The sequence below is a fragment of the Dactylosporangium sp. NPDC005572 genome (assembly GCF_040605515.1).
Taxonomy (GTDB): Bacteria; Actinomycetota; Actinomycetes; order Mycobacteriales; family Micromonosporaceae; genus Dactylosporangium.
The window spans coordinates 91,029-147,892 of sequence record NZ_JBEXCY010000003.1 but is presented as its reverse complement, the minus strand read 5'-3'; the positions used below and the strand labels follow the sequence as shown (position 1 = coordinate 147,892).

Annotated in this window: 52 protein-coding genes and 4 tRNA genes (1 of these 56 only partly in view); 24 read left to right on the top strand and 32 right to left on the bottom strand. The window is 72.8% G+C overall.

The window, feature by feature from the left end; genetic code table 11:
* A protein-coding gene (locus ABZS66_RS02940) for an arabinofuranosidase catalytic domain-containing protein (protein ID WP_354754531.1) crosses the window boundary here: on the bottom strand, positions 1-1,248 show its 5' portion. The gene continues 243 nt to the left of window position 1, outside the view; 1,248 of the gene's 1,491 nt are visible here — the first part of the coding sequence; its start codon is at positions 1,246-1,248; its stop codon lies beyond the left edge, outside the window.
* Positions 1,249-1,415: 167 nt separating this feature from the next.
* On the opposite strand from ABZS66_RS02940, the gene ABZS66_RS02935 reads away from it, so the two are divergent.
* The gene (locus ABZS66_RS02935; RefSeq protein WP_354754530.1) at positions 1,416-1,826 is read left to right on the top strand and encodes a hypothetical protein; all 411 of its coding nucleotides are present in this window, start codon (positions 1,416-1,418) and stop codon (positions 1,824-1,826) included.
* Between the two features lie 14 nt (positions 1,827-1,840).
* Positions 1,841-2,269 carry a GNAT family N-acetyltransferase gene (locus ABZS66_RS02930; protein ID WP_354754528.1) on the top strand — a complete coding sequence of 143 codons (429 nt, stop codon included), beginning with the start codon at positions 1,841-1,843 and terminating at the stop codon, positions 2,267-2,269.
* A 29-nt stretch (positions 2,270-2,298) separates the two neighbouring features.
* Here the strand turns inward: ABZS66_RS02930 and ABZS66_RS02925 are convergent.
* The 5 genes from ABZS66_RS02925 to ABZS66_RS02905 all read right to left on the bottom strand — a co-directional run bounded on the left by ABZS66_RS02925 (position 2,299) and on the right by ABZS66_RS02905 (position 4,818).
* A tRNA-Ala gene (locus tag ABZS66_RS02925) sits at positions 2,299-2,371 on the bottom strand.
* A gap of 13 nt (positions 2,372-2,384) precedes the next feature.
* Entirely contained in the window at positions 2,385-3,860 is a 1,476-nt protein-coding gene (locus tag ABZS66_RS02920) for an ankyrin repeat domain-containing protein (RefSeq protein WP_354754527.1), read from the bottom strand.
* 18 nt (positions 3,861-3,878) lie between these two features.
* Positions 3,879-3,951: transfer RNA gene (locus tag ABZS66_RS02915), tRNA-Gly, on the bottom strand.
* A gap of 22 nt (positions 3,952-3,973) precedes the next feature.
* Positions 3,974-4,048, bottom strand: a tRNA-Met gene (locus ABZS66_RS02910).
* A complete protein-coding gene (locus tag ABZS66_RS02905; RefSeq protein WP_354754525.1) occupies positions 4,039-4,818 on the bottom strand; it encodes an alpha/beta hydrolase in 780 nt (259 codons plus the stop codon). The genes ABZS66_RS02910 and ABZS66_RS02905 overlap by 10 nt, the downstream gene beginning before the upstream one ends.
* 48 nt (positions 4,819-4,866) lie before the next feature.
* On the opposite strand from ABZS66_RS02905, the gene ABZS66_RS02900 reads away from it, so the two are divergent.
* Positions 4,867-7,809, top strand: a complete 2,943-nt coding sequence (locus ABZS66_RS02900; protein ID WP_354754523.1) for a BTAD domain-containing putative transcriptional regulator — start codon at positions 4,867-4,869, stop codon at positions 7,807-7,809.
* Here the strand turns inward: ABZS66_RS02900 and ABZS66_RS02895 are convergent.
* On the bottom strand, positions 7,806-8,357 hold the full coding sequence (locus ABZS66_RS02895) for a dihydrofolate reductase family protein (RefSeq protein WP_354754522.1): 552 nt from the start codon (positions 8,355-8,357) through the stop codon (positions 7,806-7,808). The two genes, ABZS66_RS02900 and ABZS66_RS02895, sit on opposite strands and share 4 nt — an antisense overlap.
* Positions 8,358-8,471: 114 nt before the next feature.
* Positions 8,472-9,281, bottom strand: a complete 810-nt coding sequence (locus ABZS66_RS02890) for an SAM-dependent methyltransferase (RefSeq protein ID WP_354754520.1) — start codon at positions 9,279-9,281, stop codon at positions 8,472-8,474.
* Positions 9,282-9,437: 156 nt separating this feature from the next.
* On the opposite strand from ABZS66_RS02890, the gene ABZS66_RS02885 reads away from it, so the two are divergent.
* Both ABZS66_RS02885 and ABZS66_RS02880 read left to right on the top strand, forming a co-directional pair.
* Entirely contained in the window at positions 9,438-11,294 is a 1,857-nt protein-coding gene (locus tag ABZS66_RS02885; protein WP_354754518.1) for a M48 family metallopeptidase, read from the top strand.
* Between the two features lie 107 nt (positions 11,295-11,401).
* Positions 11,402-11,737: a cyclic-phosphate processing receiver domain-containing protein gene (locus ABZS66_RS02880; protein WP_354754517.1), complete on the top strand. Its 336-nt coding sequence runs from the start codon at positions 11,402-11,404 to the stop codon at positions 11,735-11,737.
* 119 nt (positions 11,738-11,856) lie between these two features.
* On the opposite strand, the gene ABZS66_RS02875 is transcribed toward ABZS66_RS02880, so the two are convergent.
* The 4 genes from ABZS66_RS02875 to ABZS66_RS02860 all read right to left on the bottom strand — a co-directional run bounded on the left by ABZS66_RS02875 (position 11,857) and on the right by ABZS66_RS02860 (position 14,587).
* Positions 11,857-13,608, bottom strand: a complete 1,752-nt coding sequence (locus tag ABZS66_RS02875) for an ankyrin repeat domain-containing protein (RefSeq protein ID WP_354754516.1) — start codon at positions 13,606-13,608, stop codon at positions 11,857-11,859.
* 28 nt (positions 13,609-13,636) lie between these two features.
* A tRNA-Arg gene (locus ABZS66_RS02870) sits at positions 13,637-13,709 on the bottom strand.
* Positions 13,710-13,763: 54 nt separating this feature from the next.
* Positions 13,764-14,252, bottom strand: coding sequence for an SRPBCC family protein (locus ABZS66_RS02865; protein WP_354754514.1), 489 nt, complete (start codon positions 14,250-14,252; stop codon positions 13,764-13,766).
* Positions 14,249-14,587 (bottom strand): metalloregulator ArsR/SmtB family transcription factor, encoded by a 339-nt coding sequence (locus tag ABZS66_RS02860; protein WP_354754512.1) that lies wholly within the window; start codon positions 14,585-14,587, stop codon positions 14,249-14,251. Before ABZS66_RS02860 ends, ABZS66_RS02865 begins: the two co-directional genes overlap by 4 nt.
* A 50-nt stretch (positions 14,588-14,637) precedes the next feature.
* Here ABZS66_RS02860 and ABZS66_RS02855 point away from each other — a divergent pair, with 50 nt between their 5' ends.
* Entirely contained in the window at positions 14,638-15,141 is a 504-nt protein-coding gene (locus ABZS66_RS02855) for a GNAT family N-acetyltransferase (RefSeq protein ID WP_354754510.1), read from the top strand.
* Here ABZS66_RS02855 and ABZS66_RS02850 read toward each other — a convergent pair.
* Both ABZS66_RS02850 and ABZS66_RS02845 read right to left on the bottom strand, forming a co-directional pair.
* The gene (locus tag ABZS66_RS02850; protein ID WP_354754509.1) at positions 15,122-16,270 is read right to left on the bottom strand and encodes an aromatic ring-hydroxylating dioxygenase subunit alpha; all 1,149 of its coding nucleotides are present in this window, start codon (positions 16,268-16,270) and stop codon (positions 15,122-15,124) included. The genes ABZS66_RS02855 and ABZS66_RS02850 overlap by 20 nt on opposite strands.
* 53 nt (positions 16,271-16,323) lie before the next feature.
* On the bottom strand, positions 16,324-18,840 hold the full coding sequence (locus ABZS66_RS02845; protein WP_354754507.1) for a LamG-like jellyroll fold domain-containing protein: 2,517 nt from the start codon (positions 18,838-18,840) through the stop codon (positions 16,324-16,326).
* Here ABZS66_RS02845 and ABZS66_RS02840 point away from each other — a divergent pair.
* The 7 genes from ABZS66_RS02840 to rnhA all read left to right on the top strand — a co-directional run bounded on the left by ABZS66_RS02840 (position 18,724) and on the right by rnhA (position 28,875).
* Complete coding sequence (locus ABZS66_RS02840) at positions 18,724-21,369, top strand: DUF4407 domain-containing protein (RefSeq protein WP_354754506.1); 2,646 nt, start codon at positions 18,724-18,726, stop codon at positions 21,367-21,369. The genes ABZS66_RS02845 and ABZS66_RS02840 overlap by 117 nt on opposite strands.
* A gap of 17 nt (positions 21,370-21,386) precedes the next feature.
* A complete protein-coding gene (locus tag ABZS66_RS02835) occupies positions 21,387-22,520 on the top strand; it encodes a protein phosphatase 2C domain-containing protein (protein ID WP_354754504.1) in 1,134 nt (377 codons plus the stop codon).
* A gap of 66 nt (positions 22,521-22,586) precedes the next feature.
* Positions 22,587-23,372 (top strand): FhaA domain-containing protein, encoded by a 786-nt coding sequence (locus tag ABZS66_RS02830; protein ID WP_354754502.1) that lies wholly within the window; start codon positions 22,587-22,589, stop codon positions 23,370-23,372.
* Positions 23,369-25,936 (top strand): FtsW/RodA/SpoVE family cell cycle protein, encoded by a 2,568-nt coding sequence (locus ABZS66_RS02825; protein ID WP_354754500.1) that lies wholly within the window; start codon positions 23,369-23,371, stop codon positions 25,934-25,936. The genes ABZS66_RS02830 and ABZS66_RS02825 overlap by 4 nt, the downstream gene beginning before the upstream one ends.
* A 16-nt stretch (positions 25,937-25,952) precedes the next feature.
* On the top strand, positions 25,953-26,684 hold the full coding sequence (locus ABZS66_RS02820) for an FHA domain-containing protein (RefSeq protein ID WP_354754498.1): 732 nt from the start codon (positions 25,953-25,955) through the stop codon (positions 26,682-26,684).
* 128 nt (positions 26,685-26,812) lie between these two features.
* Positions 26,813-28,405, top strand: coding sequence for a beta-1,3-glucanase family protein (locus ABZS66_RS02815; protein ID WP_354754586.1), 1,593 nt, complete (start codon positions 26,813-26,815; stop codon positions 28,403-28,405).
* Positions 28,402-28,875 (top strand): ribonuclease HI, encoded by a 474-nt coding sequence (gene rnhA / locus ABZS66_RS02810; protein WP_354754497.1) that lies wholly within the window; start codon positions 28,402-28,404, stop codon positions 28,873-28,875. The genes ABZS66_RS02815 and rnhA overlap by 4 nt, the downstream gene beginning before the upstream one ends.
* Here the strand turns inward: rnhA and ABZS66_RS02805 are convergent.
* The 10 genes from ABZS66_RS02805 to ABZS66_RS02760 form a co-directional block, all read right to left on the bottom strand.
* Positions 28,856-30,361, bottom strand: a complete 1,506-nt coding sequence (locus ABZS66_RS02805; protein ID WP_354754495.1) for a BTAD domain-containing putative transcriptional regulator — start codon at positions 30,359-30,361, stop codon at positions 28,856-28,858. The genes rnhA and ABZS66_RS02805 overlap by 20 nt on opposite strands.
* Before the next feature lie 11 nt (positions 30,362-30,372).
* On the bottom strand, positions 30,373-30,615 hold the full coding sequence (locus ABZS66_RS02800; protein WP_354754493.1) for a hypothetical protein: 243 nt from the start codon (positions 30,613-30,615) through the stop codon (positions 30,373-30,375).
* 46 nt (positions 30,616-30,661) lie between these two features.
* Positions 30,662-31,507 (bottom strand): CBM35 domain-containing protein, encoded by an 846-nt coding sequence (locus ABZS66_RS02795; RefSeq protein ID WP_354754491.1) that lies wholly within the window; start codon positions 31,505-31,507, stop codon positions 30,662-30,664.
* A gap of 73 nt (positions 31,508-31,580) precedes the next feature.
* On the bottom strand, positions 31,581-32,780 hold the full coding sequence (locus tag ABZS66_RS02790) for an MFS transporter (RefSeq protein WP_354754489.1): 1,200 nt from the start codon (positions 32,778-32,780) through the stop codon (positions 31,581-31,583).
* The gene (locus tag ABZS66_RS02785) at positions 32,777-33,328 is read right to left on the bottom strand and encodes a TetR family transcriptional regulator (protein ID WP_354754487.1); all 552 of its coding nucleotides are present in this window, start codon (positions 33,326-33,328) and stop codon (positions 32,777-32,779) included. Before ABZS66_RS02785 ends, ABZS66_RS02790 begins: the two co-directional genes overlap by 4 nt.
* Complete coding sequence (locus ABZS66_RS02780) at positions 33,328-33,888, bottom strand: sugar O-acetyltransferase (RefSeq protein WP_354754486.1); 561 nt, start codon at positions 33,886-33,888, stop codon at positions 33,328-33,330. Before ABZS66_RS02780 ends, ABZS66_RS02785 begins: the two co-directional genes overlap by 1 nt.
* A 55-nt stretch (positions 33,889-33,943) precedes the next feature.
* Entirely contained in the window at positions 33,944-34,576 is a 633-nt protein-coding gene (locus ABZS66_RS02775) for a hypothetical protein (RefSeq protein WP_354754485.1), read from the bottom strand.
* Between the two features lies 1 nt (position 34,577).
* Positions 34,578-35,189 (bottom strand): sigma-70 family RNA polymerase sigma factor, encoded by a 612-nt coding sequence (locus ABZS66_RS02770; protein WP_354754483.1) that lies wholly within the window; start codon positions 35,187-35,189, stop codon positions 34,578-34,580.
* Entirely contained in the window at positions 35,186-37,231 is a 2,046-nt protein-coding gene (locus tag ABZS66_RS02765) for a bifunctional polysaccharide deacetylase/glycosyltransferase family 2 protein (RefSeq protein WP_354754481.1), read from the bottom strand. Before ABZS66_RS02765 ends, ABZS66_RS02770 begins: the two co-directional genes overlap by 4 nt.
* The gene (locus ABZS66_RS02760) at positions 37,228-37,566 is read right to left on the bottom strand and encodes a hypothetical protein (RefSeq protein WP_354754480.1); all 339 of its coding nucleotides are present in this window, start codon (positions 37,564-37,566) and stop codon (positions 37,228-37,230) included. Before ABZS66_RS02760 ends, ABZS66_RS02765 begins: the two co-directional genes overlap by 4 nt.
* Before the next feature lie 81 nt (positions 37,567-37,647).
* On the opposite strand from ABZS66_RS02760, the gene ABZS66_RS02755 reads away from it, so the two are divergent.
* Positions 37,648-38,658, top strand: coding sequence for a M36 family metallopeptidase (locus ABZS66_RS02755; protein WP_354754478.1), 1,011 nt, complete (start codon positions 37,648-37,650; stop codon positions 38,656-38,658).
* 55 nt (positions 38,659-38,713) lie between these two features.
* On the opposite strand, the gene ABZS66_RS02750 is transcribed toward ABZS66_RS02755, so the two are convergent.
* On the bottom strand, positions 38,714-39,142 hold the full coding sequence (locus ABZS66_RS02750; RefSeq protein WP_354754477.1) for a MarR family transcriptional regulator: 429 nt from the start codon (positions 39,140-39,142) through the stop codon (positions 38,714-38,716).
* A gap of 48 nt (positions 39,143-39,190) precedes the next feature.
* On the opposite strand from ABZS66_RS02750, the gene ABZS66_RS02745 reads away from it, so the two are divergent.
* From ABZS66_RS02745 to ABZS66_RS02710, 8 genes are all read left to right on the top strand, one after another.
* On the top strand, positions 39,191-40,297 hold the full coding sequence (locus tag ABZS66_RS02745; RefSeq protein WP_354754475.1) for a substrate-binding domain-containing protein: 1,107 nt from the start codon (positions 39,191-39,193) through the stop codon (positions 40,295-40,297).
* A 449-nt stretch (positions 40,298-40,746) separates the two neighbouring features.
* Positions 40,747-41,844 (top strand): MFS transporter, encoded by a 1,098-nt coding sequence (locus ABZS66_RS02740; protein WP_354754473.1) that lies wholly within the window; start codon positions 40,747-40,749, stop codon positions 41,842-41,844.
* Positions 41,845-41,885: 41 nt separating this feature from the next.
* Positions 41,886-43,265, top strand: coding sequence for an APC family permease (locus ABZS66_RS02735; RefSeq protein ID WP_354754471.1), 1,380 nt, complete (start codon positions 41,886-41,888; stop codon positions 43,263-43,265).
* The gene (locus tag ABZS66_RS02730) at positions 43,258-44,259 is read left to right on the top strand and encodes an acetamidase/formamidase family protein (protein WP_354754469.1); all 1,002 of its coding nucleotides are present in this window, start codon (positions 43,258-43,260) and stop codon (positions 44,257-44,259) included. The genes ABZS66_RS02735 and ABZS66_RS02730 overlap by 8 nt, the downstream gene beginning before the upstream one ends.
* Before the next feature lie 22 nt (positions 44,260-44,281).
* Positions 44,282-45,151 carry an LLM class F420-dependent oxidoreductase gene (locus ABZS66_RS02725; RefSeq protein WP_354754468.1) on the top strand — a complete coding sequence of 290 codons (870 nt, stop codon included), beginning with the start codon at positions 44,282-44,284 and terminating at the stop codon, positions 45,149-45,151.
* Entirely contained in the window at positions 45,135-45,623 is a 489-nt protein-coding gene (locus ABZS66_RS02720) for a hypothetical protein (RefSeq protein ID WP_354754466.1), read from the top strand. Before ABZS66_RS02725 ends, ABZS66_RS02720 begins: the two co-directional genes overlap by 17 nt.
* Before the next feature lie 38 nt (positions 45,624-45,661).
* The gene (locus tag ABZS66_RS02715; protein ID WP_354754464.1) at positions 45,662-46,057 is read left to right on the top strand and encodes a hypothetical protein; all 396 of its coding nucleotides are present in this window, start codon (positions 45,662-45,664) and stop codon (positions 46,055-46,057) included.
* Complete coding sequence (locus ABZS66_RS02710; protein WP_354754462.1) at positions 46,054-47,850, top strand: hypothetical protein; 1,797 nt, start codon at positions 46,054-46,056, stop codon at positions 47,848-47,850. Before ABZS66_RS02715 ends, ABZS66_RS02710 begins: the two co-directional genes overlap by 4 nt.
* Here the strand turns inward: ABZS66_RS02710 and ABZS66_RS02705 are convergent, their stop codons facing one another.
* The 3 genes from ABZS66_RS02705 to ABZS66_RS02695 all read right to left on the bottom strand — a co-directional run bounded on the left by ABZS66_RS02705 (position 47,851) and on the right by ABZS66_RS02695 (position 52,386).
* Positions 47,851-49,308, bottom strand: coding sequence for an O-antigen ligase family protein (locus ABZS66_RS02705; protein ID WP_354754460.1), 1,458 nt, complete (start codon positions 49,306-49,308; stop codon positions 47,851-47,853). It abuts the gene before it with no gap.
* Positions 49,305-50,258: a glycosyltransferase family 2 protein gene (locus tag ABZS66_RS02700; protein ID WP_354754459.1), complete on the bottom strand. Its 954-nt coding sequence runs from the start codon at positions 50,256-50,258 to the stop codon at positions 49,305-49,307. Before ABZS66_RS02700 ends, ABZS66_RS02705 begins: the two co-directional genes overlap by 4 nt.
* A gap of 142 nt (positions 50,259-50,400) precedes the next feature.
* Complete coding sequence (locus tag ABZS66_RS02695) at positions 50,401-52,386, bottom strand: hypothetical protein (protein ID WP_354754457.1); 1,986 nt, start codon at positions 52,384-52,386, stop codon at positions 50,401-50,403.
* 114 nt (positions 52,387-52,500) lie between these two features.
* On the opposite strand from ABZS66_RS02695, the gene ABZS66_RS02690 reads away from it, so the two are divergent.
* Complete coding sequence (locus ABZS66_RS02690) at positions 52,501-53,691, top strand: LCP family protein (protein ID WP_354754455.1); 1,191 nt, start codon at positions 52,501-52,503, stop codon at positions 53,689-53,691.
* 174 nt (positions 53,692-53,865) lie between these two features.
* On the opposite strand, the gene ABZS66_RS02685 is transcribed toward ABZS66_RS02690, so the two are convergent.
* On the bottom strand, positions 53,866-54,714 hold the full coding sequence (locus tag ABZS66_RS02685) for an RNA polymerase sigma factor SigF (protein ID WP_354754453.1): 849 nt from the start codon (positions 54,712-54,714) through the stop codon (positions 53,866-53,868).
* Between the two features lie 544 nt (positions 54,715-55,258).
* Here ABZS66_RS02685 and ABZS66_RS02680 point away from each other — a divergent pair.
* Entirely contained in the window at positions 55,259-55,462 is a 204-nt protein-coding gene (locus ABZS66_RS02680) for a cold-shock protein (protein WP_190251213.1), read from the top strand.
* Positions 55,463-55,600: 138 nt separating this feature from the next.
* Here the strand turns inward: ABZS66_RS02680 and ABZS66_RS02675 are convergent, their stop codons facing one another.
* From ABZS66_RS02675 to ABZS66_RS02665, 3 genes are all read right to left on the bottom strand, one after another.
* Positions 55,601-55,879 (bottom strand): hypothetical protein, encoded by a 279-nt coding sequence (locus tag ABZS66_RS02675; protein ID WP_354754451.1) that lies wholly within the window; start codon positions 55,877-55,879, stop codon positions 55,601-55,603.
* A 64-nt stretch (positions 55,880-55,943) separates the two neighbouring features.
* Positions 55,944-56,276: an STAS domain-containing protein gene (locus ABZS66_RS02670; RefSeq protein ID WP_354754449.1), complete on the bottom strand. Its 333-nt coding sequence runs from the start codon at positions 56,274-56,276 to the stop codon at positions 55,944-55,946.
* Positions 56,273-56,641 (bottom strand): ATP-binding protein, encoded by a 369-nt coding sequence (locus ABZS66_RS02665; protein ID WP_354754447.1) that lies wholly within the window; start codon positions 56,639-56,641, stop codon positions 56,273-56,275. Before ABZS66_RS02665 ends, ABZS66_RS02670 begins: the two co-directional genes overlap by 4 nt.
* Positions 56,642-56,864: the final 223 nt, after the last annotated feature.

Genomic DNA, 56,864 nt, shown 5'->3' with positions numbered 1-56,864 from the left:
GTTGGCGTTGACGTTCGTGACGGTCCACTTGTTGGCGCCGACGCTGTTGAAGCGCCACTGCTGGCACGTGTTACCGAGCGACTGCCAGATGTCGATCTGGGTTCCGTTCGCGGTACCGCAGTTCACCGCGTCGAGCACCTTGCCGCTCGCGAGGTTCGTCAGCCGGTAGGTGGCGCCGTTCACCGGGAACGTGACGCTCTTGCTGTAGCCGACCGAGACGATGTTCGCCTGGACCGAGCTCTCGGTGGCGTCGGTCGGGTAGCCGCTGGTCATGACGCCCTCGAAGAACGAGCCTACGGAGCCGTTGCTGTTGTCGCCCCCGATGCCGAGGATGATCGCGCCCTGCTTGGTCATCGGGCGGTACCCCGCCTGGCTGGGCAGCGCGCCGTTGTACCGGGTGGCCAGGCTGCCGGACTGCGCGTTGCCGTCCTTGATGGCGTAGGTCGTGGTGCCGTCGTTCTTCAGCATCGCCGTCACGAACGGGGTGCTGCGCCCGGTGTTCGCGGTCCAGGAGCCGTTGCCGCCGGCGAACAGGCCGTTCTCGAGGTCGGCGGCGACGCGCGGGCCGCCCGCGCACGGCGAGAACCAGCACAGCGTGCCGAAGTAGATCGCGTCCATGTCGCCGTTGCCGGTGTCCATGTTGTTCGTCTCGGCGTTGCCGTAGTCGAAGCAGCAGCGGTCGTTGACGTGCGTGCCCTCGGTGACCATGTACATGCCCTCGGGCTGGCTGCCGGTGGCGATGCCGTTGGTGGCGTTGTTGCGGTAGCCGTTGCCGGCTGAAATGTACACGCCGTAGACCTTGTGGCCGCCGGCCGTGACCGGCAGGGCCGCGGCGTTCGCGCCCTGGTCCGGGGTGGGGTTCGCGCCGCCGCCCGGGGCGATCGTCAGGTCGTTGTGCCGGGAGGTCTGGTCGTAGATGCGCACGATCGTGCAGTACGTGCCGGAGCAGAACGAGTCCTGCGCCGCCGCGTTGGCGTAGCCGCCGGCGCTCAGCACGCCGATGTTGGACGTGGCGCCGTCCGACCAGCGCCGCACCTGGTAGAGCGAGCCGTTGTACGCGCCGAACAGCGCGCGGGTGGTGCTGTGCGCGGCGACGCAGGGGGTGCCGCCGCCGGCGTAGATGTCACAGGGCAGCGTGCCGGCGGCCTGGGCGGTGCCGGGCACGGCGACCAGCGCCGCCGCGACGAGCGCCGCGGCGGCGCCCGGAAGGATGGTGCGCCGCAGCCGGCGCGCGGACCAGAAACCCATGGCGGGGGCCTCTCTGGGATGTTAGCGCTCACATATCGGGCCGAACTCCGGGGCGGAGTAAGCGCAGATATTGGATGTCATGAGTGTTATCGCTCACATCGACGATGTCAACCACCTGTCAGCCGACTGCAGGTGGACTGCAATTCCCCGCCGTCATCGTCGGCGCCATGACATCGCGCCTGGATCAGTACCGCAACCGGTTCAAACGCGAACCCCTGGACTACCGCCCGTCGTCCGCGACGGGCGCGGCCATCGTGCTCGTGGTCCTGGGATCGATCGGCGTCGTGCTGGGGGTGAGCATCCTCAGCAACAGCGATGCCGAGGGCTCCTGGCTGTTCGCGCTGGTGATCGCTGCCATCGTCGTACCGGCCGCCGAGGCGGTCGGCGGCATCGGCGTCTGGCAGGGCCGCCGCTGGGGCCGCTGGCTGGCGCTGTTCGGCTGCGCCGCCCAACTGCTGGCCTGCTTCCTCTTCCTGACCAACGGCCGGCCGCTCGTCGGTCTCTTCGGCCTGGCCATCTACATCGGACTCGGCCTCCAGCTCTGCCTGGACTCGGTCGTGCGGTGGTGCCACCGCTGACCGATCATCGGGAGATGGTCGAGATCCGAGAGTGCACGGCCGGCGACGCGGCGGCCGTGGCGGAGCTGGCAGCACAGCTGGCGCAGTCGTTTGCCTTCGCGCCGGAGCGGTTCCGCGAGAGCTACGCGGCGCTGCTCGATGACCGCGGCGCCTGCCTGCTGCTGGCCGTCGACGACGGGGAGGCGGCCGGCTACCTGCTGGGGTTCCGGCACCTGACGTTCTACGCCAACGGGCCCGTCGGCTGGGTCGAGGAGGTGCTCGTGCGGCCCTCCCGGCGCTCCGGCGGGGTCGGGCGGGCGTTGATGGACGAGTTCGAGCGATGGGCCGCGCGGCGCGGGTGCGCGCTCGTCGCGCTCGCGACGCGGCGGGCGGCCGGATTCTACGCGGCGCTGGGCTACGAGGAGTCGGCCAGCTACTTCCGCAAGGTGCTGCCGCCCCAGTGATGTCGCACGAGGTCGGTGGGCATCGGGGGCAGGGCCGGCCGGAGTCGAACCGGCGTCCCCTGTCCTGCAGAGACGGTGCGACTACCTCTGCGCTACGGCCCTGCCGGGTCGAAGTCTAGAGGTGCCGCAGGAAGGCCAGGTCCGGGCGGGTCGTGGACCGCGCCGGGCTGGGCCAGCGGCCGGTCGAGCGGGCGTTCGGGTCCGCGCCCGCCGCGAGCAGGGCGCGGACCAGGTCCGGGGTGCCGTGCGCCACGGCGTCGTGGAGCGGCGTCCTGCCCTCCAGGTCGCGGACGTCCACCGGCAGGCCCGTCGCCATCAGGCGGTCCAGCAGGTCGGCGCCGGTCAGCCAGGGGAGCAGGTGCAGCAGCGTGCGGCCGCGCTCGTCGCGCAGGTGCGGGTCCAGGCCGTTGTCCAGGGCGCTCGCCAGGGCGGGGCCGTCGCCCTGCTGGACCAGGGCGAGCACCGAGGCCCGCAGGGTGCGCATCGGGCTCGGCATGCGGACCGCCGGGTCGCGCCAGCCGTCGTACGCCGCCACGCAGCCCTGGACCTCGCCGCCCAGGGCGCGGAGCATGCGCTCGCGGTCGATCTCGGCCGGCGAGTGGGGCAGGGCGAGCGTGCCGTCGCGCATCACCACCTCGTGGGTGGCGTGGTCGCAGTGGACGCGCACGACCGGACGAAGGCGTTCGACCGGGTGGGCCGGCGGCGGTGCGCCCGGGAACAGGGCCTCGTGCACGAGGGGATGCAGGTCGGCCGGCCGCAGGCGGCCGGTGAGCAGGCCGTCCAGGGCCGGCGGGCGGCGCACCAGGGAGTGCGGGAGCGTGGGTACCTCGGCCAGCGGGCGGCCGAACTCCGCCACCTCGGCGCGGCGGCGGTCCTCGTCGACGCGGTGGTACGCCGCGCGGCGCACCAGGCGGACCCGGGAGGGCGGCCGGCCCAGGACGAGGTAGTGGCCGCGGAAGTCGATCTTGACGAGTTCGGAGGCGGGGGCCACACGGCAGGCGACCGTGGGAAGCGCGAGGTGCATCGGGCGCAGCCAGCCCAGGGCGGCGTCGGGGTCCGCGGAGGACTCCAGGGTGTAGCCGGCCGCCGCCCAGGCCTCCGCGTGGCGGCCGGCGTCGTCCAGCCGCAGCAGGGCCGCCAGCAAGCCGCCGGTCCAGCCCGCGCATTGTGTGCCGAGCTCAGCGGTACACCTGGAGTCCCATCGCTCCCGGTGGAGCAGCATGGTGTCGTCGCGCCTGGCCCACCGGTTGGCGCCGGCCAGGGGCCAGAAGCGCAGGATGATCCGTTGCGGGTGGCCCACCCGCTCCGGTGCGAACGCGATCAGCGCCTGCCGGTCGCCGAGCATCGCCAGCGGGTAATACCGGCCCGCCCGCAGCAGGCCGTCCGGGCGCCTCGGCAGGTGCCAGCGCAGCAGGTCGGGGACCAGGTGGCGCAGCTCGTCCTCGACCGCCGACGCCACCTCGGCGCCGTCGCGGCGGGCGATGTCGGCGAGGTCGATCTGCTCGTGGACGAACGCCGCGGCGCACGCGCCGCGCCAGTCGCCCGCGAGGCGGCGCGATGTCGCGTGCTCGACCATCCAGGCGGGCACCACCCGACGAGGATACGGGGGCAGGGCCGGCCGGAATCGAACCGGCGTCCCCCGGATTGGGAGTCCGGCGCGTCGACCTCTGCGCTACGGCCCTGCCGTCACACACAGTACGGGGGCAGGGCCGACCGGAATTGAACCGGCGTCCTCCCGGAATATGAGTCCGGGCGCGTCGACCTCTGCGCTACGACCCTGCCGTCGCACACAGTACGGGCTCCTCCAGGAACTCCTCGATCATCGGGGCCAGTACCTCGGCGCGATGCGGGATCGTGGTGTGCGTGGTGCCGGGCAGGATCGCCAGGCGGCAGGCCGGCAGCCCGGTCAGGTCGCCGGGCACGCCGCCGCCGAGCAGCCGGAACATCTCCACGGCGTGCTCGGGGGTGACGATGTCGGCGTCGCCGAGCACGAGCATCGTCGGGGCGTCCAGCGCGCGGATCTGCGCGGCCGTCCAGCTCGGGAGGTTCGCGTCGAGCACCTTCATCTTCGTCACGAGGTTCGCCCAGCCGGCGGGGTCGGGCGCCGTGCGGAGGTACTCCTCGTGGAACTCCGAACCGTGCAGGTGCTCCGGCTGGAGGTCCTGGATGCCCTCCAACAGCCCGGGGTACACACCGCCGAGGTCGAAGCTCACCGATGCCAGCACCAGCCGGCCGACGCGGGCGGGGTGGTCGGTGCCGAGCCGCAGCCCGACCGACGCGCCCATGCTCCAGCCGAAGACGTCGGCGCGGTCGAGGCCGAGCCGGTCCAGCAACTCGACCACGTCATCCGCGAAGTGCTCGATGGTGAACGGCCGGTCGATGTCGGGCGTGCGGCCGTGCGCCTGCAGCTCCACCGCGATCACCCGCCGGGTGCGGGAGAGGCTCGGCAGGATCTGGCCGAACGAGGTACCGATGCCGGACAGCGCGCCGTGGATCAGCACGAGCGGCCGCGCGCCGCCGCTGCCGTGCGACTCGAAGTAAAGCTCCATGCAGCGACGATGCGCCGGCGCGCTTTCGGTCCGCTTACGATGGGCGCCGTGCAGTTCGGGGTGCTCGGGCCGCTCGCCGTCACCACCGACGCCGGCGAGCCGGTGGTGGTGCCCGGCACGAAGGTGCGGATGCTGCTCGCCGACCTGCTCGTGCACCGCAACCAGGTGGTCTCGGCCGACCGGCTCATCGACGACCTGTGGGGCGACGACCCGCCCGCCAACGCGGCCGGCGCGCTGCAGGTGCGGGTGTCGCAGCTGCGCAAGGCCCTCAACGACGCCGAGCCGGGCGCCCGCGACCTGATCGAGTCGCGGCCGCCGGGGTACCTGCTGCGTGCCGTGATTGACGCGGACCGATTTCTGGCCGAGGCGCCGGAGGCGGCGCTGCAACTGTGGCGCGGCGAGCCGTACGCCGACTTCGCCGACGAGGAATTCTGCCGCGCGGAGGCGACCCGGCTGAAGGAGCAGCGCCTGGTCGCGCTGGAGCGGCTGGCCGAGGCCCGGCTGGAGCGCGGCGAGCACGACCTCGTCGCCGCCGACCTGGCCGAGCTGGTCGCCCGGCACCCGCTGCGGGAGGGGCTGCGCGCGCTGCACCTGCGCGCCCTCTACGCCGCCGGCCGCGCGGCGGAGGCCCTCGACAGCTACGCCGACCTGCGCGAACGCCTCGCCGAGGAGCTGGGGCTCGACCCCGGGCCGGAGCTCGTCGCGCTGCACCAGCGCATCCTGCGGCAGGACGCCGGGCTGAGCCCGCCGCCGCGGGCCGCGATCGTCCGCAACGCGCTGCCGGCCCGGCTCGACGAGCTGGTCGGGCGGGCCGAGGCGCTCGCCGAGCTGCGCGCGCTGCTGCCGCAGCAGCGGCTCGTGACGCTCATCGGTCCTGGCGGCGTCGGCAAGACGCGGCTCGCGATCGAGGCTGCTCGATCACAGGACGGTGTGCACCTCGTCGAGCTCGCGCCGCTGCCGACCGGCGACGAGCATCTCGCCGAGCACATCCTCAGCACGCTGGCGATCCGCGAGGAGGGCGACGCGACCGAGCGGCTCGTCGCGGCGCTGCGGCTGTCGAGGACCCTCCTGCTCGACAACTGTGAGCACGTCGTCGAGCCGGCCGCGGCGCTGGTCGGCCGGCTGCTGCGGGACGTGCCGGGGCTCAGCGTGCTGGCCACGAGCCGTGAGCCGCTGGGCATTGCCGGGGAGGTGCTCTGGGAGGTACCGCCGCTGCATCTGCCGGAGGACGACCACGACGTCGACGCCGTGCGGCGCTCGCCCGCGGCCCGGCTGTTCGCCGCGCGGGCCGCCGCGCAACAGCGCGGGTTCCGCCTCGACGCGCGCACCGCGCCCGCCGTCGCGCAGCTGTGCCGCCGCCTCGACGGCCTGCCGCTCGCGCTCGAACTGGCCGCGACCCGCGTACGGGCGTTCGGGGTGCAGGGCGTGATCGACCGGCTTGAGTCGCTGGCGACGCAGCAGCGGGACGTGCCACCGCGGCAGCGGACGATGACCGCCGTCATCGGCTGGAGCTGGGACCTCCTCGACCCGGTCGACCAGCAGGTGCTGGCGGGGCTCGCGGTGTTCGCCGACGGCTGCACGCCCGAGGCCGCCGAGCGGGTCTGCGGCACCGATCCGGACGCGCTGGCGCGGCTGGTCGACCGCTCGCTCGTCGTCGCCGACGACGGTCGATATCGGCTGCTGGAGACGGTGGCCGCGTTCTGCCTGCCGCGGCTTGCCCGCCTCGCCGAGGTGCGCGCCCGGCACGCTGCGTACTACACCGAGCTCGCCGAGCAGGCCGACCCGTTGTTGCGCGGGCCCGAGCAGCAGGAGTGGCTCGCCCGGCTCGACGCCGAGACCGGCAACCTGCGCGCGGCGCTCGTGCACGGCGGCGGCCTGCGCCTGGCCAACGCCCTGACCTGGTACTGGTTCCTACGCGGCCGGTTCGCCGAGGCCCGCCGCGCGCTCGCTGCGGACGGCTCGCCGGCCGAGGCCGCCGCCGCCGCGCCGTGGCGGGCCGGGTTCGCGCTGCTGCAGGGCGATCCGGTGGTGTCCCTTGATGCGGCGCTGGTCGATGCCTCCCCGCGGGCACGGTGGTTCCTGGCACACACGGCCTTCGATGCCGAGCTGCTGCCCGACGCGCCGGACGATCCGTGGACCGAAGCGGCGGTGCTCGCGTCGCGGGCCATGCATGCCCATGCCTCGGGGGATTTGGCAGTACTGCAAGAGGCCGCGACCCGGAGCGCCGCCATCTTCGCGGCATTGGGTGACCGGTGGGGCCGGCTGCAGGCCAACGACTGGCTCGGCGGCCTGGCCGAGATGCGCGGCGAGCACGAGCGGGCCGCGGCCCTGCATCGGGAGGGGCTGCGCTGGGCCGAGGAGCTGGAGCTGTGGCCCGACGTCGGGACCAAGCTGTCCTGGCTGGCCTGGATCGCGGTGCAGACCCGCGACCACGCCGTCGCACTCGAGCTGGCCGAGCGGGCGTACGCGCTGGTCGTCGAGCACGGCGCGCCGTCGGCGGTGGTGTTCGCGGAGCTGTCGCTCGGCTTCGCCTGCCGGCGCTCGGGCAAGCTGGACCTGGCCGTGCAGCACCTCGGCGGGCTCGTCGACGCCGGGCGGCGGGAGCCGCGGCCCGCGCTCTACCTGCCGATGGTGCTGGTCGAGCTCGGGTACGCACGATCTGCGCTCGGCGATGCGGCGGCCGCGCTGCGGCTGCACACGGAGGCGTTCGACCTGGCGGTGCTGAACGGGTGGTCGCGGGACGCGGCCGGGGCACTGGAGGGCATCGCCTCGGCCGCCCCGGACCCCTCGGTCGCGGCCCGGCTGCTGGGCGCCGCGGCGGCGGCCCGCGAGTCGCTCGACGCGCCGGCGTCGCCGGCCGAGCGGGACACGATCGCCGAGGTGTCGGCGCGGCTCTCGGCGGCGCTGGGTGCCGCTCGGCTTGCCGAGCTGATCGCTGCGGGAAGGCGGCTGAGCCCGGGCGAGGCCCGGGCCCTGCTCGCCTCTGACTAAGCGGCCTCGGGGCGGTACGACACGATGATCACGCCGCTCTTGTGCACGCGAGTGTCGATCAGCTCGAACGCCGCCTTCACGTCCTTCAGCGGCGTGCTGACGCTGTCGCCGCCCTCGATGACCGGGCAGATCCAGAACCGGACCTCGTCGACCAGCCCGGCCTTGATCAGCTGCGTGGTGACCGAGCCGTAGCCGTACTGCAGGATGTCCTTGCCCTCCTGCGCCTTGAGCTTGCGCACCTCCTCGACCAGGTCGCCCTGGAGCACCTCGGAGTTGTTCCACTGCGGGTCGCTGAGGGTGCGCGAGGCGACGTACTTCTTGACGTGGTTGAAGTAGGCGGCGCCGGTGGTCGGGTCGTTCTCGTCCTGCAGCGGCCAGGCGGCCGCCATGCCGTCGTAGGTGGCCCGGCCCATGAGCAGCGCGTCGGCGTTGTCGGTCTGCATCCCGGCGAACTCCATGGCCTCCTCGTCGAAGTACGGGGTGGTCCAGGCCGGGTTGTCGATGACCCCGTCGAGCGTGATGTAGGTCGAGTTGATGAGCTTGCGCATCGGGACTCCTCGGTGTCGTCTTGCTTCTTGCTGACACCGATGACCTTGCCGGGGCGCCCTTACGATTCGCTTCAGGTGCGCTTCTGCCGTGCCGCTGCGCCAGGCCGCGGCGTGTCAGGCGAGCCGGGCGACGCCCGCATACATCGCGACCTCGCCGGCCGCCGGGCGGGGCTGGGGCTCGCCCTCGGCCCGCCACTCCGGCAGCGGCACGACGCCCGGCGAGACCAGGTCGAGGCCGTCGAAGAACCGCTCGACCTCGGCCCGGGTGCGCAGCCGGCCCTGCCCGTGGCGGCCCGACGAGATGTCGGCGACCAGCTCCGGCGGCAGGTAGTCACTCGTCGCGTGGGAGGCCACCAGGTAGCTGCCCTTCGGCAGGGCGTCGAGCAGCCGACGGACGATCGCGTAGGGATCGTCGTCCTCGGGCACGAAGTGCAGGATCGCCAGCAGCATCAGCGCGACCGGCTGCGACAGGTCGAGCGTGCGCCGCAGGTCGGGGTCGTCGAGGATCCTGCCGGGATCGCGGACGTCGGCGTCGACGTAGGCGGTCGCGCCCTCCGGCGCGCTGGTCAGCAGCGCCCGCGCGTGCACGAGGACGAGCGGGTCGTTGTCGACGTAGACGATGCGCGACTCGGGGGCGACCGACTGCGCCACCTCGTGGGTGTTGCTCGCCGTCGGCAGGCCGGTGCCGACGTCGAGGAACTGCCGGATGCCCGCCTCGCCGGCCAGGTGCGTCACCGCGCGACGCAGGAACCGCCGGTTCTCCAGCACTGCCGTGCGGATGGCCGGGAACTTCGCGGCGATCGCGTCGCCCGACTCACGGTCGGCGGCGAAGTTGTCCTTGCCGCCCAGCCAGTAGTCGTAGCGCCGGGCGGGGTGCGCCACGGTGGTGTCGATCCGGGACTGCAACCAATCCGAGCCGCTCACCGCGAACCTCCCCGTCATCCGTGACGTGACGCGGCTCATCGTAGACCCCCGAAACTCTCCTGTAGCCAGTGGAACACCGACCGTAATCGGGGCAGACGATCTTCGAGGGAGGCGCGCATAATCGGGTCCACTCATCGCACCGGGGGAACCAGACCAGTGAAAACCAGCATCCGCGCGGCCGTGTCGGTCGCCCTGCTCGCCGGCTTCTACCTGCTGGCCATCGGCGTCATCGTGGGGCTGGGCTGGCTGTCCGTGTGGATGTGGCGCGAGCACGCGGGAGCGGCGGCCGGGAAGGTCAGCTGGGTCACGATCGCCGCCGCGGTCGGCCTGGCCGTCGCCTTCTGGAAGATCGTGCGGGCGAAGCCGGGCGACCCGTCCGGCGTGGAGGTGCAGCCGCAGGCGGCGCCGGAGCTGTGGGACGCCGCGCGGACGCTCGCCACGCAGGTGGGCACCCGCGCGCCCGACGAGATCCGGCTGGTGCCCGAGGTCAACGCGGCCGTCGCGGAGCACACCAGGCTCCTCGGTCTCGTCGGCGGGCGGCGCATCATGTACATCGGGATGCCCCTCATCCAGGCCTTCACGGTCGGGCAGCTGCGGTCGGTGCTGGCCCACGAGCTCGGGCACTACTCGGGCAGCCACACGCGCGTCGGCGCCCTCGCCCACCGCGGGCGCATGGCGATCGTGCAGACGGTGGCCCAGATCGGTCCGTCGACGCTCGTCGGGCGCCTCTTCACGCTGTACGCACGGGTCTACATCCTGGTCGAGCAGGCCGTGAGCCGCCGGATGGAGTACGAGGCCGACGAGTTCTCCGTGCGCGTGGCGGGGCGCAGCACCGCGGTCCGCGCGATGCGTGACCTGCCGGTCGTCGACGCGGCGTGGGACTTCTTCGTGGGCAAGTACGTCACCATCGGCTGGGACGCGAAGCTCGCGCCCCGCGACGTCTTCGGCGGCTTCCCCGAGCTGCTGCGCGGCCGCGCCGGCGAGCTGGCCGAGCTGCGCTCCGAGGCGCCGCCGAGCGAGGGCTCGCGGTGGGACTCGCACCCGCCGATCGCCGACCGGATCCGCGCCATGGAGGCGATGGCCGACTCGGGCGTGGCCCCCGACGACCGCCCGGCCGCGGTGCTGCTGCGCGACCCGGCCGGCCTGGCGACCCGGCTCCAGCACGAGCAACTCGCCATCGAGGGCCGCACGCTGCTGCCGTGGGAGGAGCTGACCGACGCCGGCATCGCGGCGAGCGCGCAGCGGGAGGCCGACGTGCTCTTCCGCGCCGCCGCCCGGCTCGGCCAGGCGCCGCAGGGCGACCTGGGCCTGGTGCTCGACCTGGTCGAGCGGGGCCGTGCGGCCGACCTGGGACGGGCGGTGGCCCCGCACGCCGATGCCGAGGACCTGCCCAAGGCACTGGCCGGCCACATCGGCGCCGCCATCGCCCTGGCCGCCCGGGCCGGCTCCGGCGCCCGCTGGCAGCACTCGTGGAGCAGCGGCGCCGAGTTCGTCGCCGCCGACGGCACCCCTATGCCGATCGGCGGGCTGGCCAAGCTGGCCGCCGACCAGTCCGGGGTGCCGGCGGCCCGCCAGCGCCTGACGGACCTGGGCGTGAGCATCACCGCGGCCCGCCAGCAGTCCGTCACGGCTTCCGCCGCGGGCGCCGACGTTCTGGGCGGCATCGCCAACATGAAGTCCGGCAAGGACCACTTCGACGTCCTGATCCTGGACAACGGCCTGCTCCTGGTGCCGGGCCCGAAGAAGACGGACGACGGCAAGCAGCGCCTGCTCCAGATCCTCCAGTCGGCCCCGGTGGAGGAGCTGGCCCGCCGCCACCGCTTCCTGGCGTACGAGGACATCGCCGGCGCCACGATCCTGAAGCGCGTCCCGGTCCGGGTGGCCGTGACGTTACACAGCGGCGAGACCGTCGAGCTTCTCCAGCCCTGGACCGGCGAGACCTTGGACAAGAACGACGACGACCTCTTACGCAGCGCCCTGGACCCCTTCGTCACGCAACCCCAGCAGGCGTAGCCCAGGGCGGCGTTGTGGCTGGGCGGGCCGACGGTGGCGGGCGCGGTGGTGGTGAGCGCGGTGGTGGTGAGCGCGGTGGTGGTGAGCGCGGGCCGCGCGGGTGGGTCGTGCTCGTGGACGATCTGCGGTCGTTCGTGGACGGGCGGGCGGCCGAGGTGGTTCGCAGTAGCGCCGCGGCCGTCGAGTTGCTGTTGAGGTTGCGGGGCGAGCGGATCGACGAGCTGTGGCTGGACCACGATCTCGGCGGCGCGGACACGGTGTGGCCGGTGGTCGAGGTGCTGGAGCGGGCCGCGTTTGAGGAGCGGCCGTTCGACGTCGGGGTCATCCAGGTCCATTCGTCCAACCCGCCGGGGGCGGCGAAGGTGATCCAAGCCTTGCGCCGCTGGGGCTACGAGGTCCGCACCGCCACCGGGTCGCCCGCGGTCGGCTACACCGGCGGCTGAGTGCGGTGGCGCCGCAGGTGCGACGCTCCGGGGTCCCGCCGGGCTCGACGTTGCACGGGCTTGTGCGGTGCGGCGCCTGTGCGGTGGGGTGCGGGGGTTGCCGTTGCCCTGCCGGGTGGTCAGAGTGCGGACAGGAAGGTCAGGTCCTGCCAGTCGTTGCGGTGTCTGGCGATGTAAGACGGGTAGGCGCCGTACTCCGTCTCGGCCCTCGGGTCGGCGCCGCAGGCCAGCAGCAGGCGCATGAAGTCGGGGTGGCCGCCGTTCATGGCCGCCAGGTAGAGCGGCGTGCGGCCGATCTTGTCTCTGGCGTCCACGGGTACGCCGTCCTGGAGCAGGCCCGGGACCACCTGGCGGAAGTCGACCCACATCGCCATGTGGAGCAGCGACCAGCCGTTCGGGTCGCGCATCAGCGGGTCGATCATGCCCTCCCGCAGGCCCTCCAGGAGCCAGGGGGTGTCGCCGTGTTGCATGCGGTGGCGTACCTCGCGGACCGTTGCCGAGAGTGTGTGCGGCAGGCGGCCCGTGCCCGTCGTCCAGGCCAGTTGGATGGCGAAGCAGCCTGTGCTGGTGCCGCCCAAGGCCCGGAGCGTTTCCTCCCGCTGTGCCTCAGCGTCCGAATGGTGCTCCATCCGGAGTCTGCCGTCGGCGATCGTCATGGTGTGCCAGGTGCCCTGGCAGCGGACCTGGGCCGTCGGGGGTGCCGCCGGGCGTGGTGGCGGGCGGAGATGGCCGGCGGGAGGCGACGAGAACAGGGCCGCCCGCATCAATGGGTGCAGGTCGCCCGGGGCGCGGTGGCCGGCGGCGATCAGGATCAGGTCGGCGGGCACGCCGTCGGTGGCCACCCGGACCGGGATCTCCAGGTAGTCGCCCAGATCTGACCCGACCGCCGAGAGAGCGCCGGGCTGCGCCGCGGTCGCGCCGGGCTGCTCGGCGTCGGAGGCAGCGGAGGCGGCGGATGCAGTGGGGGCGGCGGAGGCAGGGGCGGCGGAGGCAGGAGCGGCGGAGGCAGGAGCGGCGGACGCGTCGGAGGCGGGCTCGCTCCACGGCGACCTCGACGGCGACGGCGCGTCGGGGAGGTCGATGTCCAGGCGGGCGCCGTACAGGGTGTTGACCTGGCTCGCGTTGAAGACCCTCGACGCCGCGCGGACCTCCTCCGCCAGGCCGACCGGGCAGGCCGGGCCCACGCCGCCGTGCTGGAGGGCCTCCGGGTCGACCTCCGTGACGTCGAAGCCGCACTCCGCCCAGGCCGTCGCCAGGTCGCCGGCGGCCAGGCGGAGGTACACGCGTTCGGTCCTGGCCGCCTCGTCGTCGCCCACGCCGAGCTGGTCCGCGGGCAGCGGGCGGCCGTCGGGAGTGAGCAGCGGCATGCGAGCCGGCGAGCCGCCCCACGCCGACCGGAGTCCCGCGGTCTCGCGGACGTCCCAGGTGTACCGCGGCGCGACGTACCACCGCTCGTTCTCCAGCTCGTCGAAGCTTGTCACGTCGAGGTGCAGGCGTTGGGGGCCGGCGGGGGACTTCGGCAGGCGTACCCGCAGCAGGGGGCCGGTCTCGGCGTCCGCCGACGGTGCCAGCACGGCGCTCACGCGGGGGTGGAGGGTCGTCATGCCGCCGCGGTGCCGGGGGAGGTGCCACCACAGCAGGTCCAGGCACAGGTGCCGCAGGTCGTCCTCGAGCTCGTCCGCGGCCACGCCGCCGAAGCGTATGCGGGTCGCGTCGAGGTCGATGCTCACCTGGGTGCGGGCCAGCTCGGCCGCCCGCCGCCAGTCGCCGACCGCACGGGCCGCGGCCGCCGCCTCGACCACGTGCGGTGGCAGGGCCTCGGCCCGGATCCGGCGCCACTGCGGGATGTCTCGGCGCAGCGTGGTGAGCACGGTTCGACCTCCGGAGGGGGAACAGGCGGTAGGCCGACCGGATTCGAACCGGCGTCTTCCATCTACGCAAGCTGGTGTGACGACCTCTGCACTACGGCCTACCGCGGCGCCGAGCCTACGGCATCGCCGGGTCCACCGGGGCCGGGTAGGGCGGGTCAGGCGCCCCGCAGGGACTCGTAGTGCGACTGCATCGACGGGTAGTAGTCGTCGAAGGACGGCAGCGGCTCCGAAAGGCGGGAGGCCACCAGCTGATCCAGGTAGTACTCCCAGCCGGGGCCGATCTCGCCCAGGCCGTCGAGCGTCTTCAGGTGCTGGACGAACCGCATCTCGGTCTGCAACGGCGACGGCGAGGACAGCAGGAGCTCCAGGCGCCAGACGCCGTGGTCGTCCACACTGGACATTGCCAGGCGGGTCGGTGGCTCGCAGGCGTCGATGGTCATGTCCATCCACGGTGCGCCGGACTCGAACGACATCTGGACCTGGATCGTCTCGCCCGGCCCGGGTGTGCCCTTCCACGGGCCGAACCAGCGGGCCGTGCGCTCCGGCTCCGTCACCGAGGCCCACACGTCGTCGATCGGCGCGCGGAACGAGCGGGTCAGCACGAGGTCCTTGCCGAACAGTCGGCCGGTCGGTGCGTTGGTCATGCGGAGCGTTCCTTTCTCGTGAAGCGGCGGGTGCGGTACACCTCGGTCTCCAGCGCGTCGAAGCGGTGCTCCCAGCCGTCGGGCCGCCCGAGCTGGGTCAGCCACTCGACCAGCGGCGCGACCGGTGCCGGGTCCAGCTCGTACAGCCGCTTCCGCCCGACCAGCGTGTCGCGCACCAGGCCGCTCTCCCGCAGCACCCGCAGGTGGCGGCTGATCGCGGGCCGGCTGATCGGGAACCGGGCGGCGATCTCGCCGGCCGGCACCGGGCCGGACCGCAGCAGCGTGAGGATGCTGCGGCGCACGGGGTCGGCGACGGCCGCCGCGACGAGGTCCACGGCGGAAGCGTAACCAATGGGTTACGCGAGACGCAAGCGATACTGGGCGCATGCACTTCAAGAGAGCCGAGCCCGCAGACGTCGACCGACTCGTCGACCTCGTCCAGTCCGCCTACCGCGGCGATGCCAGCCGGGCCGGCTGGACCACCGAGGCGGACCTGCTGGACGGCCAGCGCGTCGACGCCGACATGGTGCGGAGCGCCATCGAGCAGTCAACCGTGCTCATCGACGACGACGGCGCGGCGTGCTGCCAGCTGGAGCGGCGCGACGGCTACGCGTACTTCGGGATGTTCGCCGTCGACCCGGCCCGCCAGGGCCAGCACCGGGGCAGAAGCCTGCTCGCCGAGGCCGAGCGTTACGCCCGCGACGAGTGGGGCGCCGGGGAGCTGCGCATGACGGTCATCGTCCAGCGCGAGGACCTCATCGCCTGGTACGTGCGGCGCGGCTACGCGCGCACGGGTGAAGTGTCGCCGTTCCCCTACGGCGACGAGCGCTTCGGCCGGCCCCGCCGGGACGACCTCGCGTTCGAGACGCTCACGAAGAAACTGGGCTGACCGCCGCGCGCAGGGCCGCCGCCGGGTCGACGTAGGCGCTCGCGACCAGCGAGATCCACTGGTAGACGGCGTCCTCGTTCGAGGCGAGCGGGCCGGGGACGAAGTGCGGGGACGACACCCCGCGCTGCACCGACTCGCAGGCGGCCCAGTCCTGCCGGTTCGTCAGGTCCCAGAAGTCGACCGCGTACGCCGTCGAGGTGATCGACGGCTCGAAGTACCAGCTGCACTCGATCGTCGTCCGCCCGGGCTCGACCGGCGTCAGGCGGTGCGTCATCACGTAGTCGGGATGCGCCGAGATCAGCAGGTTGGGGAACAGCGCCACGTAGAGGATCGTGCGCCGTGGCGCGCCGCCGATGAAAACGCCCGGGCCCCGCCCGTCGAAGGACATCGTCTCGGCGTGGTCGCGCAGGTCCATGGAGCCGCCGACCCACGCGCCCGGCAGCGCCCAGTTGTCGCCGGAGGTCGGCGGCGAAACCTTGCACAGCTCCGGGTGGATGAGGGGGCAGTGGTAGCACTCCTGGTAGTTCTCGACGATGACCTTCCAGTTGGCCGCCACGTCATAGACATGCCGGTCGCCGAGCCGCAAGGACTCCATGTCGTACTGCGAGAGCAGCCCGTCGAGCGCCCCGACGTATTCGAGCGGCGACGGAGCCTCCGCACCGGAGTTGACCAGCAGCCAGCCCTGCCACACGGAGACCCGCAGCTCGACCAGCCCGAGCGCGGCAGGGTCGAAGTTCGCCACGCCGGCCATGTGCGGCGCCGTCGCCAGCGACCCGTCGAGCTTGAACGCCCAGCCGTGATAGGGGCAGACGGCCGAGGGGCGATCGGCCGACGCGCCGTCGGGCAGCAGCTCGTGGCCCCGGTGCCGGCACACGTTGGCGAACGCGCGGACGCCGGACGGGCCGAACGTCAGCAGTACACCCACATCCCCCACGGTCACGGCGCGCTGGTTGCCGCCGTCGGACAGCTCGGCGAGCCGCCCGACGCAGGTCCAGCCGCCGGCGAAGAGGTGCCGTCGCTCCCAGGCGAGCACGGAAGGGTCGGTGTAGGCCGCCGCGGGCAGGGTCAGCGACTCCCCGAACGGCCGCAGCGCCGCTTGGAGGGCCAGGGGGTCAAGCGGTGCCGCCATAGAGACCATGATGGCGCCGGCGAACCCGCCGGCGCCACCACGATCACTGAAGGTCAGCTCCCGGACGCGTACAGCTCCCGGATCTCGGTCGGTGACAGGGCGCGGTCGTACAGGTGGACCTGGTCGACGGTGCCGTCGAGGTAGTCGACCGGGTTGCCGCCGAACTTGCCGCGGCCGATCACCGTGTTGCCGGTCGGGCCGGCCTGCGGCAGGCAGGCGCCGGCCGTGCCGGCGAGCTCGCCGTCGACGTACAGCCGCAGCTCACCCTTGACCGTGTCGCGGACGCCGACCAGGTGGTACCACTGGCCCACGGCCGGCTTCGCGGGAGCGAGGGCGCGCACGCCCGCGAAGCTCATCGCGAAGCGCTGGTCGGCGCCGCTGTACTGCAGGTAGAAGTCGCTGTTGGTCGGCCCGTCCTGGCTGACGACGGTCTGGAAGGCGCCGTCGGCCTTGTCGAGCCGCACCCACGCGGCGGCGGTGTAGTCCGACGCCGTGTTCAGCAACGGCTTGCCGATGTCGATGTACTGCGAGCCGCCGTCGAGCGCCACGCCGTTGCCGTTGCGGCCGGCCACGAACGCGGCGCCGCCCACCAGCGACCCGTCGTTGTCACCGGCCGCGTCGGCCGCGGTCGTGCCGCCGGTCTCGTCGAGCGGGTAGAACGCGATGCCGGTCAGCCCGGGCGTGCCCGCCGGCGGCTGCGGCACGTTGCCGGCCGACCCGTCGGCACCCCTGATCACCTGCTCGTTCACCGTCTTGACCTGCTTGAGGTCCATCTTGGTGACCTGGCGGTCGTAGGTGAAGAACCCGTTGAGCTCGGCCTCCACGTCGGTGATCTGGGTGTAGATCGACGCGCTGATCCCGCACATCCTGGCCGAGGTGAGCACGGCCCGGGTGTTCTCGACGTACTTGGCGGTCAGCGCGGCCTTGTCGGGCGTCATCTCGTAGGCGAACCCGTCGCCGAACCACATGTGGTTGGACGTCTTGAGGCCGAAGCCGCCGTGCTCGCCGTCGATCGCCACCCGGTCGCCGCTGGGCGCCGGCGACGCCGGCCCGACGTACTGGTGGAAGTCGACCACGTCGCCGCGGCCCGAGTCGCCGTGCGAGTTGCAGCAGTTCACGCCGCTGTGGGCGTTGACCAGGCGGGTCGGGTCCTGGGCCTTGACCTCGTCGGCGATGCGCCCGGTCGCGGCCCGGTCCCACTCGCCCCAGCCCTCGTTGAACGGCACCCAGGCCACGATCGAGGTCCAGCTCTGGTGCTCGCGGACCATCTCGTGCAGCTCCGCCTCGAACTGGTCGCGCCACTCGGCCGGGATCGGCCCGGTGTTCGCCGAGGGCATGTCCTGCCAGATCATCAGGCCCAGCTTGTCGGCCCAGTAGTACCAGCGGTCGGGCTCGACCTTGATGTGCTTGCGCACGGCGTTGAAGCCCATCGCCTTGTCCTGCTGGAGATCCCACTTCAGCGCCGCGTCGGTCGGCGCGGTGTTCAGCCCGTCGGGCCAGAAGCCCTGGTCGAGGTTGGCCAGGTTGAACAGGATCCTGCCGTTGAGCGCGATGCGCAGCTTGCCGTCGGCCCCGCGCAGGGTGCCGATCGAGCGCATGCCGAAGTAGGAGCCGACCTGGTCGACCGCCTGTGTGCCGGAGACCAGGGTGACCTGGAGGTCGTACAGGAACGGGTCGTCCGGCGACCACAGCTTCGCGTTCGGCACCGGCACGGCCAGCTCGGCGCCGGGGGCGCCGGTGGCCCGGCCGACGACCTTGCTGCCGTTCCTGGCCACGGCCTGGACCTGCAGCCCGCTGGTCGCGCCGTCGGTCGCGGCGGTCAGCCGGAGCACGCCGGCGGCCACATCCGGGGTCAGCTTGAGCCCGGTGATGCTCGCGGCCGGCACCGGCTCCATCCAGACCGTCCGCCAGATGCCGGAGCTGCCCTGGTAGAAGATGCCGCGGTCGCCGACCCGGCGCTGCTTGCCGATCGGCTGCCCGGTCGCGTCGGTGAGGTCCTCGGCCCAGACGATGAGCTCCTGCGGCCCGCTCGCCGTCAGCGCGCCGGTGACGTCGACGTCGAAGCCGTCGTAGCCGCCGCGGTGGGTCGCCACCTGGGTGCCGTTGACCCACACCTTGGCGTCGTAGTCGACCGCGCCGAAGTGCAGGACCAGCCGCTGGCCGCTCCCGACCTTCCACGTTGCCGGGACCGTGAAGGTCCGGCGGTACCACATCCGGTCCTCATGACGCTGGATCCCGGACAGTGCCGACTCGATCGGGTACGGCACGAGCACCCGCTCGGCGAGGCTCTGGCCGGTGGGCACGGCCTGCCCGGCGGCGGCGCGGGCGAACTCCCACACGCCGTTGAGGTTCTGCCACTTGTCGCGGGTCAGCTGTGGCCGCGGGTACTCGGGCAGCGCGTTGTTCGGCCCGACCTGCCCGGTCCACTTCGTGGCGATCGGTGGGATGCCGACGTGCCACGCGGGAGCGTCGGGCAGCGGCGGCGCCGCGGCGGCCGGAGTGGCCAGTCCGACGGCCAGGGCGGTGACGGCGGTGATGAGGGCTTGCCGGAGACGTCTGTGTCTGGACATGCGGGGGTCCTCCTTCGAGGGGGTGTGGCGGACCATCGAAGCGAACCCATACCAACAAAGTTCACCAGGTTCCGTCAAGATGTCTCGGTCAAGACGGTCCGATGCGACACGATCGAACAGCGGCGACACGCCGACCCAGAATGGACCGCGACACGGACGGGTTTGCCTCGCCCATTCGGTGGTGATCCGGACCGCTGGGTCCTTGTTGCCATCGGGCGGTTGACAAAAGATCAATCCGTGGGCAGATTCCTGATCTGGTGTGCTGGCGCGAGCCCGGAGTTGTTGAACCGGGCCGAGCGCAACCGATACATCAACACGGGCATGCTCATTGTGTTGGTGAGCCTGGCCGGCGGCGGCGCGATGTTCGTGCTGACCGGATATGCCGTCGAAGGCCTGCCGCTGAACGTCCGAATCGGCATCTCGGCGTTCTGGTCGCTCATCATCTTCGGCCTCGACCGGGTGGTGGCGACCACCGTCAATGCCGGCGGCCGGGCCCGTGGGCTGTTCCTCTACCTTCCCCGAATCCTCATCGCGCTGACCATCGCGGTGCTGGTCAGCGAGCCGATCACATCCAAGGTCTTCGAAAAGGAGATCCAGCAGCAGCTCATTCGCGACGCCGAGGCACAGCGCCCCGCCTTCGAGCGGGAGGTCGAGGCGACCCAGGCCGGAAAGAAGGCGGCGGCGCTGGAGCCGGTGAACACGGCGAAAGCGGCAATTGCCGAGCTGCGCGCGAAAGCCGGCGAACTGCGGGCCGAGGCCGACAAGGAGGAAAAAGGCGAGCGAAGCAGCGGAACGGGCGGTTGTGGTCCGATTTGCCGCGGCCTCAAGGAGCAGGCCGAGGAAAAGGACGGCGAGGCCCGGCAAAAGGAGCTCGAGCTCCCCGCGATTCAGGGCAGATACGAGGCCGACGTCGCCGCGCTCGACAAGGAGAAAGCGACCGACGTCGAGCGGAAGGTGCGCGACTACATCAACGCGGACGGCCTGATCGCCCGGCACAAGGCCCTGTCCCGCTACGTCGCGGCCGAGCCGACGGCGGCGATCATCCGCTGGACGCTGTCGCTGTTCCTGCTGCTCTTCGAGCTTTCGGTCGTCGTGCTCAAGCTGTCCGGCTCGGCCTACGACCGGCGGCTGCGCGCCGAGCTGCAGCAGAACATCAAGCTCACCGAGGCGAAGAAGACGGCCTTCGACGGCAAGGTCGACCAGTACGCCGCCGAGGAGATCGAGCTCGACCGGCAGGTCGACCGCGAGATCAGTGCCGCGCAGCGGCAGGCCTCCCGGGACCGGCAGCTCCGGCTCATCGAGGGCAGCGCCTGGCTCGCCGACTGGCTGGCCAACCGGGTCAAGCCCGGGCGCCCCAAGCGGCGCCGCCGGCGCGGGCCCTGGTCCATGGCGCCCTCCGGCGGCTTCGACCCCAGCATCTCCGGCGGCGGCCCGGCCAACAACAGCCTGCCGCCCCAGGCGGGCGACCTCGTCGGCGGCCGGTGGCAGCTCACCCGCGTCATCGGCAGCGGCACCTTCGGCACGGTCTGGCACGCCGTCGACACCCGCAACCAGCAGGAGGTCGCGGTCAAGATCTCGGCCAAGCAGCAGGACACCGGCTGGTGGAACGAGGTGCGCGGCACGCCCGGCGGCGAGCACATGGTGGAGCTCATCGACGCCGGCGCGATGAACAACGCGCACGCCTACGTGGTCTACCCCTACTACACGCCCGGCTCGCTGCGCGAGTACTGCATGACCGGCGCCGGCCGGCAGCGGGACCTCGCCTGGTGCCTGAAGATCCTCGAGCACGTCGCGTTCGCGGTCGCCAACGCGCACCAGGCCGGCGTGGTCCACGGTGACATCAAGGCCGACAACATCCTGCTCAAGGGCGGGGACAAGGGCCGGACCGAGGCGCACGTCGCCGACTGGGGCATCTCGTACCAGGTGTTCGACGCCAACGCCCGGCAGCACCGCACGCACTGGCGGTGGTGCGCCCCGGAGCAGGTCGCCGGCAACGGCGGGTCGGTCAGCGGCGAGCTCGTCGACCTCTACGCGATCGGCGCGCTGGCCTACTGGCTGATCAGCGGGAAGGTCCCGATCGAGCGCGAGCTCGACGCGAACCGGCTCCCCGGCGACTACGACGGCCGCGCCGACGCCTACCACCAGGGGCTCCGCCCGGTCCGGCTGGACCGGCTCAACCCGGAGATCCCCAAGCACGTCGCCGACCTCGTCGAGCTGTGGACGCAGACCGACCCCGTGCGCCGCGCCGGCGGCGGGCCGGCCGAGACCGCGGTGGCCCGGGCCCTGCGGCAGCTGCACGCCCTCAACCGGAACCGGCGTGACTACGCGAAGGTGAAGCTCGACCACGACGCGGAGGGGCGGCGGTCCGTCACCACAACGATTCCGAAGCAGCCGACCAACGGCAGCGGCTACGGGCACGTCAACGGCGGCGGCGCGAACGGATCGGCCCGGCAGCCCCAGGCCGCCTTCGGCGCGCAGCCGCCACCGACCGGCACCGACGGCTCGGCCACCCCCAAGCAGATCTTCTGAGCACCGAGGAGCCAGCGATGCCCGACAAGGACCAGCGCCGATGGCTGAGGGTCGTGCGGCGGACCCTGCGCCGCCGTCCCGTCGTCGACGTCACCGTGTCGATCGAGCGGACGGCGATGGATCTCGACCACACCGAGCAGCCCACTGTGCGGTTGCCGGAGCGGACCCCGCTGCTGCCCGAGGACGCGCCGGCGATCCCGGCGTCCCACCGGCCGGAGCGGCCCGCGCCGCGCAACCGGCAGCCGGCCCGCGAGCCGGCCGACGACCTGCAGGAGCTGCTGCGGCGGCGGCCGGATCCGGCGGTACTGGCGGACCGCGAGCCCACCCCGGACAACGGCCCCGGCCCGGCCGTGATGATGGCCACGGCGACGCGGACCAGAGCCGCCGACCGGCCGCCGAACCTGTTCGACCGGCCGCCGGCCACCCGCCGCCCCAGCCCGGCCTGGCACGTCTGGGCCGAGAGCCACGCCGGGTTCCGCCGCGAGGACAACCAGGACTCGGTGCTGGGCCAGCCGCCGCTCATCGCGGTCGCCGACGGCGTCGGCGGCGGCCCGGCCGGCGACACCGCCTCGATGATCGTGCTGCGCATGCTCCGGTCGGGGCTGCGGCACACCCCGCCCGACGAGATCGACCTGCAGCTGAGCCTGCGCGAGTGCGCCGCCGCGCTGCTCGGGGCCGTCGCCGCCGAACCCGCCCTGGAGGGCATGGCGACCACCCTCGACGCGGTCGTCCTCGGCGAGCCCGGGTCGAGCGCGCACGTGCGGGGCACGCACATCGGTGACGGCGCCGTCTGGCTCCTCGAGGGCGAGCGGCCGCCGCAGCTGCTCACGGCCAGCCACCGCGACCGCGGCGGGGTGCTGGTGCGGGCGATCGCGGCCGGCATCCTGCCCTACGGCGACGAGTGGAAGCTGCGGATGCGGGTCGGCGACCGGCTGGTCCTCGCCAGCGACGGCTTCCACGGTCAGATGCAGCCCGAGATGGTGCTGCGCCAGCTCGTGGACACCCGCCGGATGCCGGCGCGGGAGGCCTCCCAGGCCCTCGTGCGCGCCGCGCTCGGCGCGGGCGGCAGCGACAACGTCAGCGTCGTCGTCGCCGACCTCGTCGTCGAGGGCGGAGAGGCCGGCGAGCCCGGCCCGCCCCGCCGGTGGTGACGCCGGGAACATCCCGGCGGACCGATCGGTCCTACATCCGCGGCCACCGGCCGTGCCCTACTGATCGTGGATCAACGCCACAACCAGGAGAGCGCCATGGTCAACGCATTGGTGGTACCGCTGCTGCTGCTTGCCGTCGCCGCCGTCCTCGCGGCGGCGCTCGGCCCCTCGACGTTCACCAGGGCCCGTGCGGCCATGGCCGGGAAGCTGCCGGCGATGCCCGCCGGCTCGCGGCTGCGCCGGCTGTCCCGGCTCATCCGCGACGGCGTCGTCCGCAGCGCGGACAAGTCCCTCGCGACCACGATCCTGCCGCCGCGGGTCCAGGTGACCCTCGCGCCCGCCGAGGCCGAGCTGCTCCAGCGGCATCGCGAGCTCGTCGAGGACGAGCTCAACGAGCAGTGGCGGGCGATCGCCGAGCGCGAGGGCTGGCACTACCCGGGCCGGATCACCATCGAGATCTCCGCCGCCGACGACCGGCCGGCGGGGCGGCCGCACCTGCACCTCCGGTACGACGGCGGCAGCCAGGGTGACCCGACGACCAAGGACGCCGACGACCGCACGCCGTTCGCGCACGGCTGGTTCGTGCTCGCCGACCGCCGGGTGGTGGCGGTACCGCGGCAGGGCCTCACCATCGGCCGCGGCGACCGGTGCGGGCTCGTCGTGCCCGACCGGAACGCCAGCCGCCAGCATGTGCGGCTCTCGGTCCGCGGCGACGGCAGGCTGCTGGTCGAGGACCTCAACTCGACCAACGGCACGTTCGTCGACGACGCCAAGGTCGGCCGCCACACTGTCGACCGCGACGCCGAGCTGCGGCTGGGCAAGGACCACAAGCTGAAGCTGGTGCGGCGATGAGCGGGTTTGACCTTGTGGGGCAGCTGCTGCTCGTGGCGGTGGTCGCGCTGGTGCTCCGCCCGGTCGCCGGCGTGCGCGGCTCGGTGGTCGCCGGGGCCGTGCTCGCCGGGCTGCTCGCGGTGGGCCTGGCCGCGCTCGGCGAGCCGGTCGTCCTGCCGCTCGCCGTCGCCGCGGCCGCGGTGACCGCGATCCTGCTCGTGCTGCACCGGTACGCCGACGCCGACGCCCGGCGGGTCGCGGTCGCGGTGTGCGGGCTGCTCGTCCTCGGGTACGTCATGCAGGTCCGGCTGGTCGGCGACGACGTCGCCACCGAGGTCGGGCGCTGGATGGTGCTCGCCGTCGCGGCCTTCCTGGCCGCCTTCGCGCTGTGCCGGGTGCCGGGCTGGACGCCGTCGGGCTGGCGGCTGCAGCTCGCCGGCCTGGCGTTGCTGCTGCTGCCGCTGGTGCCGGGGCTCGGCCGGACGATCAACGACGCCCGGGCCTGGATCGCCGTCGGGGGCTTCACCGCCCAGCCGGCCGAGCTGGCCCGGCCCCTGCTGCTCGCCGGGCTGGCGCTGGCCCTGGAGGAGACCGCGCCGCTGCTGCGCAACGGCACCCTGCGGTACACGTTGCGGGCCCTGCTGCCGGTGGGGCTGGCGGCCGGCCTGCTCGCCGCGGTGCACCACGACCTCGGCCCGGCGCTGGTCCTCGGCCTGACCGCGATCGTCCTCATCCTGCTCCAGCGCCCGCCGGCGCGGTACGTGGTGGCGCTGCTGGGCGTGCTGCCGGTGCCGGCAGCCGCCGCGTACCTCGCCGTCGCCCGCCTCCAGGAGCGCGTCGAGCAGTGGCGGATGCCCGTGCGCGGCGACGGCGCGGTCGAGAACACCGGCGCCGCACTGCAGGCGCTCGCCCGCGGCGGCTGGTTCGGCACCGGCCTCGGCCACGGCGCACCGCACGCCGTCGCCAACGTCACCAACGACTTCGTGCTCGTCGCCATCGGCGAGGAGCGCGGCCTGATCGGGCTGGCCGGCCACGTGCTGCTGCTCGCCGTGCTCTGCGTGGCCACCCTGCGCCTGGCGACCCGCATGCGCGACGAGCCGCGGCGCCTCGCCGTCGCCGCCCTGATGGTGATGCTCACCCTCCAGTCGGTGTACGTCGTGCTCGCCACCGCCGGGGTCGTGCCGGTCACCGGCATGGTGGTGCCGCTGCTCAGCAAGGGCGGCAGCGCGCTGGTGGCGACCGCCCTGGTCGCCGGGGCCGCGCTCGGGCTCTACGCGTCGAGCGCCGGGGAGGCACCGGCCACCGTCGCCAGCCGGCGCTTCCAGCGCGGCCTGACGATCCTGCACCGCGGGTTCGCCGCCGCCTGGCTGGTCGCGCTGGTCAGCCTGGCCGTCGTCACGCTGCACAGCCCGGTGCCGGCCGCCTCGCCGCGCCCCGACAACTGGGCCACCGACCGCGGCCGGCTGCTCACCCGTGACGGCGAGACGCTGGCCGAGACCGAGGCCGGTGACCGGCGCTTCCCGCTCGACGACCTGGCGCCGCTGGCCGCCGGCCTGGAGCGGATGTCGGCGACCGACCAGCGATGCGACGGGCCCGGCCTCGGCGTGCTCATCGGCCGCGGCTGCCGGCACCCCGACGTGGTGACGGGGCTGCGCCTCGACGTGCAGCGCGCGGCCACCACGGCCCTGGCCGGGCGGCCGGGCTCGGTCGTCGTGCTCGACCTGCGCGACTTCTCGGTGCTCGCGGACGTGTCGATCCCGTCGGCCGGACCGGCCCTCGCCACCCCGCCCGGGTCGACGTTCAAGCTGGTCACCGGGGCGGCCGCGATCGAGCGCGGGCTGGCCGCCGACACCCCGCACCGGGCCGTCTACGCGGGCGTGCGCAACGCGGACAACGTGACCTGCGGCGGCTCGCTCGCCGAGGCGCTCGCCGAGAGCTGCAACACGAGCTTCGCCGACTACGCGGTGCAGGTCGGCTTCGAGGGCCTGCGGGACACGGCCGCCCGGTTCGGGTTCGGCAGCGCCACCCTCGCGGACGTGACGGTCACGCCCAGCACGGTCGGCACCGGTCCGGCCGACCGCGCCGCGCTGGCCCGCGACGGCATCGGCCTGCAGGACGTCCGGGCCACCCCGCTGCAGATGGCGGTCGTCGCCGGCACGATCGCCGCGCACGGCGAGCGGCGCACCGCGCGGTACGTCGTCGGGTCGTGCGCCGACGGCCGGTTCACCGCCCTGCCGGTGGCGCCGTCCGTCAGGGTGTTGCGCCCGGCGACCGCCGACGCGCTCGCCGGCGGCATGCGGCGGGCGGTCGTCGACGGCACGGCGACCCGGCTCGGCGGCCTGCCGTTCGGGGTGGCGGCGAAGACCGGCACGGCCGACACCGGCAAGGGGTCGATCGACGCGTGGGTGGTCGCCTACGCGCCGCTCGACGCGCCCCGGGTGGCGGTGGCGGTGCGGGTGATCGGCGCGAAGGACAACGCGGCGCTCTCGGGCGGCAAGGACGCCGCGCCGATCGCCGCGCCCGTGCTGCGGGCGGCGATGACGGCGACGGGCGGCGAGCCCGCGAAGCCCTGTGGGAACGGATGAGACGAGGAGGCGGTCGATGAGGGTGCAGGTCTGGTCGGGCAGCAGCCCGCTGCAGGAGCGCAACCTGCGCGAGTGGGTGGTGGCCGTGCCCGACGAGCCGGAGCTGACCCTGGACCGGGTCTACCGGCCGACCGGCGCCCGGGTCGTCGTCGGCCGCAGCGAGCAGGACTGCGACATCGTGCTCGACGACAGGTACGTCTCGCGCCGGGCGATCGTCTTCACCAACCGGGGCGGCGCCTGGTACGTCGAGTGGAACAACGCCAACCACGTCGAGCACCGGCCGTGGGCCGAGGGCTGGCGGGTCGCGACCGAGCACGGCGAGGCCCGCCTGGGCGCCGGCGAGCACGCCTTCCTGCTCACCGGCGGGCTGCGCCGGGAGCGGGCGTTCTGCGTCCTGGTCAGCATCGACGACGCCACGCCCCGGCGGCGGGTGGGCTCGGGCGAGGACACGCCGCTGCACGACAGCCCGGCCCAGCGCCTCGGCGCCAACCTGGAGCGGTTCTGCCTTGCCTACCAGCAGTTCCTCATCTGGCCGCCGCTGCGCCGGCCCGAGGTGATCAGCGACCCGGCGGTCAAGCAGCAGCACGGCCGGGACCCGGCCCACGCGCTCGCCGAGGTCATCAAGTACGCGATCGGCCTCGGCTACGACACCGGCGACAAGGTGACCGCCCGGCGGGCCGACCTCGCCTACTTCCTCGCCGCCAACGGGGTGCTCGACTTCGACCAGCACGCGATCTGGCGGCGGTGACGGCCGCGGTACCTCAACGGCGACTTAACATTCCGTTTGGTTCTGCGCGATTGTGTTGACCACTTCCGTCGATGGGACGCACGCTCCTGAGAGCGCTCTCACGAACCGGAAGGAACCTCCCCGTGCGGATTCGGACGAAGACGAAGCTGCTGGGCGCCCTCGCCGCCCTCGCCGCCGCCGTGCCCGTCGGCATCGCCGCCATGCCGAACGCCGAGGCGATCGGTCCCGACCGGCTGCCGTTCACGGTCGCGAACAGCACCGGCCGCTCGGACGCGGTCTACCTGTACGTGATCGGCGTCAACCTCACCACCGGCCGACTCGGCTACGCCGACGCCGGCGGCGCGTTCACGAACTGGCCGGCCGGCGGGAACCCGCCCACGCCGGCGCCCGACGTCGCGATCAACGGGCCGGGCAACGGCGGCAGCGTCACCGTCCAGCTGCCCCGCGGGATGTCCGGCCGGGTGTACATGTCGCTCGGGCAGAAGCTCAAGTTCTTCAACACGCCCGACGGGCTCGTCCAGCCGGCGCCGTGGGCGGCGGGCGACCCCAACCACGACATTCTCTTCGACTGGAGCGAGTTCACCTACAACGACGCCGGCCTGTGGCTCAACAGCTCGCAGGTGGACATGTTCGCCGTACCGCACTCGGTGTCGGTGACCGGCGCCGACGGCACCGTGCACAAGACCGGCGAGCCGGTCAACGGCGGCCGGCAGAAGGTCATCGACGCGCTGAAGGCCCAGGCCGGCTGGGGCAACACCGTCGTGACGCGCAGCGACGGGACGGTGCTGCGGGTGCTCGCGCCGGGCAAGGCGGCCGACGCCGGGCTGTTCAGCCCGACGTACCTCGACCCGTACATCACGAGCGCCTGGAACGCCTACACCACGAAGACGCTCACCGTCGTGCCGTTCGGGGACCGGCCCGACGTGCGCTACTTCGGCCGTACCACCGGAAACACCATGGTCTTCACGAACGCGTCGGGACAGCAGGTCGCGTCCTTCGCCAAGCCGTCGACCGCGAACGTCTGGGGCTGCGACGGCGCGCTGGGCGCCCCGAACGACCAGGTCGTCGGGCCGATCGCCCGCACGCTCTGCGCGGCGCTGCACCGCGGCACGCTGGGCACGATCGACACCCAGCCCGGCGGCGGGCCGGCCGACTTCTACAAGAGCGCGCTGACCAACCACTACTCGCGGGTCATCCACGCGAACATGGCGGACGGCAAGGCGTACGGCTTCGCGTTCGACGACGTGCAGAACCAGGAGTCGCTGGTGCACCACGGCGACCCGCGCTCGGCCGGCATCACGCTGTCGCCGTTCGGTACGACCGCCGGGCCTTCAGTAGCGGCCCTGGCCAGCAACTGGCACGGCAAGTGCATCGACGTGCCCAACTGGAACTTCGCCGACGGCCAGCGGCTCATCGTCTGGAACTGCCACGGCGGTACCAACCAGCGCTGGACCTTCACCGGCGGCACCCTGCGCACCGAGAACAACAAGTGCATGGACGTCGCCTGGGGCTCGACCGCCAACGGCGCGGCCATCCAGATCGCGAACTGCAGCGGCAACCCGGCCCAGCAGTTCGTGCTCACCGCGGCCGGCGACCTGGTCAACCCGCAGGCGAACAAGTGCGTCGACATCGCCGGCTGGAACCCGGACAACGACGCGGTGCTGATCCTGTGGGACTGCACGGGCGGCGCGAACCAGAAGTGGCACGCTATAGCCTCATGACGGTGACGGTGGTCGAGATCTACACGGACGGCGCGTGCAGCGGGAACCCCGGCCCTGGCGGCTGGGGTGCCCTGCTGCGCTACGGGGACCGCGAGCGGGAGCTGTGCGGCGGCGAGGCCACGCCGACGACCAACAACCGGATGGAGCTGATGGCGCCGATCCGGGCGTTGGAGACGCTCACCCGTCCGGCGGAGGTCCGCCTGTACACCGATAGCTCCTACGTCCGCAACGGGATCATGTCGTGGCTGCCCCGCTGGAAGCGCAACGGCTGGCAGACCGCCGGCAAGCAGCCGGTCAAGAACGTGGACCTCTGGCAGCGCCTGGAGGAGGCCTGCGCCCGCCACACGGTCGAGTGGCACTGGGTGAAGGGCCACGCCGGCCACCCGGAGAACGAGCGCGCCGACCGGCTGGCGGCCCAGGGCCTGCAGGAGGCCGTGGCCGCGGCCCGTCTCACACCAGGAAGTCGGTGATCGTGGCCACGACCCGGTCGAGGTCGCGGGCGTCCGGCAGGTGGAAGCGGCCGTCCAGCGGCACGAACGTGGCGCCGGGCAGGCGTTCCGCCAGCTGGCGGCCGCCCGCGAACGGCACGACCCGGTCGCCGCGATAGTGCAGGACCAGCGAGCGTGCTGCTACGGACGGCAGGACGTCGGCGACGTCGGCTTCGTAGGTGGCCGCCAGGTAGGCCGCGGCCACCTCCCGGTCGGCCGAGTCGCGCAGCACCCGGGCCAGGTGCAGCGCGGCGTCGTCGGTGACGTCCGGGCGGTACAGCTCGGCGAACATCCGGGACCCCAGGCCCCAGTGCGCGCGGATCATCGACACCAGCGACGCGTTCAGGTCGGGGCGGGTGAAGGCGACCGACGCGTCGGCGTACGTGCCGAACAGCACCAGCCGGCGGACCAGCGCGGGCTGCCGCGCCGCCAGCGCGAGCGCGACCGGGCCGGCCTGCGACATGGCCAGCAGGTCGACCGGCGGGCCGGCCGCCGACACGACCGCCGCCAGCTCGTCGACGCTCGCGTCCAGGCCGAAGTCGGTCACCGGACCGCGGGACAGGCCGGTGCCGAAGCGGTCGTACAGCGTCAGGCACACCGCCCCGGTCAGGCGGTGCAGCAGCGACGAGCGCGGGTCGCGGCCCGAGGCGATGACGTCGATGCTCGACACCCAGCCGGGCAGCGCGACCAGCCGCGGTCCGGTGCCGGCGGCGGCGACGGCGATCCGTCCCGCGCCGGTCGTGATGTACCGGGTGACGAAGCGCGGCGGCGCCGCCGCGAACACCTCGCGGCGCAGCACCTGGAGCCGCAGGCGCTGCAGCGCCTCCGACGGCTCCAGGCCCAGCTCGTCGGCGAGCCGGTCCGCGTACGCGTCGTAGGCGCTCAGCGCGTCGGCGTGCCGGCCCAGGCGGTACAACACCCGCACCAGGATGCCGATCGCGGTCTCGCGCAGCGGGTGCCCGCCCACGAACGCCTCCAGCAGCGGGAGCGCCTCGGCCGGCCGGTCGCGGTCGAGCAGCTGCTCGTGCCACCCCTCGCTCGCCGTGAGCCGGGCCTCCTCCAGCCGGATCGCCTCGAACCGCGCGATCTCGGCGTCGGCGAACTCCGCGTACGCCGGCCCCTGCCAGAGCGCCAGGGCCTCCTCGTAGCGCGCCGCCGCGACCAGCCGGTCGAACTCGCCCGCGTCGACGTCGCCCGGTCCGACCTCCAGCGCGTAGCCGGGTGGGCGGGTGACCAGGGCGATCCCGGGCAGCGCGCGGCGCAGCCGGGCGACCTGGCTGTGCAGGGCCGCGGCCGCGCTCGCCGGCGGCCGGCCGCCCCAGAGCAGGTCGGCCAGCCGCTCGGCCGGCACCATCTCGCCGGCCCGTGCCAGCAGCGCGGCCAGCAGCGCCCGGCCCCGGTCGCCGAGCGCGACCGGGGCACCGTCGGCGCCGAGGGCCACGACCGTGCCGAGTACGCGAAACCGCATCGGCACCATTATCAGCGCGTGGCGACCCCCGCGATCTGCGGGTTGATCGGCAGGAAGACCGATCTCATCCGGTACCGCTGGATCGAGACATCGGCGAAGCGCGGCAGGCCGGCGAACAGCGCCGCCTTGCGCCGGCCGAGCAGCCGGTGCGCGTAGCCCTCGGTGGAGCGCAGCACGATCCGGTTGAGCGGTCCCCTGATCGGGTTCGCCGCGCTGCGCTCGCCGCGGCCGGTGATCTCGAGGTCGATATGCATGACCGCCACCGTGCGCCGGGCGTCTGCCGCCGCACTGTCGTGCGGCTCACGTGACGCTGACGACCACCCGGTCCACGGAGGGGGCGAGGTCCTCGGGGTTGCTGATCGTCACCGTGTTGGCACCCTTCGCCAGGGTGAGCCGGACGGTGGCACTGGTGCAGCAGGTCAATGCCGCGTTGGTGGCCACCGTGGTACCGCTGCCGCCCCCGACGGTCACCACGGCGTCCCGCGAGCCGTTGAGGCCGTCCAGCGCGACGTACATGGTCAGCGTGTACTGACCGGCGTCCGGCACGTTCACCGCGAACGACAGGGAGCCGGTGCGGTTCTTGGACCGGCCGAGGTTGTGCACGACCCGCCCGCCGGACGCGCCCATGTAGGTGTCGACCTCGGCGCCGCCGCTCAGGCTGCCCGACTCGGCCTCCAGGGAGATCGACTGGAACGGGGTCCGCGACGCGTTCGTCCTGCTCGGCGAGGGGGAGCGGGAGGAGGAGCGGCTCGCCCGCGGGCTGCTGCGGGTCGGGGACGGTTGCCCGCTCGGCACGATGGCCGGGACGACGTCGCCCTCGGGGCCGCGCCGGTCGGCGCGGTCGGCGGTCGGGCCGGGCCGCAGGAGCCAGGCGACCGAGACGACCACGGCGAGGGTCACCGCGCCGGCGACCAGGAGGATCGGCCAGCGGTGGGCCCGGCTCTCGGTGAGCGGCGCGGGCTCGGGCAGCGTGACGACGGCCATCTCGGTCGTGTCGGCCATCGTCGGCGTGGCCGGTGCGGGACCGACCGTCGCGCGGCCGGCACTGTATGCGGGAATCTCAGCCGTCTCCCCGGAGGGTTCTGTCGGCTCGGGAAGCCACGGCCCGGTACGAAGCCGGCTGGCGTCGCCGTCGTCTCCGGTCATATCCGGATCTTCCTCCATCGATCGGGGCCGCGACCAAGTATCCGCGCGGCCCCGACCGATGACGTCCCCGGGGTCAGGACTCCACGGTTTCGGCGGCTTGTGGCAGGGGTCGGATAGCGCCCGCGACCAGGGTCGCGACCCCCAGCACCACGGCCACCGCGATGAGTGCCCGGGCCACGCTGACGTGGTCGCCCAGGAACCCGATGAGCGGCGGTCCGCCCAGGAACGCGCAGTAGCCGATCGACGCCACCACGCTCACCCGCGGCGCCGCGAACTTCGGGTCGTCGGAGGCCGCGCTCATGCCGACCGGGAAGCCCAGCGACGCCCCGGTGCCCCACAGCAGCGCGCCGGCGAACGCGACCGGCGTCGACGGGCCGAAGACGAACAGCAGCAGGCCCACCAGGCTGATCGCGGCCAGGATGCGTACCACGACCACCCGGCCGTACCGGTCGAGCAGCGCCGGGCCGAACCAGCGCCCCGCCGTCATCGCCGACAGGAACACCGCGAACACCAGCGAACCGACCGCGGCCGGGGCCTGGTGGTCGTCGATGACGGCGATCGAGATCCAGTCGATGCCTGCGCCCTCGGCGAACGCGAAGGCGAGCACGAAGACGCCGACGAGCAGCGTGCGGGTCTCGGTCCAGAAGCGCAGCGTGCCGCCCGGCGCGGTGCCGGACTGCTCGGCCGGGCCGTCAGGGATGAATCGCCGCACCATGAACGCGGTGGATGCTCCGGCGACGACGGCGATCAGTACGAGGTGGAGCGTCACCGGCACGTGCAGTGCGACCGCGGCGGCGCCGAGGAGCGCGCCTCCGACGGTACCGACGCTGTATCCGGCGTGGAAGCGCGGCATGATCGACCGTCCGAGCCCCTGCTCGACCACGGCGCCCTGGACGTTCATGGCCACGTCCCAGGCGCCGTTGGCGAACCCGAAGAGGAACAGGCCGGCGACGACCGGCGCGACGCCGAGGTGGTAGCCGGCGCCGACCCCGCTCAGGGCGACGGCGAGCAGCGCGGCCATGGCGGTCACCGTGCGGCGCGAGCCGAGCCGGGCGACCATCTGCCCGGACAGCACGAGCGACGTGATCGAGCCGCCGGCGATCGCCAGCAGTACCAGACCGAGCTGGGAAGGCTCGAGCCCCAGCTCGTCGCGGACCTGCGGGATGCGGGTGGCCCAGCTGGCCATGGCGACGCCGGCCCAGATGAAGGCGGCGTAGGTGGCGCGGGTCGCCCGCTGGAGCTCGCCGGCCGGGCGGATGAGGGTGGTCGTCACTGCGGTGGTTCCCCAATGGTGCGGGCGACGATGGCGCGGATCTGCTCCCGCGGCACCGGCGAGGTGGACAGGGTCTTGTGCATCACGAGCCCCTCGATGAGCGCGTCGACGCCACGGGCGGTGGTCGGGTCGACGAACCGTTCGAGGACCGAGCGGCTCGTGCGCATCCAGTGCTCGGTGACGTCGCGGAGGGACGGCTCGCGGAGGGCGGCGAGGTACAGCTCGTAGGCGACCGCCCAGTCGTGCGTGTCCGCGCCCGCGTCGCCGTGGATGAGGTCGGTGACCGCCTCGACGAACTGCTCGTGGGTCGCGACCCCGTCGAAGTGCGCCGCGTAGAGCACCGACATCTGCCGGGCGTACTTGCGGAAGGCCTGGGCGCGCAGGTCGTCGAGGCTGCTGAAGTGGTACGTCAGCGACCCGAGCGGCACGTCCGCCGCCGCTGCGATCAGCCGGTGCGTGGTCCCGGCGACGCCGTGCTCGGCGATGACCCCGATCGCGGCGTCGACGATGCGGTCCTTGCGGTCCGGGTCGTGCCGGCGCGGTCGCATCACAGCTCGCGGATCACGCGCGCGGGCGAGCCGACCGCGACCACGTTGGCGGGCAGGTTCTTGACCACGACCGACCCGGCCCCGACGACGGTGTTGTCCCCGATCGTGACGCCCGGCCCGACGATGACCCCGCCGCCGAGCCACACGTTGTCGCCGATGGCGATGGGCTGCGCGGCCTCCCACTTGTCCCGGCGCGGCCCGGGCTCGATCGGATGGGTGGCCGTGAGCAACTGCACGTTGGGCCCGATCTGCACGTCGTCGCCGATCGTCACGGTGGCGACGTCGAGGCTGATCAGCCCCCAGTTGGCGAAGCTGCGGGCCCCGATCCTGGTCTGGTACCCGTAGTCGCACTGGATCGGCGGCCGGATCCAGCTCCCTTCGCCGAACGCCCCGAACAGCTCGCCGTACAGCGCGAGCAGCGCGGGGTGGTCGCCCGGATCGGTGCTGTTGATCCGGTGCGTGAGCCGCTGCGCCCGCACGGACTCGTCGTGCAGCTGCGGGTCGTCGGCGATGTAGAGCTCGCCGGCCAGCATCCGCTCACGCATGCTCTTCTCGGTCATGTGTACAAACGTACACTCGCTATGTACATCTGTACACTGCCGGTTCGGGTCTCGACTAGTGCTTGGTGTGGCTCGGCTTCTTGCCGTTGGGGACGCCCGGACTGGGGTTCCCCGGCTTGGTCGGCGGCGACGTCGAGGCCGACGTCGAAGCCGGCGTCGAGGGCGAAGCGGCCGGGGCGCCGAGCAGCTGCCGGCAGTAGTCGGTGATGAAGCGCTCACCGCCGGCAGCGTCCGCCAGCCGGCGCCGGTCGGCGCCGGTCACCGGGGGCGAGTGCGGATCGGCCCGGAACGCCTCCCAGGCGCGGCACAACGTCACGAGCTCGGCCGCCGCGGACGACGGCCGGGGAGCGGCCGACGCCGGCGTGGGTGGCGGCTCGGCCACCGCGGGCGCCGGCACGCCCTCCACGAAGGAGTGCACGGTCCGCTGGATCGGATCGGGCAGCCGGCCGGTGCTGGCGGCGTAGGCCGCCGAGCCGAACGACACGCCCACCGCCGTCAGGGCCGCGAGCACCGCGAACCGTCGCCGGCGCCGCCGCGGCCGGACGGTGCCGTAGACCCGGCGGTATCCGGCGACGGCGGCCTCCTCGCCGGCGAGCTCGTGCGGCCGGGCCGGCGCCGCGGCGGCGGCGAGCAGCAACACGACGTGGTCGGGCAGCGGCTCGAGGTCTTGGGGCAGGAGATCGTGCATGTCAGCCTTCTTCGCGCCCGAGTCGGCGGGCTTGTACCTGTGGATGCTCGGCCAGCCGGCGCAGGCCGCGCAGGGCGGCCGCCCGGACCGCGCCCGGGCGCTTGCCGAGCACGCGGGCGGTGTCGGCGACGTCCAGGCCGCCGACGACGCGCAGCAGGACCGCCTCGGCCTGCTCCTTGGGCAGCGCCCCGATGAGCTTCAGCGCCCAGTCGGTGCCGTCGAGCTCGACGGCGTCGAGCGCGACGTCGCGCACGGCGCCGGTGCCGGCCAGTCCGGCCAGCTCGGCCACGTCCTCGGCGACCTCCTCGCGGCGCCGCCAGGCCCGGCGGTTCTCGTCGATGCCGCGGTGCCGCGCGATCCGGAACAGCCAGACGCGGAACGACGTCGGGTCGCCGTTGAAGCCGGCCAGGTCGCGGGAGACCTGGAGCCAGGTCTCCGACGCCACGTCCTCGGCCGCCTCGCCGCACACGACCCGCAGGTAGCGCAGCACCGGCGGATGCAGGGTGCGCCAGAGCTCGGCGAAGGCGGCCGGGTCGCCGGCGATCGCTCCGGTGAGCGCGGCGGCGAGGTCTCCGGCCGGGGCGGTGTGCTGCGACATCAACGAGGCGGTCATCGCGTCGTCGCCACGGCCGCGGCCTGGCCGGTGCGGGCCATGGCCTGCCAGCGCTGCCGGCCGCCCAGCAGCGCGGCGACCGACGACTGCACGACCACCAGGTAGAGCAGCTGGCGGTACACCACCTGCTGCAGCGGAACGGTCCACAGGGACCTCACCGGCTCACGGTCCAGGCGCAGCGCGTAGGCGGCGGCCAGGACCTGCAGTGCGGTGAACCCGCACCACACCGCCGCCACCTGCCACAGCGGGAGGAAGATCAGCCCGTAGACGGCGTAGACGTCGACGAGCGGGGCCGTCAACGGCAGCAGCATCTGGAACAGCGCCAGGTAGACCAGTCCCCGCCGGCCCAGCCGGCCGCCCGGGCCGCGCTCGCGCAGCGCCCGCCGGTGCTTCCAGGCGGCCTGCATCGTGCCGTAGCACCAGCGGTACCGCTGACGCCACAACTGCCGCAGCGAGCTCGGCGCCTCCGTCCAGGCCACCGCGTCGGCGGCGTAGACGGCCCGCCATCCGGCCCGCAGGACGGCCATGGTGAGATCCGTGTCCTCGGCGAGGGTGTCGGCGGGCACGCCGCCGGCGTCGGCGAGCGCCTCCCGGCGGAACGCGCCGATGGCGCCGGGGATCGTCGGCATGCACTCGCCGAGGTCGAACATCCGGCGGTCGAGGTTGAAGCCGATCACGTACTCCAGGTGCTGCCATCGCCCGAGCAGCCCGCTCCGGTTGGCGACCTTGGTGTTGCCGCTCACGGCGCCGACGCCCGGATCGGCGAACGGCTGCACCAGCCGGCCGATCGCGTCGGGCGCGAAGACGGTGTCGCCGTCCACGAGCACCAGCAGGTCCCCCCGGGCGGCGGCGACGCCGGTGTTCAGGGCGGCCGGCTTGCCCGCGTTCGTCTGTTGCAGCAGGTGTACCGAGGGCAGCCCGAGCCCACGGACGATGCCGGCCGTGCCGTCGGTGGAGCCGTCGTCGACGACGATGATCTCCGTGTCGGGATAGTCGTTGGCGACCAGCGAGCGCACCGTCGCGGCGATGTTCGCGGCCTCGTTGAACGCGGGCACGATCACCGACACGCGGCCAAGGTAGCGACGCCCGTACGGCGCGCGCCGGGCATGCCGCCGCGCCGCCAGCACCTGGACGGCCAGCCGGACGAGTGCCAGCCCGGTGCTGAGCACGATGAGCCACCACATGGCCGCGGCGAGCCACCGCGCGGCGGTCTGGGTCCAGCGCAGCGCGACGCCGCGGACGACGGCGCCGGTGCCCGCCGCGCCGGCCGCCGGCAGCCCGACGCCCTCGGACACCGTGACGAACCGGTAACCGCGCACCTCGGTGAGCAGCCGCCGGGTCGCCTCGACCGTCTGTGACCGGTCGCCGCCGCCGTCGTGCAGCATGACGATTCCGCCCGAGGCCGCGCCGGGCTCCGGGCGGGCCGCGTCGACGATCGCGTCGACGCCGGCCCGGCGCCAGTCCTCGGTGTCCCGGTCGGTGAGCACGGCGAGGTACCCCTCGCCGGCCGCGGTCCGCACGGTCGCCATCGCGGCGGTCGTCGACGAGTACGGCGGGCGCATGATCCGCACCGTCCGGCCGGTCGCCCCGGCGATCGCGTTCTGGGTCAGGGTCAGCTCGAGCCGCTGCCGCCAGGCGGGCTCGGCGCCCAGGTCGGGATGGGTGAACGTGTGCACCCCGAGCTCGTGACCCTCGGCGACGATCCGCCGGGTGAGCTCCGGATAGCGGTTGACCTGCGAGCCGACGACGAAGAACGTGGCGTGGGCGTGGTGCTCACGCAGCAGGTCGAGGATTCGCGGCGTCCACCGTGGGTCGGGCCCGTCGTCGTAGGTCAGGGCGATGGCCCCGGCCGTCACGGCGGCCGTCGTCACGCCGTCCGGGTCCACCCGCAGGACCGGGCCGGTCGGGGTCGCCGCCGCGGGCGGCACCGGTTGCCCGCCCTCGCCGCCGGACTGCTCGACGTACCCGTTGAGGCACAGCTCGGCGAGCAGGACCAGGCCGCCGAGCAGGAGCAGGAGCCAGTGCGCCCGGGGAGTCCTCATTTGGACCGGCTCGGCTTCGGGTTGCCGTTGCCCGGGTGGGAGGTCCTCCGGTTGCCGGGCTGGTCGGTGGTGGGCGCGGCGGCCGGCGTGGCGCCCTTCGGCGGCGGAGTCGTGCGGACGACCGGCGGCCGGCTGCTGACCCCGGTCTCCGGCCGGAGCGCGGGCACCTCGGCCCGGCCGCCCTGCCCGCTCGCGGGAAGGCCCGGCAGCGGCACCGGCGACGAGCCGAGCAGGCCCGCGATGAGCAGCGCGCCGCCGGCGATCAACAGCACGCCGAGACCCGCGCCCAGGACCGTGAACAGCCTGCGGCGCCGGCCCGTGTGATCCACGAACACCGGTTCCACTCGTGAAGGGGCGGCACCCCTGCTCCGGGCGTTACGCGTAACGCCCCGCGGGCCGGCGGCGCTCCTTCCGCCATGCGACGAGTCCTGCTCGCGGCGGTGCTCCTGGCCGCGCTCCTGCCCGCCTCGGCCGCCCACGCGGCCGTCACCTCGGCCGCCGGTACCGTGTTCGCGCCCAACCCGGTGCAGACGCTCGGCCGGCAGGACCTCACCGACGCCAAGGACGCCGACCTGCCGGCGTTCGCCCCCGCCTACCGCCGGGTGACGCTCACCGACCTGGACGGATCCGGCCGGCTCGCGGGGCGGTACGTCGTGGTCAAGAGCTCGACCGGCAAGGCGGCGACGCTGTCCGGCGGGGCGTTCCCCGACTGGCACCGCGACGCCGACCAGTTCGAGCAGGTCATGGGGTACTACTGGGTCACCACTGCCCAGCACTACCTCCAGCACCTCGGCTTCGGCCCGTCGCTGCGGCCGGTGAACCAGCGGCAGATCGAGCTGCGCATCGACCAGTACGGCGGCGACAACTCGTTCTTCCGCGAGGACAAGGCCAACATCACCCTCGGCAAGGGCGGCGTCGACGACGCGGAGGACGCCGAGGTGATCATCCACGAGTACGGCCACTCGGTGCAGGACGGCCAGGTGGCCGGGTTCGGTACGACGCTGGAATCGGGGGCGATCGGCGAGGCGTTCGGCGACTACCTGGCGGTGGCGGTGACGAGCTGGGCGACCGGCGCGCCGACGCTCACGCCGGAGGCGTGCGTCGCCGACTGGGACTCGGTGTCGTACACCGCGAGCGCGCCGCACTGCCTGCGCCGCCTCGACGGCGACAAGCACTACCCGCAGGACGTCGTCGGCGAGGTGCACGCGGACGGCGAGATCTGGTCCCGGGCCCTCTGGGACATCCGGTCAGCGCTCGGCGACACCCGCGCGACCACGCTGATCGTCGAGGCGCAGTTCGCGTTCGCGGTCGACACCACCTTCGCGGCCGCAGCCCAGGCCACGGTCGCCGCTGCGCAGCGCCTCTACGGCCCGGCCGCCGCCCAGGCGACCCGGGCGGCCTTCGCCGCCCGCGGCATCCTCTCTTAGGCCCTGCCTCCCCCATGGCCCGGGGCGAGAGGTCGCTCTCTCGCCCCGGGCGCCCCTATCGGAGCGCCTCGATCAGGCCGGTGAGCGACCGCATGAGCTCCTCCGCCTGCTCGGCGCCGAACGCCGCCTCCACCGCGCGGTGGTGCGCGGTCGCAGCGTGGTCGAGGCGGGCGACGAGCCGGGTGCCGCTGTCGGAGAGGTACACCGCCACCCTCCGCCGATCGCTGGGGTCCTGTCGCCGGTAGACCAGCGCGGAGTCGACCAGCCGATCGACGGCCTTGGTGAGCGTCGGGTGCGGCATCAGGGCCGCCTCGGCGAGGTCGCCCATCGAATGGCCGCGGCCGTCGGAGAGCGCCTGGAGGATCCGCCACTGCTCGACGGTCATCCCCTCGGCCGACAGCGCCGCGGACAACCCGCGGTTGACCGCCCGCTCGGCCTCGCTGAGCACGTAGCCGAGATGCGACCGGAGACCGACCGCCGTCACGTCATCACCCCTCTTCACCGCGGACCGATGATTGAAGATACTCGGCGCGTGGACGAGGTCACGTTGATCTCCGACCCGCTGGAGGCGCGGCTGCTCGCGCCCGAGCCGGGCCGGGCCGTGCGGGTCGGCCTGGCGGTGCCGGTGTCGGGGACGCTGGGCATGATGGGCCCGGCCGTTCTCAGCTGCGCGGGTCTCGCGGTGGCCGAGCTCAACGCCGCGGGCGGTCTCCTGGGTCTTCCGGTGGAGTTGGTACTGCTGGACGCCGGCCGCGAGCCGCGCGAGGTCGCCGCCGACGCCGCCGACCTGGTCCGCACCGGGGCGATCGCCGCGCTCGTCGGCACGCACGCCAGCGACGTGCGCGTCGAGGTGGTCAAGGCGCTCGCCGGCCAGGTCCCGTACGTCTACACCCCGCCGTACGAGGGCGGCGAGACCGCGCCGGGCGTGTACCTGCTCGGCGAGACACCGGGCCGCCAGCTGCGACCCGCGCTGGGCTGGCTGGTCGCCGCCCGCCGCGCCCGCCGGTGGGTGCTGATCGGCAACGACTACGTCTGGCCCCGGCGGCTCAACCGGGCCGCGACCGCCTACCTGCACGCGGCCGGCGCCTCCGTCGTCGCGACCCGCTACGTCCCGCTGGGCCGGCTGGACCCCGAGCCGCTGCTCGACCAGGTCCGGCGCACCCGGGCCGACGCGGTGCTGCTCACGTTGGTGGGCAGCGATCTCGTCGCCTTCAACCGGGCGTTCGCCGGCACGCGGCTCGACCAGCGCGTGACCCGGCTGTGCGCGGCGCTGGAGGAGAACGGGCTGCTCGGCGCGGGCGGTGACACGAGCGGCGAGCTGTACGCGGCGATGGGATACTTCGGCAACGTCGCCACCGACGCCGGGCTGGACTTCGTCGAGCGCTACACCCACCGGTACGGCTGGCAGGCGCCGGTCCTCAACGGCCACGCCGAGGCCTCCTACGACGGCGTCCGGCTGCTGGCGGCGCTGGCCGAGCGGGCCGGCAGCCTGAACCCGGCGCAGATCGACGCCACCTCGGACGGCACGACGGTCACCGGCGGCCGGGGCCGCTTGACGGTCGCCGGCCGGCACGTCGACCAGCCGGTCTATCTCGCCCGGGCCGACGGCCTCGACTTCGACGTGCTCCGGGCCTTCTGACCGCCCTCCGGCCGGCCGTGATCGATGGAGCGATTCGGCTGTCATGGCAGCCAGATCTCGCCATCGATCATGGGAGCGCCCACCACCGGCCACTCCACAAGCCCACACCGCCCGGCGCTCCGGCCCACGACTGTCGCTCCGGCGGAACGGCCTTCGTCTGGCGTCCGACAAATCCGACTTGTCGCCCGTGGTGACGGCCGCCTGTCCACCGGCTCCATGATCCAGGGAAACGAATGGCTGCCATAACGACCAGATGTTTCCCTGGATCATGACACCGCTCGCCGGGCTGGGCCGGGCGATCTTGCGGCGCCGACGTGAGTCCTCCTCGGCCGGGCGAAAGCGGTTGAGCCGCCACGTCGGCCGCGGGTCGGTGGCGGTGCGCTGTGCGCTGAATACGCCGACGGCGATAAATCTTGCCCCACGGGCCGGAGCCGCGATCAAGTTGGCCCGTGTGGAACCACCCCGTCCTGCGCAGGCTCCTGCCCGGCCTCGCGTTCTCGGCCCTCGGCGACGGCATGTCGCTCGTCGCCATCAGCTGGCTCGCGCTGGAGCTCGACCCGCGCCCGATCTGGGTGGCCGTCGCGGTCGCCGCCTACTCGCTGCCCAGCGCGCTCGGCGGCGTCGCGCTCGCCCGCTGGCTGCGGACGCGACCGGGAGCGCAGCTGGCCGGCTGGAACGCCGTCCTGCGCGCGAGCGCCCTCGGTGCGATCGCCGTCATGTACGCCGTCGGAGCGCTCGACATCCAAGTGTTCATCGCCCTGCTCGCCGTCTCGTCGCTGCTGGCCGCCTGGGGCTCGGCCGGCCGGTACGCCCTCATCGCCGAGCTGCTGCCCGCCGAGCGGCACGTCGCCGCCAACGCCGTGCTCACGACGATCGCCGAGTTCGCCACCATCGCCGGCCCGCCGCTCGCGGGCCTGCTCATCGCCTGGACCAACCCGGGCACGGTGATCGCCATCGATGCCGCCTCATTCGCGGTGCTCGCTCTGACGTACCGCCTCGTCCCCCGCACCCGCCGCGAACCCGAGCCCGACCGGGAACCCGTCAAGGTGACCGGCCTGATCGTCGTCGGCGCGCTGTTCTTCTTCCTGTTCGGCCCGTTCTACGCCGCGATGCCGATCCACGTCGCCCAGGACCTCGGCGGCGACGCGACGCTGCTGGGCTGGTACTACACCGCCTTCGGCGCCGGAGCCGTGGTCGGCGGCCTGCTCACCACGAGGATCCGCCGCAACCCGCCGGTCGCCGCCGTCATCGCGGCCTTCGGCGCCGCATTGCTCCCGCTCGGCCTCGGCGCGCCGCAGCCGCTCGCCATGGGCGCGTTCGCCGTCGCCGGGCTGGTCTGGGCGCCGTTCCTGCCGGTCGCCATGGCCCGGCTGCAGCGCGACACCCGCGCCCTGGCCACGTTCGGCTCGGTCGCCGCCCTGGCCGCGCCGCTCGGCACGGTCCTCGGCGGTCCGCTGGTCGAGGCGTTCGGCGCCCGCCAGACCCTGCTGATCTGTGCCGTCGCGACGATCGCGCTCGGTGCCGTCGCGGCAATCCGCGGCAAGTGAGATCTTTCCAGATTCAAGTATTCGGTCTACCGTGTGGCGACATGACCGACGCCAAACAGATCGAGCGGTTCGGATACACCCAGGAACTGCAGCGCTCGCTCACGTTCACCGACCTCCTGGTGTACGGCCTCATCTTCATGGTGCCCATCGCGCCCTTCGGCATCTTCGGCGGCGTCTTCCAGGGCTCCGGGGGCATGGTCGCCCTCGCGTACGCCATCGGCATGGTCGCCATGGTCTTCACCGCGCTCTCCTACGCGCAGATGGTGAAGGCGTTCCCCATGGCCGGCTCGGTCTACAGCTACGCCGGGCGCGGGATCGCGGCTCCGGTCGGCTTCCTCGCCGGCTGGGTGATCCTGCTCGACTACGTGCTGGTGCCCGGCCTGCTGTACCTCATCGCCAGCGTCGCGATGAACTCCGTGGTCACCGGCATCCCCGTCTGGGCCTGGCTGGTCGCCTTCGTCGTGCTCAACACGGTCGTCAACCTGCTCGGCATCCAGCTGACCGCGATCGTCAACAAGTTCATGCTCGTCGGCGAGCTGATCGTGCTGGCGATCTTCCTGGTCATCGGGGTCGTGGCGCTCGCACAGGGCAAGGGCCGCGGGTTCAGCTTCGAGCCGCTGTACAACAGCGCCACCTTCTCGTGGTCGCTCATCTTCGGCGCGGTGTCGATCGCGGTGCTGTCGTTCCTCGGCTTCGACGGGATCTCGATGCTCGCCGAGGAGCACAAGGGGGAGGCCCGGCAGATCGGCCGGTCGATGGTGGCCGCGCTGCTGCTCGCGGGCGTGCTGTTCATCGTGCAGACCTGGGTCGCGGCGCTCCTGGTGCCGGATCCGCAGAAGCTCCTCGACGAGGGCGACCCGGGCGGCACCGCCTTCTACGACGCGGCGCGGGCCGGCGGCGGCGCCTGGCTCGCCACGCTGACCGCGGTCGCGACCGCGGTGGCCTGGGGCTTCGCCAACTCCCTGGTGGCCCAGGTGGCGACCTCGCGCCTGCTGTACGCGATGGCGCGCGACCGGCAGCTTCCGTCTTTCCTGTCCCGCATCTCGGAGCGGCACAAGGTACCGACGAACGCCACCTTCGTCGTGGCGGTGGTCTCGCTCGCCCTGGGCCTGTACATGTGGTCGCGCGACGACGGCATCACCCTGCTGTCGACGCTGGTCAACTTCGGGGCGATGACCGCGTTCCTGGCCCTGCACGTCTCGGTGTTCTGGCACCATGTGGTGCGCAACGGCAGCCGCGACTGGCTGCGCCACCTGGTGTTCCCGCTGATCGGGTTCGCGATCCTGCTGTACGTCGTCATCAACGCCAAGGTCGCCGCGCAGATGCTCGGCTTCACCTGGCTGGGCATCGGCGTGGTCATCCTCGTCGTGCTCTACGCCACCGGCCGCCGGCCCCGACTCGCGGGACAGAGCAATGAGTGAGCTGCACGTCTACCGCCCCGAGCCGGACGAGCTCGCATACACGTTCGGCGGCCGGCCCCCGGTCCGCCGGGTCCGCCCCGGCGACGTGCTGCGAATGTCCACAGAGGACTGTTTCGGCGGCAGGGTGCGCAGCGTCGACGACCTCCCGACGGTCGTGTGCCGGTTTCCGTACCTCAACCCGGTCACCGGCCCGTTCCACGTGGAGGGCGCCGAGCCCGGCGACACGCTCGCCCTGCACTTCGCGTCGATCGAGCCGGCCCGCGACTGGGCCGTCTCCAGCACGTTCCCGCACTTCGGCGCGCTGACGTCGACCTCGCACACGGCGACGCTGCAGCCGCCGCTGGAGGAGCGGGTGTGGTGGTACGACCTGGACCGCGCCCGGGGAGTGGCGCGGTACCGGGCGCGCAACAGCGACTTCGCCGTCGACCTGCCGATGGACCCGATGCACGGCACGGTCGGGGTCGCCCCCGCCGCGTCGGAAGTGAAGATGACGATCACCCCCGACGCGCACGGCGGCAACATGGACACCCCCGAGCTGCGGGCCGGAGTCACCGTGTACCTCGGGGTCAACGTCGACGGCGCCCTCTTCGCGATCGGCGACGGCCACGCGCGCCAGGGCCACGGCGAGGTCAGCGGCGTTGCCGTCGAGGCGGCCATGGAGACGACGGTCGTCGTGGAGCTGATCAAGGCGGTACCGACGCCATGGCCACGGCTGGAGTCCGACGCGTTCCTGATGAGCACCGGCTCGGCCCGCCCGCTCGAGGACGCGTTCCGGATCAGCCAGCACGACCTGGTGACCTGGGTCGCCGAGCTCACCGGCCTCGACCACCTCGACGCCTACCAGCTGGTCAGCCAGGCGGGTGAGGCCCCGGTCGGCAACGTCTGCGACACGAACTACACGATGGTCGCCAAGATCCCCAAGGTGTACCTCGGGAAGGTCGCCGTTCACGACGGTGTCCACGACCGTTTGCGGAGGATCGCCTCGACTCTGTGAGGTTCCGCGCTAGGTTTGGCCCATGAAGCTGGGTCTGCACTACTGGAACTTCTCGACCCCGGCGGAGCCGACCGCCATTGCACCGACCCTCCGCGAGACCGCGCAGATCGCCGACCAGGCGGGAGTGGACTCGTTCACCGTCATGGACCACTTCTTCCAGATGGAACACACGGCCCCGGCCGAGGAGCCGATGCTGGAGGGCTACACGACACTCGGCTACCTCGCGGCGGTGACCTCGCGGATGACGCTCGGCCTGCTGGTGACCGGGGTGATGTACCGTCACCCCGGCATCCTGGCCAAGACCGTGAGCACGCTCGACGTGCTCTCCGGCGGCCGGGCCCGGCTGGGCATCGGCGCGTCCTGGTACGAGCGCGAGCAGCGCGGCCTCGGCGTCCCGGTCGTCCCGGTCGCCGAGCGCTTCGAGCGCCTGGAGGAGACGCTGCAGATCTGCCTGCAGATGTGGAGCGACGACAACGGCCCCTACGAGGGTCGCCACTACCAGCTGGCCGAGACGCTCAACTCCCCGCCGACCCTGACCCGCCCGCACCCGATGATCATGGTCGGCGGCGGTGGCGAGAAGAAGACGCTGCGCCTGGTCGCGAGGTACGCCGACGCCTGCAACATCTTCGGCACCTCGGCCGCAGACGTGGAGCACAAGCTGTCGGTGCTCCGCGAGCACTGCGCCGCGGAGGGCCGCGACTACGACACGATCGTCAAGACGGCCGTGGTGACCCGGCCGGCCCTGGTGGATCCCGACGCCTGGCTGGCCGACGTCGAGGCGTTCGGCAAGCTGGGCATCACGGAGGTCATGCTCATGCCCGACCGCAACCCGGTCGAGTTCATCACGGGCGTGGCCGAGCAGATCGTCCCGCGGCTTGCCCAGCTCCCCTGACGTCCTCCTGGTCAGCACGCTGCCCGGCCTCCTCCGCCCCGCGCGCGAGACCCTTCACCTGCCGGGCGGCGCGCTGACCCTGGGCGAGATCGCCGGCCTGTCGGTGGCCGTGTCGTCCGCCGCGACGACGGAGGCCCGGTGGGTGATCATGGTCGCCCTGGCACCGTCCCGCCCACCGGTCCGCCCGGCCGACGTGATCGTCCCGGTGGACGGGGGCGTCGACCCGGCCCTGCTCCGGATCGCCCGCGAGGTCGATGAGGACGACTGGCTCCCGGAGCACTACTCCCCGGTCGCGCATTTCGACAGCGCCCGGCTGCTCGGCGCGCTCTCGCCGGCGGCCGGGGCGGGCCTGGCGATCTACGGCGCCGCCCCATCCGGCATCCCGGGGCCGCTCCGAGCCGACGCCGGCGACGCGGCGGTGTCCTTCACTCGCGCCGTTGTCACCCATCTGGGGCGGTCCGAGCGCGGCTGAGGGCGTCCGGCGAGCGCCGCTAGGAGTACCGTGACGCGGTGCGGACTATCGGGGTCACCGCGCTGCTGCTGCTCGGCGTCGCCGGGCTGTTGACCATCGCCGTGCGCGGTGCGCTGCACGACCGGGACCAGACCCGCGGGACGGTGACCGTCACCGGCTGCACCTTCGAGGCGTACGGGCGCCACGGCGACACCTATCGCTGCCGCGGACGCTTCGCCGGCCCGTTCGACGTGGCCGCGGTGTCGTTCTCCAACCTGGGCGACCTGCCGCCCGGCGCGACGGTCGAGGCGGCCGTCTCCGGGCCCGGCGACGACACCGCCGACCTGGTCAGCGAGGGGTATTGGCGGCTGGTGCTCACCCTCGGCGGCTCCCTGGTGCTGCTGGGACTGATGGCGGCCCTGTGGCGGGCGCGGTCGGGTAGATTGGCCCGGTGATCATCGCGCCGACCCGACTCGCGTTGATCCGCGCCGGGATCGTCGTGGCCGTCGTGGCCGTGCTGGCCGTCGAGGTGCTGTCCCTTTTCGATGCTTTGCATCGCGTTTCCGTGGCCGTGCTGTGGCTGCTCGGTCTGGCCTTCGCGGTCGCCGCGCTCCGCCGCGCCCGCCCGGCCTGGCGCCCGTTCTGGCGCGACCTCGGGCGGCTGGAGCGATCGATGGTGGTCGCGCTCGGCGGATTCTTTCTCGTCGATCTCGTGATCGCCGTGGTCGCGCCGCCGAACAACTTCGACTCGCAGACCTACCACCTGCCGAAGATCGAGCACTGGGTCGCCCACGGCAACGTCGACTTCTACCCGACGATCGCCGATCGACAGCTGGCGATGGCGCCCGGCGCCGAGTACCTGCTGTTGCACCTGCGGCTGCTGACCGGCGGCGACTCGCTCTACAACCTGGTGCAGCTCGCCGCCGGCGTCGGCGGGGCGCTGATCGCGTCCCGGATCACGGCGCAGCTGGGCGGTGCCCGCCGGGCGCAGCTGGTCGCGGCGCTCGTCTTCGGTAGCGCACCCATGGTCCTGCTGGAGGCGACCAGCACCCAGACGGATCTCGTGGTCGCCCTCTGGGTCGGGACCGTGGCCACGCTGGTGCTCGACGAACTGCACCGCCGCACCTCGTGGCCGGCAACCCTGCTGATCGCCGCCGCCGCCGGACTGACCCTGCTGACCAAGGCGACCGGCCTGCTCGCCGCCGGCCCGCTGCTGGCCGTGTGGTGCGTCGCCCAGGTCCGCCGGGGCGCCGTGCGCGGCGTGCTGGGCGGCCTGGCGGTGGTGGCCGGCATGGCGCTGCTGTCGGGGCCGTACCTGTGGCGGGTCCAGACCACCTACGAGAACCCGCTGGGCCCCGACCATCTGCGCGACTCGATCTCGATGCAGCGCCACGACCCGGCCGCGGTCCTGGTCAACGCGCTGCGCATCACCGAGACGGCGCTGCAGACCCCGCTGGGCCCGGTGGGGTCGGGCGCGATCAAGGGCGTGGCCGGCCTGCTGGGTGTGGACCCGTCCGACCGCGACATCACGTACTGGGGAACCACCTACCCGTACCGCTCCTGGCCGCCGGACGAGGACCGCGTTTCCCTTCCGGTCCAGGGCGCCCTGGTCCTGTTGGGCGCGGCGGTTCTGCTGTTCCGCCGCGGCGGGCCGCGCCTGTACGCCGCCGTCTTCTGGGTCGCCGTCCTCGCCTACGTGGTGACGGTGAAGTGGCAGCCCTGGGGCAACCGGCTGATCCTGTTCCTGCTCCTGCTCGGCGCACCGCTGGCCGCACTGTGGATCGACGCGCTGCTGGCGAACCGCCGCCGCGTCGTCTCCTGGACCATGACCGGCGTCCTGGCCGCCGGCGCGCTGGCGGGTGCGGCGGCGGTGTCGGTCGGCTGGCCGCGCCGCCTCGTCGGCCAGGACAACATCTTCACCACGCCCGAGCTGGAGCAGCGATTCGTCCGGCGGCCGCAGTGGCAGCAGGACTACGTGACGGCCGCGGCGGCGATGCGCGCGGCGGGCGCGCACCGGATCGGTCTGTTGCAGGGCTACAACACCTGGGAGTACCCCTGGTGGGTCCTGCTGCCGGGCCGCGACATCGTCCCGCTGCAGTCGCTGCAGCCCGACCTGCCGTCGGCCCCGATCGACAGCGTCGACGCGGTGCTGTGCCTCGACCCGCCGAAGGGGTGCGCCTTCTACCTGCCGCCGAGCTGGCCCGGCGGCACGGCCGGCACGGTCACCTGGGCCATCCGCCCCCGATAGCTACGAGGCCGCCGGCTCGGCGACCGGTTCGACCTCGACGGGGTCCGGGTCCGGGCGGCGCGTCGCGAACGTCTCGCCGGCCACCAGGACCAGCCAGATGGCGCCGTTCGTGCCGCCCAGCACCCAGTCCTCGGTCGCGATCGTGGGGACCGCGGCCGCCGCGGCGACCGTGAACCACAGCGCCGGCAGCGAGCCGTCCGGGCGGCGGCGGGCGGCGTGCCACAGCAGCAGCGCCAGGCCGACGCCGAACGCGGCCGCGCCCAGGACGCCACCCCGGCGGAAGGCGCCCACCGCGGCGTTGTCGGTGTTGAGCTGGCGGCGCGGCCCCTCGGGCGGGTTGCCGTCGTCGAGCCGCTCGACGACCGCGCGCGAGGTGCGGGCGTCGCCGAAGGCCTTTTCCGCCCAGCCGGCGGCCTTCCAGTCGACCCAGACCTGCCGCCAGGTGTCGGTGCGGCCGCTGGTGGCATCGCCGCCGCCCGGGTTGAAGCGGTCCTTGAACAGGAACTGGCTGCCGCCACCGACCGTGAACACGATCGCCAGCACGACGAACGGGGTCGCCATCGCGATCCAGGCGGACCGGCCGCGCTCGGCGTCGGCGGCACCGGTCCACCGGCGCCACAGGGTCACCGCCACGTAGAGCCCGGCGGCGGCGGTGGCGAAGACGAAGCCGGTGCGGGAGTCGCTGATCGAGAGCACCAGCGCGGCGAGGGCGGCCACGCCGAAGCGCTGCCAGGCCGCGAACGCGCGGTCGAAGCCGATCCGGATCCCGGCGATGACCATGAAGCCGGCCAGCGAGTTCGGGTGGTAATACAGGCCCGGGCCGCCCCAGAAGCGGTCGGTCATCAGGCGGGCCGAGGCGTTGTCCGGGATCGCGTGCCGGGCGTCGAAGAGGCTGCCCGCGCCGACCAGCAGCAGGGCCGCGATGCCCAGCAGGATCGCGGCCGCGATGCCGACGCTGAGGTCCCTGCGCTTCTTCGAGGTGATGGCGACGATCGCCAGCACCGCCAGGGTGAAGACCCCGGCGTAGGCCACCCGCTGCCCGGCCACCTTGACGTTGGCCACGAGCAGGGCGCCCAGGATGCCGAAGATCCAGTACGCGAGGCCCAGCCAGGCGGCGCCGAGGCGGGGGAGTGCGCGGCTGTTGGCCAGCCACGGCCACGCCCACACGGCGAAGACGACGACCTCCACCCCGAGGACCGCCCAGATGACGATCGGCCGGTCGGTCGAGGTCCAGGTGAGCATGCCGGCGAGCACGAACAGGCCGCCGAGCACGCCGCCCTGCAGCGTCAGGCCGGGCAGGCTGAGGGCCAGGCCGGCCACGGCCATCGCGATGAGCGCCGCGGCGAACGCGGCGGCGGACTGGCCGGGGGAGTCGGTGCGGCCGTACTCCAGGCCGGCCGCCACCAGCGCGACCACCACCGATGCGCCGGCGAACGTCAGCAGGCGGGAACGGGTCATTGGGCGGGTGCGTCCTTGCCGCGCTGGCGGCTCAGGAAGAAGTCCCGCACGATCCGCCGCGGGCCGGCCGGGACCAGCCACACCTGGAGGAACGTCACATAGTCGGTGAAGCTCGGCTTGCCGTGCCGCCGCGCCTCGCGCAGCAGGTCGAAGAAGACCCGCGGGCTGCGGCTGGCCGCGGCCATCGAGCCGACCACGCTCATCGCCAGCGCCGCGTAGGCGCGCGGCGTCACCCGCGGCCGGGTCTGCTGGAGCCACTCCAGCGACTGCTTCCACGGCGCGTCGAAGCTGATCCGCGGGCGGTTCTCGTCCGCATACCAGATCACCAGCGGCTCTTCCGCGTAGATCAGGTCGACGCCCTCCTCCTGGAGGCTGCGGAGGGTCCAGTCGAGCTCCTGGAGGCGGCGCAGCCCGACGGCGAACGGCACCTTCCGCAGCAGGACGGTCGGCGCCATGATCGTCGAGGTCTGGATGAACCCGTCGCCGTGGAAGAAGCCGTGGCGGACCGCGAGGTACTCGCTGATCGGCTCGCCCGGCGCCGGCACCCGGCGCGGCATGATCAGCTCGGCGCGCGGCGTGCGCATGTAGAGCCGGCTGCCGACGATCGGCAGCGGCACGTTCGCCGCGCGGGCGCGGCCCAGCTGGGTGGCGAGCTTCTCCGGCAGCCACTCGTCGTCGTCGTCCAGGAACGCGACCCAGTCGGCGTTCGCCGCGTCGACGCCGTGGTTGCGCGCCGCGGGGGCGCCGCCGGACGCCGGCAGCTCGATCGGGCGGACCCGCTCGTCGCCGACTGCCTCCAGCGCTGCAACCGTGGCCGGGTCGGGCCCGTCAATGATGACGACGACCTCTATGTCCTGCACCGTCTGGGCGAGTGCGCTGCGCACGGCGCGCACCACGAGCTCCGGTCGGTTGCGGGTCGGGATGACGACACTGACCTCGGGTCTTTGCACGATGACCAATCCGTCTCGGTTTCTAGCTCGGCGGCCTGACGGCCGCGGTTTTGCGGGGTTCCCACCCCACACCCCCATGCGTCGCTTCGCGCCGCATTAGAGCTGTTCCAGTGCTTCGAGCCGGTGCCATGACACCGAGTACTTACGGGTTTGCTGGCGTAGCGTACACGACCTGCACTTTCGTCGGATATTTCGCAGCTAGCAGCCTTGCGGCCGCGATATTCGACGGGGCGAGCGGGTCACCGAACGCTACCGGCAGCGGCTGCCCGGCCCGCACGGCGGGTCGGTTCGGGTGCTCCACATCGACGACGAGCATGCTCGCCGCCGGGTCGTGGACGAAGAACCGCACGGTCACGGGGCTGTCGGCGACGAGGCGCTCCAGATCCGCGTAGGTGCCGCCGCGGCCGCCGGGGTACAGCAACAGCGACCAACCCGGGAAGTGCCGGTACTGACCCTGGAGGGCCGACGCACTCAGCGTCGCCGACCAGTTACGCCATGGGCTCCCCATGAGGTCGACGTTGATCGCGTTGCCGCCGTCCGGATACATCCGGGCCATCAGCAGTGCGTCGCGGGCCGCCTCCGGAGCGCCGCGATCCTTGCCGAGGGCGAGCTTGACGCCCGGCGCGACCGGGGTCGTGTGCCACTCGCCGCCGGCGAGGGCCATCGCGAGTACCACCGGGAAAGCCACCGCCAGCCGAAGGGGCAGCCCCCGCCGGGGCAGCACCGGGGCGAGCCCGCCCAGGCCGGCCAGGCCGACCACGATGAGCAGGTGGAGCAGCTTGTCGAAGTAGTAGACCGGCCGCCCGATGGTGGCGAGCTGGTACAGGCCCAGCCCGGCGGCCATCGCGAACGCCACGACGACGGCGAACAGCGCGGCCCGCCGGCTGGGCGCCCGCCGGTTGGCCAGCAGCGCGAGCGCCGCCAGCACCGCGAGGGCCAGCGTCGCCGGCCGGTCCACGACCCGCGCGGTCCCGTTGAGCAGCAGCTGCTCGCCGCTCGACGCCGCGGCAGCGGTCAGCGGCCCGATCGCCGAGACGGCGAGTGTGACGATCGCCACTGGCCAGGCCCACCGGTGGCGCCACAGCCGCGCCCGCCACGCCCACCAGGCGGCCACGATCCCGGCGTACGGCAGGAAGAGCGGATAGCTGAACGACACCCCGACCAGCAGCAGCGCGACCGTGACGAGCTGCTCGCCGGTGCGGGTGAGCGGGCGCGCGACCAGCCCGGTGAGCACCACCGCGCACGCGAGCCCGGCCAGCTCGTTCGGGTAGCCGCGGGCCAGCACCGTCACTGGGTCGCCGAGCACCAGCCAGGCGGCGACGACGAACAGCACCGGCAGCAGGCGGGCCGGGCTCGTGCCGGGTCCGGCGATGCGCCGCGCGGCCCACAGCACGGCCAGCGCCAGCAGCAGGAAGGTCCCGACGAGCAGCCAGACCAGCACGTCCACGGTGGTCCCGGGTGCGCCGTTGTGGCCGGAGGAGCGGACGAACCGGTCCAGCACCGCGTACGCGAAGTGCAGGCCCTGCGGGTAGTTCGCGATCCCCTGCCACTGCTCGTCGGGCACGAACGGCCGCATCGCCTCCGGGCGGAGGAAGGGATACCCGCCGATGCGCCCGATCACGTCGTACAGCAGGAAGTGCCGGGCGATGTCCTCACCGGCGAGCGGCAGGCCGAGCCGGCCACCGAGATCGCGGGCGACGTACGGGACCAGCGTCACGGCCGAGACGCCGGCGGCCGCGAGGGCGAGCAGCCACTCGGCGCGCGGCCTGGGCGGCCTCGTGAGCCGCTTCGTGGCCGCCGCGACGAGCACCAGCACGGTCAGGGAGACGCCGGCGATCAGCGTGGGGTGCAGGTGCCCCGGCCAGTAGGTGATCGCCAGGCCGAACAGGCAGGCGGCGCCGAAGAGCTGCGCACAGGAGACGACGAACCGGTCGATCAGCCCCACGCAGCCCCGCTGCACCGCCATCGTCCCGGCCAGCACCACCAGCGGCAGCACGACGTCGAGGTGGACGGCATGGGTCGCCAGCGGGAGCAGCCAGGCGAGCACGAGCCCCCCGGCGATCCACAGGCTTCGCTGCCCGGTCGCCGCCGGGCTCGCGCTGGTCCCCTTCGGGATCACCGTCACCACAGCACGCTCCGTATCGGTCAGGGCACCGCTCCGCCGGGACGTGACGATATCGCGTTGTCCAGGTACGGTGCAGGTGGCTTCCGGGGGTCGGCCGTGCTGACTCACCGTAATCGCATGTTCGGGGACGATCGGGGAGTGGAGGCGTTGGCGAAGGGCGGCGTGGCGCGGCGCAAGGGCCGTGGCCGGCGGGATCCGTTGTGGGCTCGCATTCTCGTCGTGGTGGGCTCGCTGCTGATGATCGGTGCGGGCACCACGTTCGTCCTGAAGGACGTCGTGTTCGGGTATGCCACCCGCAGCGTCCACAAGGAAGATCTGCTGCCCGTCGAGCAGGGCAAGCGCGCCTCGGTCAGCGGCGCCAAGAACATCCTGCTGATCGGCATCGACCCGCGCCCGAACCAGAATCCCACCGACTCCATCCGGTCGGACTCGATCCTCATCCTGCACATTCCGGCCAGCCACGACATGGCGTTCCTCATCTCGATCCCGCGTGACACGTGGGTGTCGATCCCGAAGTACCCCAACGGGAAGCAGACCTTCCCCGGCGGCAAGGACAAGATCAACGGGGCCTTCGCCGCCGGCGGCAACGGACTGACCGGCAAGGACCAGCGCAAGCACGGCACGACCCTGCTCGCCCAGACAATCAAGCAGAACTGGGGCGTCACCTTCGACGCGGCCGCGATCATCGACTTCGTGGGCTTCCAGGAGGTCGTGAAGGTGCTGGGCGGCGTGGACATGTACGTCGACCAGCGCACGGTCTCGGTGCACAACGGCACGGACGCGCAGGGGAACCACAAGGTCCCGTTCGAGCAGCGCGACAACGGCCGCGGCGGCACGGACCTCATCGCGATCAAGGGCGTGACCCCGAAGGTGTACGAGGTCGGCTTCCAGCACCTGGCCGCCTGGGAGGCGCTGGACTTCGTCCGCCAGCGTGAGACGCTGCCGAACTCGGACTACGACCGCCAGCGCCACCAGCAGCAGTTCATCAAGGCCCTGCTGAAGAAGATCGCCAGCAAAGAGGTCCTGGGCAACCCGGGCAAGCTCAACAGTGTGCTGAGCGTGGTCGGCCGCGCGATGACCATCGACACGGGCCCGGTCGGCCTGGACGACTGGATCTTCGCGATGCGCGGCATCGACGGCGACCGGCTGTTGACCCTGAAGACGAACAACGGCGGTTTCCACGCCTCGACCGAGCACCCGGGCGCCGAGGCACTGGACCAGACGACGCTGGAGCTCCTGGCGGCGGTCCGCGACAAACAGGTTCCCGCCTTCGTCACGGCCAACCCGAGCATCGTCAGCTCCAGCTGACCCGCTCCCATGATTGCCGGAGCGTTCCGGCTGTCATGACAGCCAGAGGCTTCCGTCGATCATGAATGGCTTCGGGAAATGCGCGGTATTTCGGACAGATCGGAATTGTGAATTCAAGCACAAAGCGACGGCACGCCGGCTCCGGGAAAGAGCCGGCGCGCCGCCGCTTCGGCGTCAGTCCTGAATCGCGGACAGTTCGGTGCGCAACGTGCGCAGCGCGCCGGCCAGCAGGCGCGACACGTGCATCTGCGAGATGCCCAGCTCGGCCGCGATCTGCGACTGGGTCAGGTTGCCGTGGAAGCGCATCGCGATGATCTTCTGCTCGCGCTGCGGCAGCCGGGCCAGCAGCGGCCGCAGGGACTCGCGGTTCTCCACGTTCTGCATGTCGGGGTCCTCGCCGCCCAGCAGGTCGCCGAGGCCGGCCGCGGTCGGGTCGCCACCGTCGCCCGCGGGCGCGTCCAGGGACAGCGCGCGGTACGCCTGCCCGCAGTCCAGGCCCTCGATGATCTCCTCCTCGGAGACGTTCAGGCGGGCCGCCAGGTCGGCGACGGTGGGCGACCGGCCCAAAGCTTGGGAAAGGGGCTCACTCACCTTGCTGATCTCCAGCCGCAGCTCCTGGAGGCGCCGGGGGACCCGGACGTCCCAGCCCTTGTCCCGGAAGTGCCGCTTCAGCTCCCCGACGATCATCGGGATCGCGTAGCTGGTGAAGGCGGCGCCGCGGGTCGGGTCGTAGCCGTCGACAGACTTGATGAGGCCCAGGTTGGCCACCTGGACCAGGTCGTCGAACTGCTCGCCGCGGTTGCGGAAGCGGCGGGCCAGGTACTCGGCGAGCGGGATGTACAGCTCGATCAGCCGGGACCGCACGCGGTCGCGGTCGGGACCGGCGGGGAGGTCGGCCATCAAGGACAGCAGCGCCTTGGCCTGTGCGTCGGTCGCGCGGGTGCTGGTGGTGTGCTCCTGCTGACCGGCCGGAGTAGCGGCGGCGAGCGCGCGGTCGATGGCGTGGTCGACGGAAATGGTCACTGGGGTCAGACCCTTCTGGTGCGGGTGACCGGGTGACGGCGACGATGCGCAGGCACGAGGCTGCGCGGAGGGGTTGGATGACGTCGCCGGCCAGCACGTCGAGGCCGCAAGAGGGCGGACTGAGCTGGCGCCGGTCGGGAATCGCTCTCGGCACCCGTTTCTTGAGCGCCGGTGCAAGACCTGCGAGGTTCACCGAGGACGATCCGCCGCTGCTGGACGGGGTCCCACCGTCCGTGGCCGGTTGATCTGACCGTTCGGACGATGTGAACGCAGCCGACTGTACTAGATCTCGCCGCCGAACGCGAGATGAGCGCTCCCATGAGGTTGAAGCAGGTCGCTATATCACTGACTGTTCAGTAGCTCAATACGCTGAGTGTTCACAACTATTGCTGGTGCATTTCAGTTTGGTAGTCGATCAGGTCCGTATCCCGATACCGGGGCTGCGTTTTGGCAGCGCGCAAGCTACCGTCTCACCGTGGCGTGCGCCTGTTTCAACATTGACTCGTGAGGTGCGGGTCGGGGCGTCGTCGCTAAGGAGTTACACGTGGCATCAGGCACGGTGAAGTGGTTCAACTCGGAGAAGGGCTACGGCTTCATCTCGCAGGACAACGGCGGCCCCGACGTGTTCGCGCACTACTCGGCGATCCAGGCCACCGGCTACCGCGAGCTGACCGAGGGTCAGAAGGTCGAGTTCGAGATCACGCAGGGCCAGAAGGGGCCGCAGGCCGACAACATCCGCGCGGTCTGACACACCCCAAGTCGTAGGCCGAGACCCGCTTCACGGCCGAAGGATTCGCAAGCCCCCGCCCACTCTGGGCGGGGGCTTTGCAGTTTCGCCGGGACCCCGGACAACCACACCAACCGTGCAACTTTCAGGCCGGGCAGCTCAGGCCAGCGCCGCCGGTGCGGTGTTGAAGACCTCCGGCGTGCAGGACTCGGCGTACGCGTGACGGATCATGCGCAGCGCCCAGTGCATCCGCGGGCCGGCGGTCTCGGGGTGGTCGCCGAACTCGGTCGCCACGCGGGCCACGCAGCCCTGGACGCCGATCCGGCGCAGGGTGTGGGTGACCGCCGCGCGCACGTCCGCGTCGGCCGGGGTCTGGGACATCTGCAACGTGGAGGCGAAGAGCGCTTCGGCACGGACCGCTTCGAACGTGGACTCCATCGTGCACCTCCTGCTGACAATCCCTGCTGTGGTCCGGCTGACTCCGGTCCGGGTGCCGGGGTGATCATTGTTCGGTTGCCAACTGGTCGTCGGTGACACCGAACTCCCCGAGCAGGCCGGTCATCCGCAGTAGCCGGTGCACGGCCGGGCTGGTACCCGTGATGCGTACCCCTCCCTTGACGTCTGCGTTGGCGGCGACGAGCACCTGGATGCCCGTCGAGTCCAGGAACGGAACGCCAGACAGGTCGAGATCGACCCGTTTGGGCTTGTATCGCCGGATCGCGTCGCGGAGGACCGTGATCAGTTCGGGAGCGCTGGTCATGTCCAGTTCTCCGGTGGCGGTCACGGTGACCGCGCCGTCCGGGGCGGCGGTGGCCAAGGCGGCGAAGGTGGTCATAGCTTCTTCGTGACCTTCACGAGCAGGCCGTCGCGGTCCACGTCGACCGCGTCGGCGAGGGTGGAGACGATCCGGAGGGAATGCCCGGAGGCCGTCAGCGCGTTCAGTACGTCGGAAGCCTGATCCCCGGGGTTCGTGACTTCAATCACACACTGCTCCTCATCGACGGTCGCCCGCACCTGAAAGGCGACCCCGACCGTGACGTGGGCGATCACGTTCGCCCAGGTCTCGCTGACGATCAGACCGATGTCCTCGCGGGCCTGCGGGGCCACGCCGAGGCCGTCCAGGGCACCGTCCAGCACGTGCCGGAGGGTGTTCATCCGGTCCAGGTCCCGTGGCAGGTCGACGGTGAGGCGAAGGTCCACATCTAGTCTGTTACCGCTGCGGCGCCTCCGGAAACGTCAGGCGTCAGCCCGCGTGGGCGAACTCCCGGGCGGCGCAGCGTCCGGGTGACCGCCGGCGCCGAGGGCTTCTGCGAAACGTGCCGTGACGCCATTCGGAAAACCGGCGGGCCGGTGCCGGTCAGGAACCCGTTCGGGTGCCGGACGGTAGCGCGCGACACGGCGCGCTGGGCTTGCTCAGGGGCGA

Coding starts and splice junctions, on each gene's coding strand:
- ABZS66_RS02905 (WP_354754525.1), bottom strand. CDS start 4,818: ATGGAGCTTTACTTCGAGTCGCACGGCAGCGGCGGCGCGCGGCCGCTC.
- ABZS66_RS02800 (WP_354754493.1), bottom strand. CDS start 30,615: ATGCATATCGACCTCGAGATCACCGGCCGCGGCGAGCGCAGCGCGGCG.
- ABZS66_RS02730 (WP_354754469.1), top strand. CDS start 43,258: ATGAGTGAGCTGCACGTCTACCGCCCCGAGCCGGACGAGCTCGCATAC.
- ABZS66_RS02935 (WP_354754530.1), top strand. CDS start 1,416: ATGACATCGCGCCTGGATCAGTACCGCAACCGGTTCAAACGCGAACCC.
- ABZS66_RS02670 (WP_354754449.1), bottom strand. CDS start 56,276: ATGACCACCTTCGCCGCCTTGGCCACCGCCGCCCCGGACGGCGCGGTC.
- ABZS66_RS02825 (WP_354754500.1), top strand. CDS start 23,369: ATGAGCGGGTTTGACCTTGTGGGGCAGCTGCTGCTCGTGGCGGTGGTC.
- ABZS66_RS02705 (WP_354754460.1), bottom strand. CDS start 49,308: ATGACCCGTTCCCGCCTGCTGACGTTCGCCGGCGCATCGGTGGTGGTC.
- ABZS66_RS02930 (WP_354754528.1), top strand. CDS start 1,841: ATGGTCGAGATCCGAGAGTGCACGGCCGGCGACGCGGCGGCCGTGGCG.
- ABZS66_RS02780 (WP_354754486.1), bottom strand. CDS start 33,888: ATGACCGAGAAGAGCATGCGTGAGCGGATGCTGGCCGGCGAGCTCTAC.
- ABZS66_RS02845 (WP_354754507.1), bottom strand. CDS start 18,840: ATGTCCAGACACAGACGTCTCCGGCAAGCCCTCATCACCGCCGTCACC.
- ABZS66_RS02795 (WP_354754491.1), bottom strand. CDS start 31,507: ATGACCGGAGACGACGGCGACGCCAGCCGGCTTCGTACCGGGCCGTGG.
- ABZS66_RS02690 (WP_354754455.1), top strand. CDS start 52,501: ATGTTCGGGGACGATCGGGGAGTGGAGGCGTTGGCGAAGGGCGGCGTG.
- ABZS66_RS02865 (WP_354754514.1), bottom strand. CDS start 14,252: ATGACCAACGCACCGACCGGCCGACTGTTCGGCAAGGACCTCGTGCTG.
- ABZS66_RS02765 (WP_354754481.1), bottom strand. CDS start 37,231: ATGAGGACTCCCCGGGCGCACTGGCTCCTGCTCCTGCTCGGCGGCCTG.
- ABZS66_RS02785 (WP_354754487.1), bottom strand. CDS start 33,328: ATGCGACCGCGCCGGCACGACCCGGACCGCAAGGACCGCATCGTCGAC.
- ABZS66_RS02895 (WP_354754522.1), bottom strand. CDS start 8,357: ATGCGCAAGCTCATCAACTCGACCTACATCACGCTCGACGGGGTCATC.
- ABZS66_RS02775 (WP_354754485.1), bottom strand. CDS start 34,576: ATGCACGATCTCCTGCCCCAAGACCTCGAGCCGCTGCCCGACCACGTC.
- ABZS66_RS02805 (WP_354754495.1), bottom strand. CDS start 30,361: ATGCGGTTTCGCGTACTCGGCACGGTCGTGGCCCTCGGCGCCGACGGT.
- rnhA (WP_354754497.1), top strand. CDS start 28,402: ATGACGGTGACGGTGGTCGAGATCTACACGGACGGCGCGTGCAGCGGG.
- ABZS66_RS02675 (WP_354754451.1), bottom strand. CDS start 55,879: ATGGAGTCCACGTTCGAAGCGGTCCGTGCCGAAGCGCTCTTCGCCTCC.
- ABZS66_RS02855 (WP_354754510.1), top strand. CDS start 14,638: ATGCACTTCAAGAGAGCCGAGCCCGCAGACGTCGACCGACTCGTCGAC.
- ABZS66_RS02770 (WP_354754483.1), bottom strand. CDS start 35,189: ATGACCGCCTCGTTGATGTCGCAGCACACCGCCCCGGCCGGAGACCTC.
- ABZS66_RS02820 (WP_354754498.1), top strand. CDS start 25,953: ATGAGGGTGCAGGTCTGGTCGGGCAGCAGCCCGCTGCAGGAGCGCAAC.
- ABZS66_RS02850 (WP_354754509.1), bottom strand. CDS start 16,270: ATGGCGGCACCGCTTGACCCCCTGGCCCTCCAAGCGGCGCTGCGGCCG.
- ABZS66_RS02725 (WP_354754468.1), top strand. CDS start 44,282: ATGAAGCTGGGTCTGCACTACTGGAACTTCTCGACCCCGGCGGAGCCG.
- ABZS66_RS02835 (WP_354754504.1), top strand. CDS start 21,387: ATGCCCGACAAGGACCAGCGCCGATGGCTGAGGGTCGTGCGGCGGACC.
- ABZS66_RS02735 (WP_354754471.1), top strand. CDS start 41,886: ATGACCGACGCCAAACAGATCGAGCGGTTCGGATACACCCAGGAACTG.
- ABZS66_RS02755 (WP_354754478.1), top strand. CDS start 37,648: ATGCGACGAGTCCTGCTCGCGGCGGTGCTCCTGGCCGCGCTCCTGCCC.